Here is a 57,671-nt window from a genome sequence, read left to right as displayed (position 1 = left end):
GGATCGTCGAGGCGCTAAGGGAATACGTCAAGTGGGCGCGGACGGTGCCAGCACCAGCGTGGCCTCCCGCCACGCCGACTCCGCAGTACAGCCCAAAAGCCAATTTCGTCCTGCAACCGTACAGGGAGCCAGGGACCTCAACAGATTCACACCCTATAGAACGTGCGTTGCCTGAAGTCCCAGCGCGCTCCTTCCAGCTCTGCTGTCCGGGGCGCCGCGCCATGAACAGCCTGTCGTGCCTCTCCGGGAATCCCACAACAGGCGTGGTGGTGAAGTTTTCGACAAAGAAAGGCTCAAGACCCCCATTCTGGATTTTCCGGGACCGTAGGATGAGCAAGTCGCCACTGCCCTGTAGAAGGTGAGTCTCCTGGGCCACGCGGGGAGGTAGGTCGGCTCTTCAGTCTCCCGCGGGCGGCTGAGCGAACCAATGGGGGTATGGGGTGTTTGTTCCAAACGACGGTGATCAGTTCCGCGAGGACAACCTGCCGGCGCGCATCCGTAAGCTGCGGATGCCCGCCTGGGCGGCCACGACCTGTGCCCTGGGACTCCTGGTACTCGCCGCTGCGGCTATTGCCGGTTCGATCCTGGTCAATGAGTACGACAGCACAATCATTTCGTCCCGGGTTGAGGGACTGATTTTGGGCGCGGCGATCGTCTTAGCGATCTCAGGCGCCGTCCTGCTGTGGTACGCCGGGGAGCGGGTGACACTCACACGGGAAGCGGCCTTCGTAACGACGGCGTTCTTCATCCGGCACAGGGTTGATCGGACTCACCTGGAAGATTTCCATCCGTACCTTCACCGGTACCCTAGCCGGGGTGGTCCGCAGTACCGGATAATGCCGACCTTCACCGTGAGAGACAACCGAGACCGGCTCCGGGACGTTCCGCTGCCGTTCCTGTCCTACTGGAACCCGGTCGGCGGCACGAACGCGGCCCTGCCGCCCCGGGCCGCGTTCGTCGAAGCATGGGCACGTTCGGTCAGCAGCCCCTATTCGAGAGCCGCTATCACCGGGGCTGTGCCGGGCGTACTTGAGATGCACCGGCAATCCGTGCGGACAGGCCTGCTGCGACGCGGCCGCCTCGTCGCCATCCTTGTACCCCTCGTCTCCATCGGGCTCGGGCTCGGCCTTGGCTTCGGTCTTGCCCCAGCTGGCAGCGCCTTGGGGCTAAACCACAGCGCCGACGCCCAAACCAACCGCACAGGGATCCGGGACCTCGACGACCACCTCACACCAGCAGTAACCGGCTACCAGTGGCGTGCCAGCGAGTTCCAGCCAGGAATGAGAAACTTCACCTTCTTCCCGACCCTGCGGTCGCTGCCGACCGCCCCATATACGGTCCACTACTTCATCCGTGACCCATCGCAGCACGGGTCCGAACTAACCGGCCCGGAGCAGAAGTACGGCCGCATCATCTCAGAAGGAACCATTTCCGTTCAGAATCCCACCATCCAGTTCACCCTGGAGCACGACCACACGACCTTCACTTTCGAGGTTTACGTCACCGACGACCATGGCCACACGACATTCGATTCGGACCTTTACAGGAACATCGCGGCACCGCCGACTCCAACGACCTAGGGAAAACGCCACAGTCGCAAGAATGTAATCTGCCCCGGCAGGCCCCCCTTGCCCGGAGCTGTCACGGCTCCATGAGCCGCCTCGATCCAGATTTGGATGCACCGAGTGCCTGTCGCCCTCAGTCTCAGACGGCGTCGCCAAGGGCCATCGCCTACCACTTTTGAAGGGTAGGTGGACTGTCCCAGCCTGAGGCAAAATCATGCCGCTTGAACCATCGGCCCCGATGGACCACTAGAGGTACGAACTGCTTGTCATTCTGATACTCCCATGATCGCTGGGCGGGTCCTCCGCGCAACCAGGGCGCTACCGCGCCGACCCCGGAACCGAAAACTTCCCAGGCCAGAGCCGGTTCGCTCCGGGACGAAGTTTTCGTCCCCGGCGCCGGTCGCCCAAGTTGCACTCCGGCCCCTCAACCCACGGATGGTCCCCTACCAGAACGACGCCCACAACCAACAACCGCAGACAAAACAGAAAGCAACTGGGTGAAGGAAACGGGATCAAGGAAAAGCTCACCATCAAGACACCATCAGACGTCCTCAGCTTCATCGGACACACCCTCGGCTTCTGGCCCCAGGAAAGCCTGGTCTGCATCACCATGAATGACAACAGCATCGGCGCGACCCTCCGTATCGACCTCCCCCGCCAACCAGGCCAGGAACTCAACTATGCACGCACCGTCGCCCACTACCTCACCAGTGACACCACCGCCACGTCCGTCCTCTTCGCCGTCTACACCAGCGAAACCACCCAACCCGGACAGCCCAAACCCCAGGCCGCGGCCATCGCCGCGCTCACCGGGGTCCTCGCCGAGCAGGGCATCACCATCCGGGACGGCCTCTTCGTCGGGGACGAAACCTTTTCAACCTACGACGGCGAACCCCGCACCAGCCTCGCCCTACCCGTCAGTTCCACCGAAACCAGCCTGGTTTTCAGGCCCGGCAGCTTTGTCCATACGGTCGACGCAGCGGCATACACCTCCATGGGGATCGCGGCCCTGCTGACAGCTGCCGCCTTCACTGACAGGCAGGGCCGGTGGCAGCGGTGGTTCGCCATCGCCAACGGCCCGACGGCACTGCTGGTCTTGATCTCCTACATCACCGACCAGGTTTTCTTCGGCGATCTGGTTCCACCGGTCCTCGAGAAGACTTCAATCCGACTGTGACAACTGACCTGGGAGGCCCCATGGGGGGAAGGCGTTGAAAAACCTCCCTCCACGAACACGGGGATGCTGGTGGACCGGCTGAAAGCGGTCCACCTGTGGGGACCTGTGCTTCATCATGCCGGCCCTCCTCATCCTGGCCGTCGATGCCTTCCACGGAGGCAGGATAGGACTCCTGCTGCTGCCGGCCCCGTTCGTCCTCAGCTAACGCCATCATCCTGCCCCTCGCGGCGGCCGAGCTGGCCAAGGCCCTGTTCGGCCTGCCCTTCGACCCGGCGTCGTTCAGGGCCATGGCTCGCACTGTCGATGCTGTTCCTCGGGCCGACCCTCCATCTCCTCCGCTTCCAAACCCCGCAGGCCTTCATCGAGGGGGATCTGCGGTGATCCACGGCCCTGCCTGGTCGAAGTGGCCCTCTGGACTCCTTCGTTTTGGGGTTAGGTGGTGTTTACACGGCGGGCCGAGTGCTCGCCGGGCCGGGACAAGAGCGCGATGGCGAGGAGTGCGGGAGAATCTTGTGCTCGCCATGCCTGTTTTGGTGCCGGTGTCAATGGCGTTGGTGTTCCGTGCACTGAAGCGGAGATTGCCGCCGGCCCAGCATACAACGTCGGTTTCGCCGTCTACTGGGCAGGCTGGTGCACGGCGTTCCCCGTCCTGATCCTCGGGCCGAGGAACGCGTGGCGACTACTGGGCGGCGGGGCCCGGCCCAGACCCCTCGATTGGGGGATGATGGTCCTGCCGATAGTGGGAGCCTTCATGCAGGCGCTGGTCCCAACCGGAAACGGGTGACGCCGGCGGTCGCCTGCGTGATGGCAGGCAGCGCCGGCACCATGCCGCTCGCTGAGTCGTCCGTCCGGAATAACGGACCGAGCTGATCGATCCGGCCCCGATTGAATCACCCGTGACGGCGCCTATGCGATCTTGATGACGCCGCTGCCGGCGCACATGCTGTCGACGAAATTCACCAGCTGGGGTTCGCCATTGACGATGTGAACGATGGTCTTGCCCGTTGACACGATCGTGTTGGGCCCGTCCTGCAGGACGGACACGGCGCCGATCGAGTAGACGAGAGGCGCACCAGGAGGGGTGGTGCCGGTCGAGTGGGAGCTGTAGGCGTAGGCATTTCCCGTCACAAGGTCTGTCGCCGTTCCCTTGACTGTGTACTCCGTGCGGGTGGAGCTGACTTGAACTGTGCCAGAGTAGGAAGTTTCAAATCGGTGGCCGGTACATGGGTCAGTGAAGGTCCCGCCGCCGCTGGAAATGACCATAGGCGCTGCATTCGCGCCTACTCCCATTGTCAGCAGGATGCCGCCGGCCGCAGCCGTTGCCGCCAATGTCCGCTGAAATTTCATCGCGCTCCTCCAAGGGCCTCTCTCTTACACCGGCACATCCGGCTGCTCTGATGGTGCAGCATGGGACACTGCTGCGACAGGGACTTCTGTCCCGGCACGTGTGGCAGTACTTCAATCTGGATCCATCGCCGACGACGGCCTAAGCGGGAATGACCGCTACATGATCAGTCTCAGCAGGACCGACTCGTAAACTGCCAGGCAATAACGGGCAAGTGGGGCTGTGGATAACCGATACGGTAATTTAGGATCGTGTTGGTGATCCACCGCGGCATTCGTGCCGTACTTGATTTCCAGCGGATTGTGCTGGGGAGCAGAACGGGGAAGATTTGGCAGCTGACTTAAACTGCTGAAGCCCGCGCCAGCCGGCTTCAACAGTCCTGAGCCAGGTCATGCCGATGGCGCCCAGAGCACGCCCCGCCTCGAAAGACGCTCATAGAAATCCAAACGGGTCCCTCCCCCAATCCAGGACACAGCATATGCGGTGAACTCTGCGCGCGTGCGGCAACGGAGTCCGGCCTGGCCCGTGTCGCACCAGCGCATATACCGCATGACCCGCCCTGGCCCGGCCATCCCTCGGCGAGGGAACGGGATGAGGCTCTTAAAGAGAACATCTGGGTTGCTACCTGCAGGAGAACTTGCCGGGTATCGGCGCAATTGCCAGAGCGGCTGCTTCTCTCCGTCTTCAAAAAATTCCGAAAAGTCAAGCATTGTCAACACTAAAAAGCCAAATGACCTTTGACCTGCGAAAACACTGTGCCCGAGGTGGGACTCGAACTGCATTCCCCCCCTTACAAGCATTGGAAACAGGCGAAAACATAAGGAATTCGGAGCAGTTCGAAGACAATAAGAGCTGATCCAGAGCCGAGAGTGTGGACAACGTCCACACTCTTACTTTTGGCCCGTGGCGCCCCGCTAAGGCTGACGGAATCTCCACTATCGGCATTTCAAATTGATCGGGGAGGAACGCGGAAAGAGCTCGTTTCAACTGCCCGCTGAGGGTCCTCCCCTTTGGAAAGGCCACCGGACCGGAAATGCACTGGATCTCGACAGGAATTCATCAGCCACGACAACCACCGACGCAACACCACTCAGGCCAGAGATTCCACAGGGACCGGTGGCGTGATTCTGAACGGCGAGAGGATAGCTGGGTGGGTCCTCCGCGCAACTCGGGCGCTGCCGCGCCGGCGCCGGGTTCGGAAACTTCCCTGCGACGTCACTACTCCCGCGCAGCTTGGCCAAGTATCCGAACCCAATGCCGGTTCCCCCAACTGCACTCCAGCCCCTCAACCCAGCAGTTGGTGCCCTATCAGAACGACGCCCGAGGCTAACCACCAGGCACCGACCGGCAGATGACAAGATCTTCATTCATCGGCGCTTAAAGAATGGGAGTGGAAGTAGAACGGTCGTTCCCGAGCCTAGTGGACGTTTTCGTGCTCAGCGGGGAATGTGACCCAAGAACAAGGGCAATCGACCAACACCCACACGCTTTCAATCGATTCCCCTCCTCCACTGCCCACGCAACGACCCCAGGTGCGCTCCAGGCACAGCGATACTCCGTTGGTCCAGCCCTAGGAACCAAAACTGGGGCCAATCCGAGCATCAGAGGTCCTTAAGCAGAAGGGCAGCGGACATGACCGTTACTCCCTCCCGTCTTTAGTCACTCAGTGCAGCAGCTGATTTGCAGATTTCAATTCTCCCGGCCCCCTCGCTGATACTTCATCAGGCCCAGCTCCGTGAGCAGACACCGGGCATGGGGTGGAATGCAAGCAGAAAGATGGACGTTGCACGAATTTACTCGGGTGAAAGCTGGCTATTTACGTGACTCCGCGGAGTCCTCAAGCAGCCACTCCGTTGCCTTGTCCGGAGATGTGAAATACCGGACTGGAAATCCGACCGGCAATAGGGGCAGGCGGAACATGGCGATCACGCGATCAACGGGCGAGGAACCCAAGAGCGCCATACGCGAGATGCTGGATGGATCGGGAAAGACTTTTCGAGCGGCGGCCGAGTGCGTCACGCCCTGAATTTCGACCAGCATCGGCAACCTGGCGCCTTGGCCCAAGGTGGAGATGGCTTCAAGGGCTGCCTTGGCTACGTCAATGCCGACGTAAGCTCCTTGCTTCCAGCGCAAGTGAAGGATTCCACCGGACAACTCCATCGTGCCTTTGCCCTTGATATCCAGCTTGCTCATACTGTCCCCTGTCGCGAAAGCCCAACTGATTTTAACCGCGTGGCCAGTCGCCTCACCCTGCAGTAAGGCCCGGTGGATCTCCTAGGTGTTCTGGTTGTCTCTTTGCGACACTGTCAGTCAGGCGGAAGTCCGGCGGCGCGGCTTAGTTGAACGGGTAGTTGTGGATTCAGCTCCCGCTGCCAGATGCGCGGGCGCTTCTCAGGGTGCTGTGGCCAGGTTCCCGAGGGTGACGTGCAGGGTCTGCGGTGTTGAACCGCGCTGCACCACGATATCGACCTGCTGTCCGGGGTCCTGTTTCCTGAGTGCCACGAGCAGGTCTGTAACGTTTCGGATTTGGTTTTGGGCGAATTTGGTGATGATGTCACCTGCTTTCATGCCGGCAGTATCAGCTGGGCTGCCTTGGGAAACGTCGACGATCAATGCTCCGGCAGTGGCGGGCAGAGAGAACCGTTGAGCTAGTTGTGGTGTGATGTCGGTGGGGACGACACCGAGTGCTGCGTGTTTGACCTCTCCGCTGGCCAGGAGCTGGTCGGCAACGGTGGTAACCGTAGAAGATGGGGTGACGAACCCGATGGCAACTGCTCCGGAGCTGGGTGGCAGGTACGCCTCGGACAGTCCGATGACCTGTCCCGTGGAGTCTGCTACTGCACCGCCGGAGTTACCGGGAGAAATGGGGGCATCGGTTTGCAGCAGGTCGATGGCGCCGTGAGGTGATTCCTTGGAAGGTGGCATGTTCCGGTGCAGGCTGGATACGATTCCTGCGGTGACTGTTTCCTCCAACCCTAAGGGGCTTCCGATCACGACTGTCATCGAGCCCACTTCCGGATCGGAAGAAGCGAATTTGGCCGCCGGAAGGCCATTGCGGTCGACCTTGATGACGCCAACGTCCGTGACGTCGTCAACACCCAGGACGGTACCTTGAGACTGTGAGCCGTCGGCGAACTGGACCTGAACGTTCTTGAAGGGCTGTTTTCGCTCGTTCTCAACGACGTGGGCGTCGGTGACGATGGATCCGTCGCTCTGATAGATGACTCCGCTGCCGAGGCCGATATCTGTGCGAATCGTCACGACTGACGGTTCGACTTCCTTGACCACGCCCGGCACCGCGGGCAGTCCCCCATTTGCGGGCGGGGCAGCCGCTGGAGCGGAAACCGTCGGTGATGCTGCCGAGGAGCTGGACGTTGGCGCGGAATTCCCGGTGCACCCAGCCAGAGCGAGTGCTGCTGCCGTCACTGCAGCTGCCGGATAAATCCTGAAGTATCTCATGGGGTTACTCCTTCTTGAGAGCCCCCAGGGAAGCGGGCCCCTTGCGCCTCTGAAACTGTTCCGCCCCGCACCGTGCTGGCTGGTCAGAAGCAACTGCCCCGCCCGCTGGGCTTTCCGGGTGGCCGTGAACAACTATCGCACCGTGGTCTTATTCAACCGCACTACTTGCGTAAACGCAACGGTCTCTCTCTGGCAGCTCCCTGAAGGCACTGACCACATGAAGACTCCCCCACTCGCAAGGCGGTCAAAGTTGTGCTTTTCTGGGGGGTTCGCCTCTTGGTGAGTGGTTGCTCGGGGTGCTCCGCGCTCCGCCGCGCCGCGGCGTCGATGGGTCCCATGTGCGCTGACAGGTGCTGGTTTTTGGGGTCAGCTGGATGGGCTTGGAGATGGAATGTATGGCCGGTACTGGTCAAAGGTTCCATTCTGGATGGGCACGTTGATTGCCGCCTGTTGCCCTTTCACTGTTACCTGCAGATCGGTGCGGGCACCGGGCGGCTCCTGCGTGCTGTTGAAGATCAGAGGCGACTGGTCGAACTCGACATGTCCCAGAGCGGGGATCTTGACTGGATGTTGTTCATCGGAGTCGGCAAGGACCATTTGTATGTCTGCAGCGGTGGTGTTGAAGATCGTACCCAGGACGCGCCCGGGTTCGTTTTGGCCGGACGTCACGATCAGGACGCTGCGCAACTGCAGTCCCGAGAAGTTTAGGTCCGCGCCGAGGGCAATGGGGTCGCGGTCCCCTCCAGAGGGGTGGTAGCAGCCGGTCAACGCAGCCGCTGATATCGCCAGGGGCGGGATCAGGCGGAAGAACTTTGTGATGCTATGGGCGGCTTTCATGGGAGCTCCTTATCGTGGCGCTGTGAATTGATTGGCTGATCAAACCTGAAGCCGCAGGCGCAACTGTAGGTGATGACAACGTCGTGGACGGTGCTGGTGCCGCTTTCCCCAAGGGGTCCCTGGCGCGAGGTCGTCATTGGCTCACCGCAGTGGGTGTGTGTTGTGAGCATCCGTAGAAGCTGTGGATCGGTGGACAGGGCTTTGATGCCTTCCGGCCGGCGTTGTTTCATGACTCGTCACAGCCTGTTTTCGTCTCGTCGCCGGTGGTGATTTTTGTATTCATAGTGGCCTCTCCCCGTGAGGTGTAGGTGGTGGGCGCCGCCCGTCATTGACCGGTAGAGCCCTGGCCCGCCAACGAGCGCATCAAGTAATTACGCCGGCGGTGGCAACTACGGATCAGTACAAGGTCCACGGGTCTAGGGTTTGTCGGTGCGTCCCGTTGCACTGCGGTTGACTTGGCGTGGCGGAGGGCGGAGCCTCTTCGGCTTCGCGGTGGGAGGAAACGCGCAGTTTGGCATTGGCGTAGGCGGTGTTCCGCACGGTCCAGCAGAACAGCATCATCGCTGCTCCCGGCGATCGTCGTGCCAATTACGCTTGCGAAGCTTAACAGCGCATTCAACGCGTCCTCCTGTCAGGCGGCTCATCCTCGTGGCGCCGACGCCCGTCATGGCATCCAGATAATGCTTAATGCCTGCTGATGATTCCGTGACCAGCCCGGACAGCCGGCTGAAAAGTCGTCGTCGTGATTGTCGGCGCTCATGGTCCCTAACCAAAAAGTATGGCCGCGGACGCCTACCACCCCCGGGTCCATATCCCAGGTCGCGGACGGGCCACGGGTCATCCCCCTGCCGGCAGGTGGTGATGGTCCCGGACAGGAAGCAGGCAGATTCGGCATCGGTGCCTCATCTCAGGCTGAGCCGATGGCGGGAACCGCCTCGGTGTCTTTTTGCCAGGGCCATCGGCCCGTGATTTCCAGCTCCAGGGAGAAGCTTAGGAATGTTCGGATGACAACGATCACGGCCAGGACTCCCACACTGGTGAAGGTGGGCGTCACGGCCACGGTGCGGATGATGTCTGCGGCGACCAGCAGTTCAAGGCCAAGAAGGATGGACCGCCCGAGCAACTGCCCGTATTCCCGGTAGAGCGACCGGCTTGGACGACGGCTGCCTTCCTGGAGGTTTCGGCGGCGTACGGCCAGCGGCGCGGAGACCACGGCGCCGATGACCATGACGGCCACTCCGGCAAAGTCCAGGTATCGCCCGGCAGTTTCGATGATGAGTCGCAAATCCACGTCTGCCTCCCTGCAAGCTGCGTATCGCCCGCCACACCCACAGCCGCAGACTTCTCGACTGGTCCTGACATGTCCGTTCCCTGACGAACTGGCCTTCACGTCAGTCTGGCGCATCACTTGCGAACATGCAACGAATCGTCACCGCCCTGATCACTCCTTTGCAGGATTGTTGCACTCCTGTGACCCCTCGCGGCGTCGGCGCTAGATGCGAGGCGAAAGGGTTATTTGCTAATTGGTAACTATTCGAAAGGTGGTGCCATCTTCAACCGCGGCGGCATTTCGACCGCCTCCTGGCATGCCCCGGCAGTGCTTAACAGGCTTACCTCTGGCGTGCGGCACGAACGAAGGAAGTCTTGCATGCTGCATCAAATACACTCTGTGGAAGAACTCCGTAGCCTTCATCGCCGCCAGCGTTATTGGCGGCTTCCTGATCGCCGGACTCCTGGCCCCGGCCGCGGCGTTGAGTTCGACGGCGGCAGGGGCATCCATTAGGTTCTTCGATCAACTCCCCTCGAACCTGGACCTGGAGCCGCCGTCCAGGACATCCCAGCTCCTGGCGAAAGACGGGTCGGTGATCGCCACTTTTTACGCCCAGAACCGGGCCCCGGTTGGCCTGGAACGAATGTCATCGTTCATCCGTGACGGGGTAGTGGCGATCGAGGACGCACGTTTCTACGACCACGGCGGGGTTGACCTCACCGGTATCCTGCGCGCGCTCTACGTGAACGCCAGGGGCGGCAGGCAGGGCGCATCGACAATCACCCAGCAGTACATCAAGAACGTCCTCATCTTGTCACCTGCAACCGGCGGCAGCAGCGCAGACGTCGCCACGACCGACGCCTCCCGAAGCATCGGCGACAAGCTTCGGGAAATGAAGCTTGCTATCGGGCTTGAGGAGAAATACTCCAAAGACCATATCCTGCAGGATTACCTGAACCTGGTCTATTTTGGCAACGGGGCCTACGGCGGAATTCGGACCGGAGTGGGCGAACGAGAACATCACCATCAGCGGGACGTACTACACCGGACTGAACGGGGCTAACATGCCGGCACTCAATGGGCCCACCTCATGAACGCCGCAGCTCCGCAATACCCTGGCCGCCGGTTCCCCACACCGCCGCCATCAATGTTGCGCTGGAGGCGGCTGTGGGCAGCACCCAGACGGCCGGGGCGACAGGGCCGGGGAAAATGTCCTAGTCAACGCCTTCGGTGATCTGAGGATAGGGAACGGCGGGATCCACGAGTGCCTGCACCCCTCCCGGGACGAAACGCACGTGAACGCCATGTTCCTGCGTTGCTGCCGATTGTTCCAGCACCGGCAATACTGTCGCGGTGAAGGCAGGATCCTTGGGGGCAAGGTAGGAGACGTACGCTTCCGGCAGCCGGGACGGAAGATCAACGGTGTCCACATTGCCTGAAGACGCCGACCCGCCACCCGGCTCAGCAGGGACACGCTCCGCCCGGGCCCGCCTGCCAAGGGTTTTGCCCAAGACGGCGCCGTAGAGCAGATGGGCGGCCAGCATCGTCAGCGCCCTGCCGGTCTTGTCCCGGTGTGCAGGGGGCAGTATTCCCATCGCCGGCAACCAGCCCTCGTAGCCCACCGCCCACACAAATGCACCGTAAGCGAGGCCCGCGTCCCGGGTGGAGTGCTGCTTGCGTACCACGGCATAAAGACACCCACCGGTTACCCCGTACCCGAAATGGGCGAGGACGGCGGCAGCGTCCCTGAGGGGCAGCGGAAACCGGGGGAAAAACTTATCGATGATCCTCCGGGGCGGCTCGTAGTTCATCACGCCGGTGACGTCGGCGGCAACGAGCAGCGCGCTCATCGCTCCCGTAGCGACCAGCCCCGCAAAATCCCCGCCGGCAACTCTTTCGGACGTTGATTCACTGCTATAGGTATCCATCCCTTCATGGAACCGGGATATTTGTGTCAGCGCAAGCAAGCTCACAATCAGACGGGCTTTCCCATCCGCTTCGGCCTGACAACTTGAGTTCCTAGGAGTGCCGCAAACGATTAGAACTCTCAGTCCCTCGAAGGGTTACGGCCCCCCGCCGCCCAGAGGTCCAATAGCGGAATTTGCCAAGTAAAGCTGCGCGACGGCTAGCCCTTGCGGTTAGGTAACTATTGCGCTAAGCTCTCTATCACTTCCGCTGAAAGCCCGAGGAGAGATCCGGATGGAAACAGCACGCAGAGTTGTCCTCGTGACAGGAACCACCGGGGGGGGATCGAAGGGTCTCGGCGTTCGCTTTGTGGCGGCGGGGCGGCCCTGTGGCCCTACTGGCACGACAAAGGCAGGACTTGCCGGGGCAGCGGCAGAGGTTGAAGCCGCAAGCGGGAAGGCATTGGCCATCCAGCTCGACGCAAGCCCGCACGAGCCTGACGCTGCCGCTGTGCTGGTCGAGCAGGAAGAAGGCCCCAAGCTGGTTGCCTCCCAGTATCACGGCTTCATCGCGGCCGGGCTCGGGAGCCCTCTCCGTGAATGCAGGCGTTGCGGCAGCCCTGACTCGAAAGGATGGCCGGTGAGACACTTGGAAGTGGTCAGGGCAGCGCGGAGCTCCTGGCCCCTGGAGCGGCGGAATGCCTCCTGATCGCACGCGCCCCCGATGCCCAATCCTGCACGTTCATCCGAGTCCTGGGGGCACGGCACCTACTGCGGGCCGCCGCCACCACCATCTTCGGTGCCGGGGCTGGCCTGCACTGGATCAGCGCCGGGGCCGATGCCCTTCACGCCTTGACGATGTTAGGCCTGGCAGCAGTGGACCGGCGACGGCGGCACGCCGTGGTCGCCAATGCGGCCATCGCCCTGGCTTTTGCCGCGGGAGAACTTCGATCAGGGACCCCCATCGGCCGGCCGCAGGTACACAGAGCGCACCGTGTCGGCTTACCGGGCGGGCGGTAAGTGACGATCGAGTAGGTGCGCAGGACAGGGGCACGAGTCATACAAGGATGGGGATGGGACCATGACTACCGATAAAAGCAGTGGCGAAGGGACCGGCTTCTTCACCAGATTCACCTCCAGGACGGCAATGGTCCTGGGTCATGCATGGATCTTCGCTGCGGCCGTCGCCGTTCTGGTGCTGTGGGCCTGCACCGGGCCGCTGCTGGGTTTCTCCAATACCTGGCAGCTGGTGATCAACACGGGCACGACGATCGTGACGTTCCTGATGGTGTTCATCATCCAGAACACCCAGAACCGTGACTCCGCCGCGTTGCACCTCAAACTTGATGCCATAATGCACGAGCTTCGGGTCACCAACTCCAAACTCTACGAAGCTGGAGACGAGAGCGAAGACGAACTCGAGCGGCAGCGCAAGCACATCGAAGCACAATCCGAAGAGCCGCCCGGCAAAGAAGAGCGGCACGTCAACCAGGAGAACAAAAACGAGGAGGAATGACTACCCGCCATGGCCAGCGATTACGACGAAGTGCGCCCTGAGCTAAAAGAGTCCCAGGAAAGTTCCTTGGAGGCGCTCCGGACAGAAAACACCCCCGACGCACGCAGCGTCGTGAAGGAGCTCGACGAGGCCGACACCGTCGACGGAGTCGATCTGCCCGGCGACTTCATCGGCGAAGAGCTCATCGTGGAAGTCGTCCCCCAAAAGAAGGATGAATTCGTCTGCTCCTCCTGCTTCCTGGTTCACCACCGGTCCCAGCTGGCCAAGGAGAAAGACGGACACGTCTATTGCATCGAATGCGAGGGATGAAGCAGTGACGTTCCTGACGGCGCCGGACCACAACCATGAGACCTTCAGGGGCCTGATCCAGCCACCCCAGCAGCTTGATCGAGCCGCGCAATGAGCGGTGGTCGTGGGCCTGTCGCGCAGAGCAGGCAAGAACGTTTCCACTTAGGTGCCGGCAAAAAGGTCTCCACAGGCCGGTTCCTGGTTCTTCACGCGGTGTCGCTAAGCCTTCTCCTGGCTGGTATGTCCACGTTTGTACTGACCCTTGCGGACGTGTTGACGGGCAGCGGGCTCGCAAGCGTCGACGGACCTCTGACTGACTGGTCTATCCATCACCGCACGGGTACAGCCACATTTGTGCTGGCCGGATTTGCTTTCGTTTTCGGACCCGCGGCGCTTCCCGTGATCACTTTAGTAGCCGTCGTTGCGTGGGCCCTGGTGACCCGTCGTCTGTGGCGCCCGATACTGCTGGCCGGGGCGATGATCACCGGGGTAGTCCTCACTGAGGTCATAGCCCACGTGGTGAGACGTTCCCGGCCCCCGGCCGAATTTATGATGCTTGGCGCCGATGCCACATCATCCTTTCCCTCGGGACATGTCGTGGGTGCCTCGAACTTCCTGCTCATCGGAGCTTATTTGGTCTTCTCACGTTCCTCCCGCAGAACTGCCCTGATCGCGGCTTTCGGCGCCGCTGCCGCTGGCATAATAGTGGAAGCAGCAAGCCGTATTTACCTCGGCTACCACTGGTTCACCGACACGGTGGCCTCCGTTTCCCTCTCCGTCGTTCTCCTCGCAGTCGTGATCCTGCTGGATGTTAGCCGCGGTGGGCGGCCAGGTCCTGAACATACAGAGTGATCGCTCCTCGAGGCTGATCCACGGCTTCACCGGCCGCCGGACGCCTACGGGAGGTGACCCGGACGGCCCGTGGTCCCCAGGGTTTCGCCTGCCTGGACAAGGAGTCTCGCCGGGTGGCACACGATGTCAGGGACCGGGAGAACGCTACGGCCGGGGAAAGTCAGTTTGTCAGTGGCAAAGGGTGAAGGTGCGTGGGCTGACAACAAGCCTTCCCGGAACTCCCACTGCCCGACTGAAGCCCTTGGGGAGCCAGACCCACTTAGGACCTGTCTGCGGCAAGTCCCTCACGGGAGCTGATTCTTTCCCGGATCTTGCGTCCGCGCCGGATTTCTTCTTCCTCCTGCCGGTGCAGTTTGTCGCTCTTCTTTGTGTCCCTTGGCGGCAACTGGATAGTTACTTCGGCTTTGAAGCCGCCCTGCAATTCCCTGCCCCGCTCGGTCTCGGCATCGAACTCGGCTCCGAAAAGCAGTGAAACATTCAGAATCCACAGCCACAGCAGCATAATGATGACGCCTCCGATGGCGCCATACGTCTTGTTGTAATTGCCGAAGTTGGCGACGTAGGCACTGAAAACCACCGATGCCAGCACGAAGGCCACCAGCGCGAGGAAGGACCCCGGGCTCAACCAGCGGAACCGGGGCTGGTGCACGTTTGGGGTCACGTAGTAAAGAACCGCGACGATGACGATAACCAGCAAGATGATGACTGGCCACTTCGCAATATTCCACACGGTCAGGAACAGGCCGCCAAGTCCCAGCAGACGGCCCATGGCCTCGGCTACTGGTCCGCTGAGCACGAGCAGGGCTGCGAGCATCGCGACGATAACCACGGCAAGAATCGTCACGCCCAGCATCGTGGCCCGGAACCTGATCGAGCTCCTGCCTTCATCGACTTCATAGATCCGGTTCATGGCACGAGCGAAAGCGCTCACGTAGCCCGACGCTGTCCAAAAGGCCCCTACTATGCCTGTCGCGAGGGTGAAGCCGGCGGTCTGTGACGTCGTAGGTTCCTCAATCGGCCCGCGAATAAGGTTCACTGTGGAGCCAGCCGCTTTACTGCACAATGCCCCATCCCGGAAACCAGCTGGCCCCTTCATATCCCATACCGTTGCATAAACGCAACTAGTGCGGGAAGCTTGCCAAGGGGACCGGTTTCTGATTTGAGGAGAAGAAGTTATGCGTGCGTTGACAGTTACTCCCGGGGAAAAAGATTCACTCAAACTGCGCGATGTTCCGGAGCCGGCCACCGGGGAGGGCGAGGTGCTGGTGGAGGCGCTGGCCGTGGGCCTGTGCGGAACCGACAGCGAAATCATCGCCGCGGATTACGGTGAGGCCCCCCGGGCCAGGACTACCTGGTGCTGGGGCACGAGAACCTGGGCCGGGTGCTGGACGCTCCCCCGGACTCCGGACTGGCCAAGGGTGACCTGGTGGTGGGCATCGTCGGCAGGCCGGACCCGGAGCCCTGTAAAGCCTGCGCCGCCGGGGAATGGGACATGTGCCTCAACGGCAACTACACCGAGCACGGCATCAAGGGCCTCGACGGTTTTGCCCGGGAACATTGGCGGGCGGATGCGGAGGCAATGGTGAAACTGGACCCCGACCTGGAGGACGTGGGCGTCCTGCTGGAGCCCACCACCATCGTCGCCAAGGCCTGGGAACAGATCAACCGGATCGGGAAGCGGGCCTTTTTCGATCCCCATACAGCCGTGGTGACCGGCGCGGGGCCCGTTGGGCTGCTCGCCGCCCTGCTGGGAGTCCAGCAGGGCCTGGACGTCCACGTCTTCGACGTCGTCACGGACGGACCCAAACCGCAGCTTGTCCGGGACCTGGGCGCCACCTACCACAGCGAACCGCTGCCGGATTCCGGAATCAAGCCCAACGTCCTGGTGGAATGCACCGGCGTCACTCCAGTCGTGCTGGAGGCCCTGACATGCCGGGCCCAGGACGCCGTCACCTGCCTGACCGGCGTGTCCGGAACGGGCAAGCAAACAGGGGTGGACGTGGGTGCGCTCAACCGTGAGGAAGTGCTGATGAACGGCGTGGTGTTCGGCAGCGTCAACGCCAACCGCCGCCACTACGACGCGGCCGCGCAGGCACTGGCGGCGGCGGACCATGACTGGCTACGCCGCCTCATCAGCCGCAGGATTCCACTGGCCAGCTTCGCGGACGCCTTCAAACACCGGCCCGACGACGTCAAAGTCGTCCTCGATGTCACCCATGGCACGGATGGAAGCCTCAGCCATGAGTGAGAGGACCCCGTGGGGCGGCGGGACCGGCCATTGCCTCCCCTCGGGACGTCAGTATGAACTTTCTTTTGAACGACAAATAGTCGTGGTGACCGAAGTCGGGGGCGCCTTGCGGGATTACCTGCTGGACGGCCGGCCTCTGCTGGACGGGTATGGGCCCGAGGAGATGTGCACGGGCGCCCGGGGCCAATCCCTGATTCCCTGGCCCAACCGCATCCAGGGCGGCAGTTACGAGTGGGAGGGCCAGCGGCTGCAGCTTGACCTGAGCGAGCCGGACAAGGGCGGCGCCATCCACGGGCTCACGCGTTGGCGGAACTGGGAGGCCCCGGCTGTGGAGCACACTGAGGACTCCATCTCCTTCACCTACACGCTCCACTCTTGCCAGGGCTGGCCCTGGGTGCTCGACTGCCGCCTGGACTACCAGCTTGGCCATGACGGGTTGACCGTGCGGACCACGGCCATGAACCGAAGTGCGTCGCGGTGCCCCTACGGGACAGGGGCGCATCCTTACCTCAGCACCGGTGTCAGCGCTCCCGGGGCCATCAATGCCGCGTTGGTCCAGGTGCCCGGGCGCACCTTCCTGCCCGTGGACGAGCGTGGCATACCCACTGGTCGCGAGCGGGTTGAGGGCACCGAGTATGACCTGCGGGAACTCCAACAACTTGGCGGGCGGCACATCGACGTCGCCTACACCGACCTGGTCCGTAACGCTGACGGGCGGGCCCGGGTGAAACTCCGGCGCCCGGATAACTCCGGAGGGGTTGAGCTGTGGGTGGACGGGTCCTATCCGTACCTGGAAATCTTCACCGGGGACACACTCCCCCAGCCGGGCAGGCGTCGGAGCGGGCTGGGGGTTGAACCAATGACGTGCGCCCCGGACGCTTTTAACTCCGGTGAGGGCCTGATAACCCTTGAACCCGGGCAATCCCACACCGGTCAGTGGGGTATCAAGCCGCTCTAACCGGGCCGCCAGGTCCGCGCAGCGTTGGAGAACTGACGCGAGCAGCTCGCCAACTATTGCGTACACGCAATTATTGAGGTTGAATGAAGACATGGCTTGCGGCACCAGGACTTCGTCACTTCACGTGTTGGCTCCCAGGGTAAAGCGGCCGTCAGTGGTGCCTTGGACACCGGCGGCCGCCGCGAAAGCCTCCAGCGCAGCAGCCAGTGCCGGGCGGCGACCCAATGGCATCCTCAAAATCACCTCCGCGATGGCTTGCCGCCGGTGCTCGAGCACGGAGTTCACCAGAGCTTTTCCCTTTGTGGTCAGTTCGAGACGGATGTATCGCCGGTCTGCCGGGTCTTCCCGCCGCTCGAGCAGGTCAGCAGCGACCAGCCGGTCGCAGATGCGCGTGGCGTTGGAGGCATGCACACCCAGTTCCGCGGCCACGCCGCCCAAATTTTGCGGTCCCCGCGTGTGGATGAGGACCAGGACCCGCAATTGCGGAGTGTTGACCACGTCCTCTACCTCGGCAACGGAGCGGGACACGACACGCAAAAGGGTATCCGCGGCCCGCATTACCGCTTCAACTTCCCGGCTAGAAGGTTCCGGGACTAATTCAGATCCACCAGCTGTATCCATGAGTACCAGTTTCCTCCGATAGTTGCTTTCCCGCAAAGTTTGAAGATTCCAGAGCAGCAGTACGAGAAAGTCCCCGGATGAGGAGAAATTGTGGGAACACAACAGGCAAAAGGTACCTTGGCGGAAACCATCGATGGGATCGACCCTCTCATCAGGAACGTTCAGAGCGGCCGGTTTGAGTGGCCCCTATCGGCAGTGACGTCCGTGGGGATCTTCCCCGAGCCACCCGAGACAACAAAGGGGCCCGCCGCTGGCCCGCGGACCCGCTCGGAGCAGCGGCGGTGGCGGAAGCCCTGCCTCCGCACGGCCACCACGATGGCGCTTCCTGTTGAGGTCGAAAATAGGGCCTGCTAAATGCTCACAACAATGGAGAGGACTCAGCCTGTGAAAATCCTGCTGACCGAACCGACACCCCGCCTCATGGCAAGGGTAGTGTAATGCCCGCATGGTTGCTGGCATGGATGTGGGGCACCATCGCCGGCGGTGCCCTGGTCGTAGGGTGCGGCTTGGCGTGGAAGTGGAAAATCCCGTCCAAGGTCGTGTCATCGGTGATGTCTTTTGGTGCCGGCGTACTGATTTCGGCCCTCGCGTTTGGGCTGGTTCAGGAAGCAGTCAACGGCGGTGGGCTGTGGCCGACCATCGGCGGTTTCGCCACCGGCGCCGTGGTATACGTTGCCGCCAACGCCCTGCTGGCCCGCAAGGGGGCCAAGCACCGGAAGCGGTCAGGCGGAAAACAACCATCCGAGCAGCAAAAGCCGGGCAGCGGGACCGCCATCGCGATCGGGGCCCTCCTGGACGGCATCCCGGAATCAGTCGTTCTGGGCGTGGGTTTGGTGACCGCCGGTGCAGTCAGCCCGGCCATGCTGGCGGCCGTGTTCATCTCTAACGTCCCCGAGGGCCTATCCAGCACTGCGGGCATGAAAAAGGCCGGCCGGAGTGCCAGATATGTGTTTGGGGTGTGGGTGGGAATTGCTGTCGTTTCGGGCCTCGCAGCCTTGGTTGGCTTCCTGGTCCTGCAGGACGCACCCCCGGAAGTTGTCGCCTTCATCACGGCCGTGGCCGCCGGCGCGATCCTCGCCATGCTCGCCGACACGATGATCCCCGAAGCCTTCGAGGAACACCACCTGCTCACCGGCCTCATCGCCGCCGTCGGGTTCCTGGCAGCCTTCACCGTTGACCAGGTCGGCGGCTGAACCACCACTGAAAGGAAACCCATGAGCTCCAATCCAAACAACGCCGGCCGCGCCAACCCTGAGCCGCTGAATCCTGACCCCACTGGCCAGGACCCCAGCGCCACAGACCCAGCCGCGGATGCCAAACTGCAGCTCCAGCTGGCCATCTTCGACGCCACCAGGGACGCCCAGGGCAACAGCCTCGACGAGATCCTGAAAAGGCTGCGGTCGGCCTTCGCAGACCACGGCGTTCAGACACCGCCGGGCACCTGGCTCGAGTCCGTGGCTTCCTCCGCGTTCTACGGTGAGCCCTACATTATCGACCTCCCCACGGCTGTTGCGGCCGACAATACCCTGCCCGCCCCAAGCACCGATGTGCGTCGCAGGCTTGCCATCCGACGCCGGCTGCGGCAGGAGAAACTACCGGCGGGGACCTTCCCCTCCCCGGCCTCCTGGGATGTACCGGGCAACGAGACCACCCACCACCGCAGGCCCGGGCACGTCCGCCCGGCTACCATCTCCCGGACAGCAAGCGGGACCCGTATGGTCGTGGCTGCTGTCGGGGCGGTAATGGCGGTGCTTATGGCCATCCGGGCCGTTCGGGAGGCCAAACACACCCCAGTGCTGCCCCTCCAAGCACTCGACGGTGCGGCCTGGAAGGGTAACAATGCCTGAAATCAGTGACTACGCCATTGTCGGTGACCTGCACACGGCCGCGTTGGTCAGTACCAGCGGGTCAATCGACTGGATGTGCCTGCCCAATTTTGACTCCCCCGCCTGCTTTGCAGCTTTACTGGACACCCCGGCCGCGGGCCGGTGGCTCATGGCGCCCGCGGGTGCTCAGAAGTGCACACGCCGCCGGTACCGCCCCGGCAGCCTCATCCTTGAAACCGAATGGGAAACAGCCGACGGAAGCGTCAGGGTCACCGACTTCATGCCGATCCGTGATGACGCCGCCGACCTGGTACGGATCGTCGAAGGGCTCAGCGGCACAATCCAGATGTACGGGGAACTGTGCCTCCGCTTTGACTACGGACACATCGTGCCCTGGGTGCGGCGCAACGACCACGGGCTGAGCGCAGTCGCGGGCCCGGATACCGCTTACCTCACCACGCCGGCCCCCCTCGAAGGCCAGGACATGCGCACCGTCAGCGAATTCACCGTCCGGTCCGGTGAAAAAGTGCCCTTCGTGCTGACCTGGGTTCCCAGCAGCAAACCAGCCCCGCGCCAAACCGACCCGAGCACGGCGTTGCGGGTAACGGAGGACTTCTGGCAGGACTGGATCGGCCGCAGCAGGATAGAAGGAAAGTACAAGGACGCCGTCGAACGCTCATTGATTACCCTCAAAGGGCTCATCTACGCTCCCACGGGCGGCATCGTCGCCGCCCCAACCACGTCCCTGCCAGAGGAACCCGGCGGATCCAGGAACTGGGATTACCGGTTCTGCTGGCTCCGCGACGCGACCCTGACACTTCAGTCACTGCTCGCCGGAGGCTACACCGACGAAGCGGCCGCCTGGCGCGAATGGCTGCTCCGCGCCGTCGCCGGGGACCCCGCCGACCTGCAGATCATGTACGGTATCGACGGCACCCGCCGCCTCCCCGAAACGGAACTACCCTGGCTCGCAGGATTCGAAAATTCAAAACCGGTCAGGACAGGAAACGCCGCCGCACCCCAACTCCAGCTCGATGTATGGGGTGAGGTCCTAGACGGGCTATCCCTCACCCGTGCCGCCTTCCCGGACACTGAAGACGATTCCTGGGACATCCAGGTCGCCCTCATGGAATACCTCGAAGGCGCCTGGGACAAACCCGACAACGGGCTCTGGGAAATGCGCGGCCCCCGCCGCCAAAACACTCACTCAAAAGTCATGGCGTGGGTCGCCGCAGACCGCATGGTCAAAGGAATCCGGCAATCCGGGCTGCCCGGCCCCGAAAAGCGGTGGTCCGCCTTGCGGGACACCATTCACAAAGATGTCATGACCCACGGCTTCGACACTGACCGAAACACCTTCGTCCAGTCCTACGGAAGCAAAGAACTGGACGCAAGCCTCCTGCTGATCCCCCGCGTAGGATTCCTGCCCCACGACCACCCCCGCGTCATCGGCACCGTGGACGCCATCCAACAGCACCTCACCGAAGACGGCTTCGTCCTCCGCTACCACCCACAAGCGAGCAACGACGGCCTACCAGGAACCGAAGGCGTCTTCCTCGCCTGCTCCTTCTGGCTTGTCGACGCCCTGCTCGGGATTGGCCGCCGTGAAGAATCCCAAGAACTCTTCGAACGACTCCTCAGCCTCCGCAACGACGTCGGCCTGCTCAGCGAAGAATGGGACCCCAAGAACCAGCGCCAACTGGGCAACACCCCGCAGGCATTCAGCCACTTCCCCCTCATCCACTGTGCCCTGCAACTTCACCACGGCCGCGCCAGGCACAGCGACACGCCCCTGCCCAGCCCCAAAAACCCCGACCACGGCCCGTCCCGCGGCCACGAGGAATCCGTCCGTGGAAGGGCAACGTGAAGCCTGACGCCGTAGTTGTCGGGGCGGGACCCAACGGGCTCGCTGCTGCCGTAACCTTGGCGCGGGCCGGGCTAAAGGTACGGATGATTGAGGGAGCACAGACGGTCGGGGGTGGAGCCCGGACGGCAGAGCTGACGTTGCCCGGGTTCCACCATGACGTTTGTTCAGCTGTCCACCCCATGGCCCTTGCCAGCCCTTACTTCCAGGCATTTGAACTTGAAAAGCGCATTCGAACTGCGCGTGCCCGAAATCTCCTACGCCCACGCCGTGGATGCAGCCACAGCCGGGATCGCATACCGCAGCCTCGCCCGAACCGTCGAGGACCTGGGCCCCGACGGGGAACGGTACCTCCGGCTGTTCCAACCCCTCGTTCAAAGGGTCGACGGGATCACTGACGTAGCCATGCACCAACTGCTGCGTATCCCCCGCGACCCCCTCGGATCGCTCCTCTACGCCGCCAGAACCGTGGAACAGGGCGGGCCCTGGTGGAACGCACGCTTCACAGGAGACATCGCCCCAGCCATGGTCACCGGCGTCAGCGCCCACTGCATAGGGTCGCTACCAGGACTGGCCACCAGCGGCACCGCGATGTTGTTGGGCGCGCTCGCCCATGCCGGCGGCTGGCCGCTCCCCATAGGCGGATCCCAATCGATCGCTAACGCCATGGCTGAGGACCTGCTGAACCATGGTGGAGAGATAGTCCTCGGCTCCCCCATCACCGACTTGGCTGAAGTCCGGGACGGTTCCCGGCCAAGGGCCATCCTCTTGGACCTCTCCCCAGCGGGGCTTGCCCAAGTGGCCGCAGCCGAACTCCCCACAAGCTACCTTCACAAACTTGCCTCGTTCCGGTACGGGAACGGGGTCAGCAAAGTCGACTTCGCCCTCTCAGAACCCGTACCGTGGGCCAACCCTGCCCTTGGCGCGGCGCCCACAGTGCACTTGGGGGGAACCAGGGGAGAAATGTCCCGTGCGGAGGCCGAGCTAGCGTCCGGAGGGTATCCCCGACAGCCCTTTGTCCTTGCATGCCAACCATCGACCTTGGACAGCGGCCGTGCCCCCTCCGGGAACCACATCCTGTGGACCTACACTCACGTCCCTGCGGGCTCGAGCGTGGACTCGACAGAAACGATCATCAGGCGGGTCGAACAATTCGCACCGGGCTTCCGGGACGTCATCCTGGCTACGCACTCCATCACAGCCCACCAATACAGCGAGTACAACCCGAACTACGTTGGGGGCGACTTCTCCGCAGGTGCGCTTTCGCCCCGTCAACTGCTCACAAGGCCGGTTATTTCATCCGACCCCTGGTGGACACCAGCAAAAGGTGTCTATCTGTGTTCATCCTCAACGCCACCGGGGCCCTCGGTCCATGGCCTGTGCGGGTGGTACGCCGCCCAGTCCGCTCTTAAACGAGAATTTGGACTGCCCTCACCGGAACTGACGTACCGGACGTAGCCGCCGGGTAAGAAGGCACTGGATATCGGACAAGTTCGCCGGTGAAAGACCTGGATGGGCACCAGCCGGGGGCAGTTCATCGCCGGGACGCTTGTCCCTCGTTATTGCCATCTGCAGTTCTTGGCCTAACGTGCTCCGTGGGACCTGGAAGAGGAAACAACTGAGCGCTCGGGTGTCGCGATAAGGGGGTACAAAAACATGTCCTTTGCGCTGCCGCAATGGTAGCGTAGTAGCAAGGAACTGCAGGCCTGCAAGGTGCCGGCAAAATGCCGCCTTTCAGGAAAGGGAAAATCATGGACCAAGGTTCAACTGCGTTCATCCAGTGGCTGTGCTGGATAGTTGCCGTTGCCAGCGCCGGCACCGCACTCATTCGGGCCGGTGTGGCTTCCACCGCTGGGCCCCGGGCCGTTCGGCAGAAAAGCGGACAGATAGGCGCGCTCTGGATACTCTGCGCCGCTTCTGTTCTCACCGGCTTTATCCTCGCAGCAGCCGCTGTCCGGAGCGGCCGCTGAACAACGCCACGGTGCGCGCACCGGTGGTCCTCAGTTAGGCCCGAACTGGTCATGATGATCAGTTCGGCCCACACCAAAAGCAGGAGGAAGAACCATGGCAACTGTCAGCGATTTCGCAATCCAACGGGTGAGGGATTGGGGGGTCAGCCGCATCTTCGCTTTTCCCGGCGACGGGATCGGCGCATTCGACGGTGCACTGGAGAAAGCCCAACGCGCTGAAGCGGGCCTGAAGTATGTACGCCCCACACATGAGGAGATCTGTTCGCTGATGGCCACCGCGCACGCGAAGTTCACCGGTGAAGTTGGCGTCTGCGTTGCGACCTCCAGCCCGGGTGCTTTCCACATGCTCAACGGACTCTACGACGCCCAGATGGACAATCAGCCTGTCGTAGCTATCGTGGGCCAGCAGGGGCTCAACGCGCTGGGCACCTTCACGCAGCAGGAGAGCAACCTCGAACGCACCCTTGCCGATGTCGCGGTCTATGTCCAGACGATAGTCTCACCCGAACAGGCCCAGGCGGTCGTTGACACCGCTTTCCGTACCGCCAAAGTTCGGCTGGGGCCCGCCGTGATCATCTTTCCCCACGACGTGCAGGGAATGAAAATGCCCGAGCTTTCGCCCCAGAACTGGGTATCACGCTCCAGCGCCGTCGCCCCGTCCATCTCAATCGTCCCCCCACAAAGTGAGATCGAGAAGGCCGCAGCAATCATTAACGCGGGCAGTAAAGTCACGTTCATCGTCGGCCATGGGGCGAACGGGGCCACGGATGAGGTCCTTAGGGCCGCAGAACTCTGCGGAGCGGGCCTGATTACGGCCTTACGCGCGAAACAGGTGATTCCCTCAGACGTGCCGCACCATTCCCAGCAGCTAGGACTCCTGGGTTCCCTGCCCAGCGTGCACCAAATGAGCAACTGCGACACTCTGGTATTTCTCGGGACCAACTACCCCTACAGCCAGTTCCTGCCCAAAAGCGGGCAGGCGCGGGCGATTCAAATCGATCTTAAACCCGAGCAGATGGGACTGCGCTACCCCACCGAACTCAACCTGTGGGGAGACGTGAGAGCAACCCTCGCCGCTCTTATTCCGCATCTGGACTCGAAAACCGACCTCTCCTGGCAGGATACGGTCGCCGAGGAGATGCTGGAATGGGAAAGAGAGATGGAAGCGCAGGCGATGCTGTCCTACGAAGACGGCGTCAACCCCCGGCGCGTCTATCACGAACTAAACAAGCGCCTGCCCCCACGCGCCATAGTCACCGCGGACGCCGGTTCAACGGCAGACTGGTACGGCCACCACATCAGGCTCCGCCACGGCATGCTCGGTGATCTTTCCGGACGGCTTGCCAGCATGCTCGCCGCCATGCCGTACGCCACGGCGGCCAAGTTCGCCTACCCTGACCGATCAGTTGTCTGCACCATCGGCGACGGCGCCTTCCAGATGCTCGGCATGAACGAACTGATAACCATCAAGAAATACCTGCAGGAATGGGAGAACCCGCAGCTGATCATCATGGTTCTGCACAATAACGACCTCACACAAGTGTCCTGGGAGATGCGCACCGAGGACGCAAACCCCGTGTGGTCCACATCCCAGGACATTCAGTCAGTTGACTACGCCGGGTGGGCGGAGTTGCTCGGCTTCAGCGGAATCCGGGTCAAGACCGACGGTGAGGTCGCCGGCGCCTGGGACACGGCATTCGCGCACCAGGGGGTCACCGTCATCGATGCCTACACGAGCAAAAACGTACCGCCCCTTCCCCCGCACATCACCCTCGAGTTCGCCAAGCACACTGCGGAGGCGCTACTCAAGAGAGACCCGGACGGGGTCGACGTGGTGCGCGACTCGGCCAAGGCGCTCCTTACGGAAGGAATGGAACGCGTTAAAGGAAAACTTCACATTGGCCAGGACCACGACGAGGACGAGCACTAACGAGAGCACCGAACGGAAGCCGGCACTTGAAAATCCGCTTTGATCGGACCACTATGGATGGGTTGCGGAAGGGTTATCGAGGCCGCATCAGTTGATTCCGCCTCCGGGGAAGACGAGGGCAAGTGCTACATCCAAGCGGCTGTAGCGGGTCGAAGCCCGGTGACCAGGGCGCGTAATGACTCGATGGGTGCCTATCGCGGCCTTGACTGCTGCACAGGGCCTCAAGGCCTCGCCTCCGGGGCATTGCGCCCGAGCCTCAGCCCACGGGCGTTCAGTGACTGGCAAGTCAGGGGCCAGGAAGTGCGCACGCAATGCGGGAAGCCGCGTAACCGCTTAGTCGTTTCTTCGTGTCCAAATGCTTGATTGGTCCTGCTGCACCTACACCGCTCAGGGCTTGTGGCCGAGACGCGAGCTGCCACCAATAGGAGGATTGCCGTCAAGACCGAGGCACCGCTGCCGGACCGAAGGACACTGACACAGGCTTCATTTCCCGGCAGCCAACGAATGCCAGGACTTTCAAAAAAGCTGGGACCCGCTTCTTGCGATAAAGCAACAATTGCGCAAAAATAAGAGCAGGGTTCGTGAGTGAAGCCCCCCGCGTCACTCCACCTGAGGGGTGCGTTCCATTGTTTTGGCGGCTCCACGTGTAATACGTCCTGCTCGTTCCGCCCAGTAGTGGAAAGCGGACCGCCGGGTCCGCGGGAGAGCAACAGCGCGCTGGGGCGCGATCTGATAAGCCACATATTGCGAAGGAGCAATTCTGATGGCACGCAGCGTGACGTCCGCCCCTGCGGTGGGCAATGCACGGTGGAAGCGGCTGATTCCCGTCGCAATCATCGTCTACATCATCTCGTTCATGGACAGGACCAATATCGGGTTCGCCCTCAACGGCCTCCACCAGGACCTGGGCATTGATGCGGCCCAGCAGGGACTGGCAGCCGGCATCTTCTTCATCGGCTACCTCGTCCTGCAGATACCAGGCGGTCACCTTGCCGAACATTGGAGTGCGAAGAAGTTCGTCGGCATCATGGTGCTCATCTGGGGCGTGCTGGCTGTCCTTTCCGGATTCATCCAGGACTTCACCCAACTTCTGGTGGTGCGCTTCTTCCTCGGCGTCGCCGAGGCCGGGATCTGGCCCGCCATCCTTGTCCTGATCAGTCACTGGTTCCCGGCCGCTGAACGCGCCCGGGCCTACGCGTTCTGGATGATGAACATCGCCATCGCCTCCATCATCACCGCGCCCCTCTCGGGCTGGATCCTATCCTTTTCGGATTGGCGGTGGCTCTTCATCATCGAAGGTATCTTCCCGTTCGTCATCGCTGCACCACTGTGGTGGGCCCTGATCGCCGACCACCCGCGGGAAGCCAAGTGGTGCTCCGTCCAGGAACGGGAGTACATCGAGAAGGGCCTTGCTGCTGATGCCGCGGCACATCCACAGCAGGAAAAGCTCGGCCTCCGGCACGTCCTGTCCAACGCAGTGGTGTGGCGGCTGACCCTGGTGTACTTCCTCATCCAAATCGGCTTCTACGGCATCAATATCTGGCTCCCCCACGTGATCAAGACGATCACCTCCGGATCTTCCATCGAGGTTGGCTTCGTCACCGCGATCCCGTATGTGCTGGCCATGGTGGGCCTCTGGTACAACGCCAAGGCAGCCGACCGCACGGGCCGATACTCCACGCACGTGCTCCTCTCGATGGCCGTTGGTGCCGTGGCACTGGTGCTCTCGGTGGCAACCGGGGATAACGTTCCATTCCTTGCGGTCACCCTGATCAGCATCGCGGTCGCCGGCGCCCTGGCCTACGACGGCCCCTTCTGGGCCTCGGCCTCCCGTGCCATGCCCGTAGCTGTCGCGGGCACCGCCATGGGCCTGATCAACGCGGTGGGCAACCTCGGCGGATTCGTCGGGCCCTACGTGGGTGGATACCTGCAGGACGTGACACATGGCAGCTTCCTCGCCACGTCCATCTTCCTGGCCGCATGTTTGCTGGCTGCCGGCCTGGTGATGCTGAGCCTGCGGCGCGGCGGCGACAGGCCGGTGCACGGCAGGTTTCCCAAGGATCATTTCCGGGGGCCGGACTCGCAGAAGCCTATGAAGAAGACTCCCTGAGAGTGAGCGCCCTCGCCTCACGGCTCAGTGGAGGTGCCATGTTCTTCGACCTCCTGGGCACTCAGATCACCGGCCGTCAGTTCGGCCGGTGATCTGTGAGCAATGCGCGCCCGCTCGGGAGGAGGAGCAGGCAGTGTGAATGAGGGAGCTCAACTGACTCTTGCAGTTGATTGAAGACCTGCTGGCTGGACAGAGTGAAGTTTGGCCCTCCCAGGCGGCGTTGCCTGGGCCTCCCGGTCAAACAACACTGCGCCGAACAACCCGACGGATGGGAAGACGGGAATTTGTCGGTAGCTCTCTGATGGCGAACCCCTGTTTTTGATCGACCACACCGGGAAGCACGGCGAGGACTGCCTCCGAGGGGAGCCGCCCTATAAGCTGCTGACTCGCTGACTGTTAATACCGACTTACCCGTCGTAAGGGCCGTTACGTTAGTCATGGCAGGGAGTCATCGGTTTCACCGGTCGACGTCGGCGCGGCTGAGTAAGGCACTTAGGGTCGGCATCTGTCTGCCGTGGTTGTCTAACCCACCCGGTAGTTTTCGACGGCCGTGCTGCGAAAGGTCAGCCCGTTGCCTGGGGAGTGTGCATCGGGTGCGATCGTGCCGCCGCTGGGATCTAGGGTCCCGTCAAAGAATGTCCGTTCGATGCGGACGTGGTCGTGGAACCACTCCAGATGGCGAAAGTTTTCTGTTGCGGCGGCGACGGGAGCGCTCAGGTTCGGTGCGCAGTGGCCGGACACCTGAAGTCCATATGCTGCCACCGCGGCGGCTATCCGGAGCCACTGGGTGATGCCGCCACAGCGTGAGACGTCCAGCTGGACGCAGTCCACGGCTTCGGCTTGGCATAACCGTTGGAAGTAGAACAAGTCGGTACCGTATTCCCCCGCGGCAACATCGGCAGTTATTGCCTCCTTGACGGTCCGCAGTCCGAGCAGGTGGTCGGAGGACACTGGCTCTTCAAACCACGCGAGCCGGGATTCCTGAGCCGCTTCGAAAACCCTTATGGCTTGTTTTGCCGTGTAGGCGCCGTTGGCGTCGACGAACAGTTCTGCGCCATCCCCAACGATGGTGCGTGCCTCATTGATGCGCTGCAAGTCCCGTGCGATGTCATTTCCGTTATCCTGACCGATCTTTATTTTCACCCGAGGGATCTGTTGGCCGTGGACCCAGCCGGCGAGCTGGTCCTCCAGTTGTTGACGGGAGTAGGTGGTAAACCCGCCGCTGCCATAAATGTTGACCGTCTCGCGCGCCGCTCCCAGGAGGCGGTACAGGGGAAGGTCAAGCAGGCGTGCCTTCAGATCCCATAAGGCACAGTCCACCGCAGAGATGGCGTAGCCGGCGAGCCCGCTCCGACCGGTGTTGCGAACGGCCCTCAGCATCGATAGGGCGGCGCCTGTGGTGTCCCAGGCGGACCGTCCCGAAATGGCCGGTTCGAGCAGTTCTGTGATGAGCTTTGAGCAGGAGACAGGCGCATACGTCCAGCCGATCCCTTCGGAGCCGGCGGCCCGGGCACGGACCACAACAACCGTGGTGGAATCCCAGGCGAATGTGCCGTCCGCCTCCGGGCTGTCGGTGGGAATTGTGTACGTGCCGACGTCCAGACCGATGAGGACCGGATCCGATGTAGTTCGCGTGACGGCCATGGTCAGCCTTTCTTGTTTGAGAGGGTTTCCTGCGATTCTGCTTTGGCTCCCCCGGCCGCCGTTAGCACCAACTACTGGAGCCGGAGGCTTCCCCGGGAGCTCATTTGTAGCCTCTGCGAACGAGATAGCCGACGTTCGGGTCTCTTGTGCCCTTTATAATCAAAAGCCGGGAAGACTGGACGTGCGGGCTCTGCGGGTCAGGTGGGTTTGCTGGCACCGCTTGCGATCAATCGATTCGCGGCGCGGGCCGCGACGGCCATGATGGTTAGTGCCGGGTTGGCACTCCCCTGGGTCGGCAATACGCTTCCGTCTGTGATGTAGAGGTTGGGTACGGCGAAGCTGCGGCAGTCCGCGTCGACAACGCCATGCCGTTCGTCCGCCGCCATCCGCGCTCCCCCGACAAGGTGGGCAAAGCGTTTAATGGTGATGACTTCCTCGGCACCTGCACCTTGTAGGATCTTCTCCATGGCGCCCTGGGCCGCTTGCATCAGCTGGCGGTCATTGTCGCACTGGGAGTAGTGGAAATGCGCCACTGGCATTGAGTTCCTGTCCTTCTCCGAGGCAAGCGTCACGCGGTTGTCGGGCTGCGGCAAGAACTCGCACAGCGCACCCAGACAGGCCCAGTGCACGTAGTCGCTCATGTATTCACGCAGCTTTCCCCCCCAATGCCCCTGGGCAGCGACGTGCTCTGCCCACGTGATGGGCAGGGGCGATACCGTCTGTATGGAGAAACCGCGCTTGTACGGTTTGGACGGGTCGGTTTCGTAGAAGTCCTCAGAGCTGACTTCCGGCGGCGGGGCCTTCCACATCCGTACCTCTGGCTTGAACCTGCCCGCCGTCTGGGGTGCCCCCTGGACCATCAAGTATCGCCCCACCTGGTCGAAGTCATTGCATAGCCCCTCAGGGAATCGTTTGCAGGCGGAGTTGAGCAGCAGGCGTGGGGTCTCGATGGAATACCCGGCGACGGCGACGATCCGGGCACGCTGGAAGCGGGCCCGTCCGTGCCGCATGTAGTGCACCCCGGTGGCGTTGCCCGTTTTGTCGTCAATTTCGATCCTGGTGACCATCGAGTCTGCCCGAACTTCCGCCCCGTGGTGCAGGGCGTCGGGGATATGGGTGATCAGTGGTGACGCTTTGGCGTTGACTTTGCAGCCCTGAAGGCAGAAGCCCCTGTAAATGCAGTGCGGCCGGTTTCCGAAGCGGCCATTGGCGATCGCGACCGGGCCAACCTTGGCCGTTATGCCGGACGCCAAGGCACCCCGCAGGAACAATTCGCCGTTGCCGGAAACAGGGTGGGGACTGTGGGGATATGAGTGTGGATCGCCCCACGGCCAGTGCTCTCCGGCTACTGGCAGTTCTCCCTCGATGTCCTCGTAGTAGGACTTGAGTTCCTCATACTCCAGGGGCCAGTCGGCGCCGACGCCATCGGCGCTGTGGGTATGAAAGTCACTGGGATGGAACCTGGGCGTGTAGCCGGCGTAGTGCACCATGGAGCCGCCCACGCCTCTGCCGGAGTTATTCGATCCAAGGGGTACCGGATCGTCCCCGGAAATGATCCGGGGTTCGGTCCAGTACAGGTGGTGCGAGCCTGCTTCGTCGCTCACCCAGTCACGTTCGGGGTCCCAAAATGGACCTGCGTCCAGGGCCACAGCCTTCCAGCCTGCGCGGGCCAGACGCTGGAGCAGGGTTGAGCCGCCCGCACCACAGCCGACGATCACTATGTCGACCTCATCCTCGTCGCGAAACTGCTTCATGTCGGTACGCATGGCGTGATTTGTGCCCGGCACGGGAGGCAGCAGCCATGCAGAGGCATTGCGATCTTTTACCGAAGGCATCAGCGTCGCCTTCCTGTTCCGGACTTGGCGTTGTGTTCCGCAGGGTCCTGGGCCGGTCGTGCGTCGGCCACCTCGAAAGGTTCCCGTGCGTTGAGGCCGAGATTCTTGTACCCACGGGGATAGGCGGGCCCGGCGAAACCTATCTCATCCCAGGCCAAGGGGTGGGAGTAGAACGCCGTGCATGCGTAGCGCGTCCACAAGCTCCAGACCCGCGACGCAGGGCGGCCCCGCCACTTTTCCGCGGCCTGGATGTCGGTCAGGAGCAGCGATTGTTCTTCCCAGGAAAGCTCGGCGAATGGCCTTTCGTGGCGTTCACGGGCCTCGGCGTCCAACTCGGCCAGGGTGCTGCGCCACGCAGCAGGGTCCGGTTCCATGTCTTCGTAATGCCAGCCGTCGGTCTGGTCCTCAGCCAGGCGAGCATCGACCATGTTGACTACTGGAACCCGTGGCTCGTGGCGCTGGTCAAGCAACTGATCAAAAAGTGCCCTTGCTGTTGCTTCCTCTGCAACGGTAAAAAACCGGAGGTCTGTTGGCCGTCCGAGGCGGGCCAGGACCACACCCTGGGTCACCCGGTCCCAATGCTGGGACTGTCCTTGCGCGTCGAAGCCGGGAAAGCGGCCGCCGCCGTCCTTGGGGTCAAGCGGGAGTGCTGTCACTTTTCCCTCCTCAGTACTGCGGCAAGCAACCCCATCCCGCCGACCAGCGTTACAAGAAGCGGTGCCAGTAACGGTGGTCCCATCTCCATGTTGTAGGTCAGGTTGGAGAATCCTCCCGGCTTCTGGGCGATGCCCCGCGCGTGCAAATACGTTCCCTGCAAGCCATTGGCTACGATGGCCGCGGAAGCCAGGGGGAGCGCTGTCTTGGCCATCCGCTTGCTGAAGATTCCGGCGATCCCGGCAGCCGCGCCCACAGGACCGAGGGCGACCGGGAGCCACATCAGTTTGTTGCCGAAGCTTGCCTTGTCGTGTTCAAAATATATTTCCGCTGCCGTAACCAAGGCACCGACCGCGGTCAGCCCGGAAAGTGACCGCTCAAAACGTCCGGTTTCCACATTCCGGATCATGCGGTCTATCCCATGAACGGTTGCCTTTGTTGGAACTGATGTCTTCATGCCGCTCCCCGTCCTCATCCTGCTTCTTTCATTGGCAAAATCTTCGCTGCACCACGCCCCCGGTGCTGACCCCCATGTGGGCCCGTCAGCACTGCATCATCCCCGCCAATGTGCCCCCGGAGGCTGGAGCGCCCGCTTTGCGGCGGCCCGCAGCCGCGAATTCCATCCCGGCGAACAGCGCTGCAAGCACGGCGTCCAGGGCGGCTGCCCTGCGCCGACGCCGATCGGCGATGGCCAGCGCCACCATGCTGACCGAATGCAGTGAGTCCACCACACCGGCACCCAGGTGGAGCGCAGCGGAGGTTGGGGCTGCTTCGACGATCAAGGCTTGCATTAGGTGCCTGGCCCCCAGAACGCGCATTACGACGCGGACATGCGCATCCGGTTGCTGGCCAACCGCAAAACGGAAGATCGGTCCGGGAAAGCTCGTCTGGCACAGGCCATAGGCCGCCCGGGTGGTCTCCAAGGCCTTCATCGCCGCCGCTTTCCCAGAAACATGGGGAACAACTTCAACAACCCCGCTGCCGCAGCTCCGCCCGCCGCGAGAATGGTGCCGTGGTGCTGGGAAGCCCACAGTTGAACACTTCGCTCTGCTGATCGGGCGTCGAACGCGCCGTGGGTACCGAAGTCACGCTGTTCGTCGGCCGCTTTCCAAAGGTTGACGGGTTGTTCGGGGTCGCGCGGTTGCGGCCTTTGCTGGGATTTGAATCCTGTCCGGGCAAGGTACCTGTCGAGCAGTCCGGGGGCAACGGCATTGGCCACCAGGGTGCCCATGGTGCTTCCCCCAACCCAGTACTCCCGGCGATGGGGGTGGGCGGCGGCGTAAAGGACGCCACGCGCCGCGACCTCGGGCTGGTAGATGGGAGGCACCGGCTGGGCTTTGTTCGGCAGGCGGGAAAGCACCCAGCTGAACTGTGGGGTATTGACAGCTGGCATCTGCACCATGGTTGTCCTGATTGGGCTTCGATCGTGAAGGAGTTCGCACCGAAGGGATTCGTTGAAGCCCTGGATAGCGTGCTTTGCACCGCAGTAGGCGGACTGGAGCGGAATTCCCCGGTAGGCAAGAGCCGAGCCCACCTGGACAATGGTGCCCTGTCCCTGCTTCTTCATCCGGTCCAGAGCGATCATTGTTCCGTAGACGTAGCCAAGATAGCTGACCTCGGTGACGCGCTGGTACTCTTCGGGTTTGATTTGGTCAAAAGGAGCGAAGACTGAGGTGAAAGCTACGTTGACCCAGATGTCGACGGGACCGAGTTCCCGCTCGACGCGGGTGGCTGCTGCGTCGAGGGCATGATGGTCGGAAGTGTCCACCGCGATCGTCAGTGCCCGTCCCCCCGCCGCTTCCACTTCCCTTGCCGCTCCGGCCAGCCCTGCTTCTCCCCTAGCGAGCAGGGCGACTGAGGCTCCCTGTTGGCCGAAGCCGATAGCCGTGGCCCGGCCGATACCGCCGCTCGCGCCCGTAACAACTACTGTCTTGCCTTTGAAGGTGTTCATGCGTGCTCCTCGTCGTTCCTCGGTTACTTCGCCAAACATCCGGTTGATGGTGCTCGCCGTCAGGAACCCAGGCCCCGCCACGGGGGCGGAGGATCCGCCAGCCGCCGCGAGGTTTCGAGCATCGCCGCGTGCACAAAGGCCTGCGGGAAATTGCCACGAAGCTGGCGTTGCTCGACGTCGTACTCCTCCGTGAAGAGGCCGGGGGAGCCGCAGGCGGCCCGGTTTCTTTCGAACCAGCGGGCTGCTTCGGTGGTCTCTCCGCGTTGATGGAGGGCCATGGCCATATCAAAACCGCACAGCAGGAAGGCTCCCTCAGATTTGGCCAGGGCCCGTCCATCCTGGCGGAAGCGATACAGGTACCTGTCCCGGGCCAGGTTGTCCTGCACAGCTTTGAGGGTCGCTACGGACCGGGGGTCATCGGGCGGAAGAGCACCCCGGATCACCGGGAGAAGCAGGGACGCGTCAACGCGATCATCATCCGGTGCACGTTGCCACCGGCCGCTGGGATGCAAGCAGTCGTTGGCCACGTCCGTAATCAGCGTGTCAGCCTGCGAGGTCCACTGCGCCCCCTGCTGTGGCGGGGCGTTACGCCCTATGGCCCGCAGGCCTGCAGCGCAGATGAGGCGGGAGTGGGCCCACCTGCGGTTGTCGAGTTCCCACATGCCCGCATCGGGTTCCTGCCACCGCGCCATGATGGCATCCGCGCAGATTTCTGCCGCCTTCCAGTGCTCAAGGTCCAGCCGGTCATTCTCTGCTGCTGCGGCGAACAGCAGCAGTGACTCCCCGAATGCGTCCAACTGAAACTGGTTGTTGACCCAGTTCCCTGCCCGGCCGGCCCCGCCAGGATACCCGGGCAACCCAACGTCCCATTCATCCGGTACCTGGCCGCCCTCGGTCGTATAAGCCGGGCGCATTCCCGGTCCGTCGGTGAGCAGTCTGGAGGCAACAAAACCCACCGCGTCATCCAGCAGTGGAAACATCTTGCAGGCCGCGACTGCTTGGCCGACGTAGCATTGGTCCCGGATCCACGCGTACCGGTAGTCGTAATTCCTCTTCTGCTCGGCCCGCTCAGGCAAACCCATGGTGGACGCGGCCACCATCGCTCCGCCCACCCCCGTCATTCCGCGCAAAACCGCATATGACTGTCTGCAGTCATCGGCAGATATCGTGTTATCGAACCGGGGGACCACCGAATGCCAGGCGTTTTCCGTGGCACTCCAGGCCGGCCCGGGCTCCACCGGCTCCACGGGCAGTCGGTGATCGGAGATTTCCAGCACCAGATCCTGATAGTCGCCCTCCACGAGCTCAAAAACCGCTTCAAGACCATGTTCTCCAGACTTCGCCACTGAAGCACCGGCCAGACGGACCCTCAAATCCCCGGAGCGGGCAGTCCAGACACCGTCATGGCAGGAAAGGCGGCCCATCTTGTGCCTGCCGAAGTTCGCCCGCGCGTCCAAAATCATCCGCACCGACGCAGGACCCAGAACAGCAGAAATCCGGCGCAGCAGCACCGCCCGGGTTGGGTCCCCGGGATATGCCAGCGCTTCCCGGCATTCGATGATTCCCGCCCCGGTTACCCACCGGCTCACCCAAATCAGTGTTCCGTCCTCATACTGTCCGCCCCATACATAACGCGGATCAGTCGGACTTACTGCGAAGGCCCCGGGACCGCCCAGAAGACCCGAGAAAACGGCATCGTCGTGCCAGCGCGGCGCGCACATCCACACCACGTCGCCCCGGGGACCTATCAAAGCAGCCCGGGCACCGTCAGCAACCATTGCATACTCCCGCAACACATGTGGGGGAAAGCCTGCCGCGGGGTCGAACATACCACCGAGTCTAGGGGTAATAGTTGCCCAAGCGCAATGGAAAACCGTAGATTGGTCGGCCGCACACCGAGGTCCACTGTCTTCCCTTCAGGGCTTAATAGGGCGGTCGATGCGTCGGCTGCCTCCAGGGGCTTTCTCCCGTCCAGAAGACCCAGTGGGCTAGAAATTTCCTTTCAATTGCGCATGCGCAATGATATGTTATTTGCAATTACCCGAGGGAGCTCAGGCCCTGCCGGAACCGGAAGAGCCAGAATGGAAGAATCCCACCGCACGGCAACTCTTACGCGGCGGCTGGCCCGGTACGGTTCACTTTCCATCGATGCGACGCCAAACGAAGACAGGATTAAAGGGAGGGACTGGCGATGGCTGGGTTTTTGGGCGGGATGCGCCGGAGCGGCAACGGCCTGCTGCTGCGTGCCTCCGTTATCGCGGCGGTGGGTGGCTTACTGTTCGGTTACGATACGGGGGTAATTTCAGGGGCGCTGCTCTTCATCAAGAGCGATCTGAACGCGAGTGCAGTCGCCCAGGAATGGATTGTGTCCTCCCTGTTGCTTGGTGCCATGCTTGGTGCCCTGATCTCCGGGTATCTCGCGGACAGGATCAGCCGGAAATGGACCAAGGTGATTTCTGGCTCCATCTATGTCGTCGGCGCTTTGGGATGCGCCCTTTCGATTAGCGTTCCCATGCTGATCGGCTTCAGGTTCCTGCTGGGGGTATCGGTTGGGACGGCATCCTTTGTGGCGCCGTTATATATTTCCGAGGTAAGTCCGCCACGCGTCCGGGGTGGGCTGGTGTCCTTCAACCAGCTCGCGGTCACCGTAGGAATCCTGCTGGCCTACATGGTGAACTTCGTGTTCCAGGGCTTCACTGACAATTGGCGCTGGATGCTCGGCCTGGGTGTCGTCCCCGGCGCCGTGCTGGCCATCGGTATGCTGACCGTCCCACACACCCCTCGCTGGCTTGTGCAGCAGGGACGCGGCGAGGAGGCGCACAAGGTGTTGGAGCGCTTGCGCGAGGGCGTTGAAGGTGCGCAGGTGGAACAGGAAATCCAAGACATAAAAGAGGCCAACGATGCTGAATCCGCAGCGAAGGTTCGGGACCTGCTGAGGCCCGAGATCCGTCCACTGCTGTTGATCGGTTTAGGTTTAGCCGTTTTCCAGCAGTTCGTCGGCATCAACACGGTTATTTACTATGCTCCGACAATCCTCTCCGACACCGGACTGACAAAGAGCACCTCCATCACACAGACCCTGTTCGTCGGGCTGACCAACCTGATATTCACTGTTATCGCAGTGCTTCTGATCGACCGGCTGGGCCGGCGCAAGCTGCTGCTTACCGGGACGGTGGGGCTTACATTGTCTTTGGTGCTGCTGGCAGCCTATTTCAGCTTTGGGGCCCTTCAGCAGCACGCAAGCTACCTTGCCCTGGTGGGTCTGCTGCTTTACATCGCTTCTTTCGCCATCGGCCTGGGCCCGGTCTTCTGGCTAATGATCTCCGAGATATACCCCACGGGCATCCGCAGCAAGGCCATGTCCGTGGCCACCCTGGTTAACTGGGGCGCCAACTTCCTGGTTGCCGCCACGTTCCTGAGCCTCGGCCAGGTGATCACCCGCCAGGGTACGTTCTACCTCTATGCCGGTCTTGGTGTCCTGGCGTTCCTGTTTTTCCTGAAGAAGGTTCCCGAGACAAAGGACCGGTCTCTCGAGAACATCCAGTCCGACCTGATCGCGAAGGACTCCCCCGGGGACTAACCCCTGCTCCCCCAATGACGCCAGCCGGGGCTTTTGGTCCCCTTTGAAGGAAGCCCTTGAGATTTACCCACTACGCGAGGCCGGAATAACCAGCAGAAAGAGGACCGCATGCACCGCTTGTTTGACCCTCGGGCAAGCCAGAGATCCTCGGCGCACGAACGGTTGTATGCCACCATCGAGCTCACCTACACTGTGGTCGATTTCGCCGCTGCCGGCCTTTTCATCATCGGCAGCATGCTGTTCTTTTCTCCGGATGCCGCGGACCCGGCGCTCTGGTGCTTCCTCATCGGGTCCATCTGTTTCGCCCTTAAGCCTACGCTGCGCCTCATCCGGCAGTTCCGCTACCTCAGGCTGGACAAGATCGACTCACTGGCCCGGGACGAACAAAGCCACCGGTGAGGGGACCATCTTATGCGGACGTCACCACTGGGTATTTATTCAGCGTCTCGGTCTGGATGGCTACGGCGCGCCGGACCCCGGCCTCCTCCGATTCCGTGTCTTGCGGAGCAACCGGTTCGCCAGGAAGGCCAAACCACCGCCCGCAGCAATAGCGATGGAAAGGCCCAGATGTTCCAGGCTGCGGGACGAACTGAACCCCATCTCGGTTCGTGCCTTGTGTGCCTGATCCGCCACGGATTCCAACGCTACCGGGGTTGGGAGTTTCCCGAGCCACTGGCGGTCCCGGGTGTGGCGGCTAATTTCACCCGCAGTCGCGCCTGGGCCGCGCCCATCCAGGAGCGCGGCGCGCAGGCGGGCAAGTTCTTGTTGGACTGTGTCGGTGCCGTAACTGGCCATACCCAACAGTGTGCCCCGTGTGCTTCTTTTCGGCCAGTGAACCCCGCGAGGGCGGGCCTTCCACACATTGAATCGCAGCGGCGGGGTGTCCAATCGTCATCGCCAATCATTAAGGAGGACGTATGCCTGAATTTTTTCCCGCATGGGTGGTGATAACCCATTTTCTTAACCTTGCCCTGATGGTAATGCTCTTCCGGTCCGGCATAGAGGTTCTGTCAGCTTTCCCGAAGTTGTACTGGCATGATGACTGCCCGCCAGGACGTCAATGGCTGCGGTTGTCGAAGAAAAATTTCGGTGCCGACTCGCGTAAACCATGGTCGTCTCTGGACGAGGAGGAGTCCTGGTCACCGGTGATTGCCCTGCCGGGCAGAAAAAACCTCGGTCTGGGCCGGCATTGGCACTTCATGACCATCGAATTCTGGATACTCACCGGCGTCGTGTATGTCGCCACCATGTTCGTCACGGGCTATTGGCAGTACATCGTTCCCACCCATTGGTCGATCATCCCCGATTCGCTGAAGGCAGTCGGCACCTATCTGCAATTCGAGTTGCCGGCCAAGATCCCCGGCGAACCCTTCGAACCGGCACAAAAGCTTTCCTACTTCGTGGTGATCTTCATTCTGGCACCACTGCAGATTCTGACCGGTGCAGCAATGTCACCTTCCGTGCTTGCCCGCTTCCCCCGCTACGGCAAGCTGTTCGGAGGCAAGCAAGGAGCACGCAGCCTCCATTTCCTGATCATGTGTGCTTTCGCCGCGTTCACTGTCGTACACGTGTTCATGGTCATCATCCATGGCCTTCCGCAGGAATTCGCAGCCATCGTTCTCGGCAACCCCCACGGCGACCGCCGGCTGGCCACTGGCATCGGACTGGCCGGGCTCCTAGCGATCGTGATTTTCCACGTGGTCATCACTTGGTTCTCGCTGCGTTACCGTCGCCGCACGCAACGGCTTCTGGGCAGGATTGTGAATCCCTTTGAACGGGCCATATCCCGGGCCGGCACTTCGCGTCAGCGTTACTCCCGAAAAGAGATCTCCCCCTACTTCCGTGTTAACGGTTACCCGCCGCCAAGCAAGGACTACGAGCAGATGGCGGCCAACGGTTTCCGTGGCTACCACCTCGCCGTCGGCGGCCTGGTTGCAGAACCCATGTCATTCTCACTGCCGGAATTGCGGGAGCTCGGCGAGCAACGGCAGATCACAAAGCACAACTGCATTCAAGGATGGACCGCCATCGCTGAATGGGCAGGAATTCCCCTTTCCGACATCATGCAAAAAGTCAAACCCCACCCCGAAGCCAAGCACGTGGTGTTCTACGGCATGGACGACAAAGGTTTGACCGAAGGGGAAGGGCGCTACGGCTTCTACTACGCCTCCATCCCGATCTACCTAGCCCGGCACCCGCAAAGCCTCCTAGCCCTGGAGATGAACGGCGCACCGCTGCCAATCGAACACGGAGCACCGCTGCGGCTCAGGCTTGAGACCCAGCTCGGCTTCAAAATGATCAAATGGATCCAGGGCATCGAATTCGTCACGGACGTCAAGGACATCGGAATGGGAATGGGCGGGTGGCGCGAAGACCAGCAGTTTTACGCCAACGCCGCAGGGATTTAGCACTGTAGGAAACCCTGAACATCACGGCACAAACTGAAGCCTTGGAAGGCCGTGACTCCGGGGGCTGCTTGAAATCAACTTCCCCCCTGTCTTAGGCCGCATATCGGAGGCGGTTTCTGCGAAGCACCACAAGAATGCGGCAGAAAACAGCTCTCCAAAAAAAGAGCAATAGGCGGGTAAACTCCCCTCGCTTCGCTTGACAGCGTGCTCGAACAAGGCGGTGCTCGGCTCGGCGCGACGTCTGGGGGCCTAGGAGACCAGAGCTGGGCTGGCTCCCGTCCAGACGCGCGGCACTAGTCTTCGGACCGCCCCAGGCTGTGCTGCTTCGGTTTCGCCCGAAGTTTGGAGCAGTGTAGGTGCGACCGCGGCGTAGCTGTGGGCGGCGTTTTGCGAGTTGGGGGTGCCCGCCTTTGGCGCTCACCCGAGAGTGGGGTCGCAGCGAACAACGCCGCCGGCACCGCCAGGGCGGGCTGACGTCGATCGTTGTGCTGGCCGAATTGCCGGGCCCGGCCAACGGCAACACCACGAGTTCGGCTAGCTGGCACCGCTGCCTCCCATCAAGTCCCCGACGCCATCCTGAACCAGCCTGACCAGAGCATGGCCAGACCTCGGGGCACCCGAGCGTCAAGGGTGGGCTTGCGCAGTATGGTTCGGCGGGTGGAGAAGGAGCAAACCTTCAGAAGCCTATGCGTCATAACGGGAGTCGGGGCACCCGGGGGTTAGACATTCAAGGAGCGCCAGCTTCCATTTCTCAGCTTGTCCCGGATCGGACAAATCGTAGACGCGCTGCCACGTCGGGTACGCCGTCTCACCGCAGACCGGGCACATGGCGGTATAGCTCCGCCTCTCTTCCGTCGAGAATTCCCGATCAACCTCCATCTATCTATGCTAGATCGGCGCAGCGGGAAGAATGCAGCTACATGAGGTCCTTTACTTGCGCTGGACGTGAGGGCCTACATCGGCATGGACGGAAGCCAGAACCACTTGGAATACAAAGAAGGCCGCCCGGTGACGGGGCGGTCTTTACTGTTCCCTGCGTCGGCGTCTCCGGTACCCCTCGGAATTCCGCAACGAGGAATACCCTGAAGCTCGGCATGTTCAACCACACCTTCAGAGAGTCCTATTCCGGGTAAGGGACTGTGAAATCAACCCTGTACCTTGGCTTGACACGCCGGGCGGTTGACCCGGCGGGAAGTAGGCAGATAAGGCCGCGACACTTGAGGCTGTGCCGAGTAAAACATCCGCTGACAATCTGACAGACAAGTTCGAGGCCGAGGTCGCCCGCGAGCTGGTCAAGATGGCAATCTCAGCTCTGACGCTACCTTCATTACTCAACTAATGTTCATTGGAATATTCACTGGGTTTGTTCTGCTTGCCTACGGCGTTGAGCGCGCACCCTATCTGTACCGGCTGCCACGGAAACACAACAATGAAATTGCACAACTTATCAGAACAATCGATCAGAAAAACCAAAAGCGATTTCAAGTAGCCAAACGCAAAAAGAGACAAAGTATCGGCTCACAGAAGACCTCCTGCACCAGGTCAGAAATAAAGTTCTCTGGTTGGAAGAGGGAAACGTCCGCCTTGAACTTGACCACATACCCCCGCCGCTGTCGCCCGAGATTGACCCGCGCAAAACCCACCAGCTTGCGCTGAACAAGAAGCCAAAGGTTTGCTTCCAAGGCCAGACGCCTGGAGTCAGGGAGCGAATAACACACACCGTACGACCCGGATCCCACGCCGCGCAGAGGAAAAGGCTGGCCGATTTCGTAACCTGCTGTAGCCACCCCGCAAGGCCACCCTCATCGTACGGGCAGGCGAGGAAGTGCGCACACAGTACGATGCCGAGCCGACAACGCGGGCCAATGGTGCTCCGCGCAACAACGCCTGCGACACAGAACGCTGCATGGCCGCAGTTCTGTCCATCACGGCCTGATAAGCGGCAGCCAGGTAACTGACCAGAAGCTGCCCGGGAATTCCTCTCCCGGCATGGAGGCGACGTCGGCCCACCGGGTAGCCGAACAAGGCTCACATAAAGCAGACGTAAGTGTGGACGCTGTCCACACCCTCTTTGACAAGACAAACCGCGCACACCCTGCGCCTATGAGGTCACAAAAGCGGCTTCTCAACAACGGGTCCAACCATAATCCGCAACGTCATGTCGTCTTCGCTCCCCCGGCCCATGAATAGGTGTAGGCCCGCCGGGCCGACCCGACAAAGCCGGAAGCGAGGAACCGCATAACCCAGCAAACAGCACGCGGAGGGCCCCCAGCCAGGGCGCTGAACCCGCCACCCACACACCTGAATAGCCCCGCGGCGGCCAGGCCACAGCCCGCGACCCAACCCGTCAGGCGACGCGACCGCAAGCTTTGTCAACACGTCAAAGCAAAATCGCCCCTGACGAGGGAATACGTCGTGCCCGAGGTGGGACTCGAACTACATTCCGGCCCTTGCAAACACTGGGAACCCGCGAAAACGTGCGGAATCCGGGGCGGTTCAAAGACGGTAAGAGCCGATCCGGAGCCAAGGGTGTGGACAATGTCCACACCCTCTTTTGAGCTTCCTTCGACGCGTTAAGTGCCGCTCGTTGCACGTGTCCAAGCTCCGGTCTGAGCAGCTGACAGGAGTCAGCATGACAACAACAGTCCATGGAACATGCCCGCGCTCTTGGTGTCGACATCAGCTGCTGCCGGCGCCAAAAGCGCAAGAGTTCTCTATTCGTGTTGTTGGCGTGTCAGGCCGAAGGGAACGGCAGGGTGGGCCCGCACAATGTACCGGCCAGGCGCTACGCGGGTGACCATGATTCCGGTTTGGTGACGGGTGGCTGCGTCCTTGATCGCCTCTATGGCCTCGCTCAAAGCGTGGTCCAATTCAGAACTGTCGTTTACGTTGACCTCGACCATGCCGGGGGAGGTCTCTCGCCTCACTGCCGTTGTCATGGTTTCAGGACGACGGTCGTCGCGGAGGGCAGGTCTGTTACGGAGAAGCCGGCCCGCATCTGGTAGTTGCCGGGTTCGTAGTTCCAGCCGTTGTTCCAGTAGGCGAGGAGACGGGTGGTGATCTGCAGGTCTACTGAGACATGTTCGCCGGGCTCTACCCAGACGGGTGCCGAACCGACCAGCCAGCGGACAGCCCGCTCCACGGTGGAGTCCTTCTTTTCTGCATAAACCTGGATGACCTGCTTGCCGGCTCGTTCGCCAGTGTTTGTCAGGGAGACCTTCAGAGGGACGCTGTCACCGGGCGTGACGGGGTCCGCCGGTCCTTCGACGTTGTTGAGGGACCAGGTCGTGTATCCGAGGCCGTAGCCGAAGTCGTAGGCGGGGGTGGCGCCGGTCTTGAGCCAGGCGCGGTATCCGATGTGGATGCCCTCGTCGTAGCGGAGCTTGCCGTCGGCGTCGGGAGTGGTGTTCAGGACCGGGACGCTGCCCTGAGTTGCCGGCCACGTAGTGGGCAGGCGGCCTCCGGGCTCGGTGGTGCCGGTGAGGATGTCGGCCAGCGCGTTACCGAATTCCTGGCCTCCGAAGTAGCCGATCAAGGTCGCGGCGACTTCGTGGCGCCAGGGCATGATGACGGGAGAGCCGGCGTTGACGATCACAACGGTGCGGGGGTTCGCTGCGGCGATGGCGTGCACGAGCCGGTCCTGATAACCAGGCAAATCCAGGCTGGTCCGGTCGTAGCCTTCGGATTCGACCCGGGAGTTTGTGCCAACAACGACGACGGCGACCTCCGCTTGCCGCGCAGCTTTCGCTGCTTCGATGATGAGCACCTCGGGGTCGATTTGAGCGGGTTCGGTGCCGAGGGTGACGCTCAGGGCGTTGTCGAGGGGGCCCCTCCGGTTTGATGTGTCCAGTTCGACGAGGACTTCCACGGCAACACCTGCGGTTACCGGGATCTCCACCGTTGATGACGGCGGGGCGAGGAAGGACTCGGCGATGTCTTTGCCGTTCACCTCCACCTCCGCCTCATGGACGAGAATTCCGTCCACGTGGATCCGTACCCCGCCTACGGTGGCGGCCCCCAAATGGACAGAGCCGGTTTCGTCGGGCGTGTAGATCGTGTGCAACCGGACCGTGGAGGATTCGCGGATGGGGGCGTCTCCTCCGAACCAGACGAGGGCGGTGGACCGGCGGTCTTCCGTGAACAGTTCCTTGCCGTCGGCGTCGAGGAACGCAACCCGCAGACCGGGAATGCCGGTGGCAGGGTTAGTTATCTGTGCCAGGGGAAGTTCGGCGACGCCTTCCTGCACGATGGCACCAGTGCTGTAGGTGACGCTGTCTGCCCCGAACGCGGCGCGTATCCCTTCGAGCGGGGTGACGATCTTTTCCGGGAGCACGGTCGCTGACCCGCCGCCCTGGGTCCGGGCGTACTTGGCGTTATGTCCGATGACCGCGATCGTGCCCACTGCGGCTGGGTCCAGCGGCAGCACGCCGTCGTTCTTCACCATGACAGTGCCGGCTGCGGAGGCTTCCCGGGTGAAGGCCACCAGGTCCTCCCGGTCCACGGGTTCGGCGCTGACCGGTTCGAAGCCTTCCAGGGCGCCGACCCGGGCGGCGAGCTGCAGGATCCGAAGGACCTTCCGGTCGATGCTGGCTTCTGTTACCTCTCCGGAGCGGACCGCTGCGACGAGGGCGTCGCCCCAGGGGCCATCGGGGCCTGGCATGACGAGGTCCTGCGATGAGTTGGCGGAGTCGACGCTGCGCACCGCGGTCCAGTCGCTGATCACGACCCCGTCGAAACCCCATTCACTGTTCAATGGTGTTTCGAGCAGGTCATTCTCGGTGGCGGTGGTGCCGTTGATCGAGTTGTAAGCGCTCATGACCAGCCAGGCGCGGGATTCAACGACGGCCTTTTCGAAGGCCAGCAGATACAGTTCCCGCAAAGGGCGCTCGTCCACGATGGCGTCAACGGTGAAGCGGTCGGTTTCGGAGTCGTTGGCAACGTAGTGTTTCGGCGTCGCCCCGACACCATTGCGCTGGACGCCTGCCACGTAGGCTGCTGCCAGTTCCGCGGTGAGAACCGGGTCTTCACTGAAGGCTTCGAAGTGCCGGCCGCCCAAGGGCGAGCGGTGCAGGTTAATGGTCGGTCCGAGAACGACGTCGACGCCCTTGCGCCTCGCCTCGACGGCCGATGCCGCTCCAAGCCGATCGGCGATGGCGGGGTCCCAGCTGGAGCTGATGGCCGTGGCGGAAGGGAAATTCACGGACGGCTGGCGTTCGTCCCAGACTTCGCCGCGGACTCCGGTGGGGCCGTCGGAGACCAGGATGCGGCGCAGCCCAATCTTTTCCATCGGCCAGGTGGTCCAGAAGTCGCGGCCGGTCAGCAGCTGGACCTTTTCTTCAAGCGTCAGTTGGGGCAGGAGGGCTTGGAGGCGGTCGTCGATGGCTTTGTTGGAGGTTTTCTGTGCGCTGAGGGTTTCCATGGGCTGGTGGTGGTTCCTATGCGTGGGTTGGAAGGATGATGTGTGGTGCAGGACGGTCAGCCGTGCTGGAGTGCTTCCTGCCGGCGGTTTTCGAGGATGTCGCGGACCTTGGCGACGTCCCGCGGGTAGCAGCCGTAGAGGGCGGTGAGGACCACTGCATTGACGAGCATCAGGATGACGAGGGTCCAGAGGAACACGGTCTGGATGCCAAGCGATGCCGCGAGTGCGCCGGCGCCAAGGGAGAAGACAGCCCAGCCGATGGTTTCGAAGACGGTCAGGAAGATCGCGAAGGCCTGGTTGCGGAGTTCGGGCAAGACGACGGCGGCGACGATGGGACGGTTGGCGGGCGGGTTGGCGCCCTGGGCGAAGCCCATCAGTGCCCAGAAGATGCCGTAGATGCCGACGTTGTCGTAGTTGAACTGGGTGGCGAAGAAAGCGACGACGGCGAAGAGGACCTGCGCACCTTGCAGGTAGGCGACGCGGCCGCGGTCCGGCAGGATGCGGTCAAGTAGTGCCATGAGCCAGCCGCCGCCTGCGGTGCCGGCGAAGTAGCCCAGCCCGAAGGGCAAGAGCACGATGGCGGCCACGGCGTTGGTGAAGTGGCGTTCGGCGACGAGGAACTGGATACCGAAGATCACGATCAGCAGGTGACCCGACAGCAGCCGGGAGAGCATCATGACGGAGAAGGTGGGGATGCGGAACAGGGAGAGCACGGTGCCGAGGGTGACTTTCGGCGCGAGCGTTTCGCGTCCTGTCAGGTCGGCGAGCTGCTTTTCGGACGCGCCCACTCCGGGGTCCTTGAGGAAGAACATGACGAGCAGGCCCGCCGCGATGCAGATGGCGCCGATGGCCCACATGCCGTACCGCCATCCGTCGGTCAGTCCGGTGAAGAGCGCGATGAGGGGGCCGATGAATGAGCTGATGAGGCTGATGAAGCCGTAGAAGTAGCCTGCGGCCTTGCCGCGCTGGCTGTCGTCAAAGGAGTCGGCGATGATGGCGTTCGCGATCGGGCTGCCGCCGATGATGGCTGCGGACATCAGGGTGTTGAAGATCAGCAGCTGGACGAAGTCGTGGGAGAAGCCGGCGGCAATGCCGAAGGCACCGCCGACAAAGGTTGTGGCGACCAGGGCCTTCCGGCGTCCGATTTTTCCTGCCAGCCAGGCCCAGGCCGGACCGGCGGGTACAGCCACGAGTTTGCCCAGGGCTGCGAGAAGCCCAAGGTGGCTGCTCTGCAGCTTCAGCGCGGCGGCGATGGTGGGGAACAGGGTGGTGCTCAGGCCGGCTTCGGTGTTGTCGACGACGGTGACACCGGTGAGGACGGCAAGGTTTCGCCACCGGTGCGGGACGTGACGGGCCTGGGCTGCGCCTTCCACCTGGGTAGGAGCGGCCGTGTTCTGGGCGGGGGTTGCGGGGACGCGATGAGTGCTCATTAAAGAGTTCCTGTCTTCGTTGCCAGGTGATAGATGGGTGGGTTGTGTTAGGCCGTGGGTACGGCGGTGAGGGCTTCGGCGATGGGGCCGAGGGCGGCTGCCGGGACAGCGGCGACTGCGGCAAGTTGGTGAAGGGTGAGCTGCGCCGGAAGGTTGACGAGCTCGGTGCTGACGAGATCGGGCAGGTGCCTTTCCAGGACCTCGCGTGCGTTGGGGTCCTGGAGGAGTTCGAGGACCGGGACTGTCAGTGCGGCTCCCCTGCCGGGGAGGGAATCCAGGGCGGGCAGCGGTTCCAAGGCCAGGCGGGCGCGATCGGCCTGCTTCCGGACCAGCAAGTGGTCTTCGCCGGGTTCACCGACCCCGGGGAGTCCGAGGCGTTCGAACTGGCTAGCAGGAGCTTCGGAGGCGTGCATGAGCGTCACCAGGAGCCGCAGCATGCGCAGTTCAGTTTCGTCGTCCGTCAACGGGTTCTTCTGCTGCGGGTCGTTCTCGAGGTCAAACAGCAGAGTTCCGTGGGTCCAGGGGTTCATGAAGGAACTCGTCTGCACGGACATGGTCCGCAGGCCCTTGGTGAAACCGAACGGTTCGGCGGGTTGCCAATTGGCCAGTTCGGGCACAGTGAAGCGGCTGCGCATGTGGGTGGGCATGAGGGTGTAGTCCTCCAAGGGCCCGTTGCCGGGATCGGCTGCGGCGCGCATGTAGACGTACCGGCCGTCGGTGACATTGACGTGGCCCCCATGGATCCCGAACAGCGCAGCGTCGCGGACCTCAGCGGAGTCGTCTTCCATGACGAGGGCGAGGTCCTGGCCCTGCATGTCCGGAGTGGGTTCGAGGCCGAAGTACCGGAGCATGGTGGGAGCGATGTCAATGGTCTGTGCCAGGGCTCCCCTGCGCGTGTCGCGACCGGCGGTGCGCGGATCCCACAGGAACATCGGCAGGTGCACCAGCTCGTTAAACCAGGGCTGAACTGATTTGGCCCACCAGCCATGTTCACCCAGCAGGAAACCGTGATCGGTGTTGACCAGCAGGAGGGTGTCCTCCCAGAGGTTGTGCTCATCCATGGCATCGAGGACCCGGCCGAGCGACTTGTCGCACATAGACACCAGGGCGGCGTACTCGTACCGGGCATGCTCCACCTGGTCCTGGGATTCACTGACCTTCTGGTAGCCGGGCCAGTCGAACTCCAGCCCGTCGTAGTCGTGTGGGTACATCGCCTTGTAAGCCTCGTGGGTGAAGAACGGCTCGTGAGGGTCGAATAGTTCAATCTGGAGCATCCACTTGTCCGCGTCCTTGTTCACGTCGAGGAAGTGAAGGCCCGCGTCAACGGTTCTGGTCTGTGAGTGTTCCTCTTCAGTTGCCATGTAGGAGCGGTTGATCAGGTCCTGCCGCTTCATCTGCGACCGCCAGTCTTCGCCCTCTCCTGCGGGCTCGACCACGCCCTTCCAAGGGTCGCCTTCCTGGCCACGGAAGAATTCCCAGGTGGTGTAGCGCGGGTGGTAGGTCGCTCCGCCGTCCTCCCAGTAGTGCGGGTGGTCGGACACCAGGTGCGCGTGGACGCCGGCCTGCTTCAGAAGCTCGGGCATGGAGTCGTCAAAGGGCTCAAGTGGTCCCCAGGAGCGGTGCAGGAAGTTGTAGCGGCCTGTGTGCATTTCCCGCCGTGCGGGCATGCACGGCATGGATCCGGCATAGAAGTTGTCGAAGGTGGTCGCCTTGGCCGCGAGCCGGGCGAAGTTGGGTGCCTGCACGATGGTGTCGGCGGCGTAGGGGGAAAGCATGTGGCGGTTGAGGCTGTCGAACATCAGGATGATGGCCCGCATGGGGAATCCTTTCAAAGACAAAAAGTCAGGTGTGTGGGGGAGGCGCGGACAAATAACCCGTCAGCGGGAGTTCCGGGGAACCGAGGGTCAGGACGGGCCCGCGGTTGTTGTCACCGGGGTTGTGCTGGGGACTCATCCCCGGGCACCGCCGGCAGCGAGCGGGAAGACAGCTTTCCGTCCAGCAAATCGCGGCGGAGCTCGATCATGGCGGCAACGTGGGCGTCGATGGCCGCAGCCCCCATCAGGTGCATCCGCTCTCCGACCGAATCTGCAAGTTCGGCGTCAAACGGGATGGTTGGCGCCCAGACCTGCCTCCGGTCCCGATTGCGGTAACGGGCAATTTCGGACTGCCGGGTTTCAATCTCGGTATCCAGGATGCGAAGCAGTTGCTCTGCGCTCATGAACCCCGAGAAGGTCAGACGCACGCCCAGCTCGGGATCCTGGAAGCGCGACGGCGGCTGGTACGGTCCCGTCAGCCAGTCAAGGAAGACGGTGGCCCCTTCCTGCGTCACCCGGTAGGTTTTTGCGTCCTGGGCGCCAGGGCGGGGATCGAGCTCATGTGTGACCCAGCCTTGTTTTTCCATGCTGGCCAGAGAGCGGTACACCTGACTCATCTGGGTGTTGGAGCGCAGGAACCTGCCGTGGGTGTCCAGGTACTTTTTGAGGTCGTATCCGGTGCTCGGGTGCTCGAGGAGCACTCCAAGGAGGATGCTCTCCATCTTCATCGATGCCTCCGGAAGGTCGTTGGATGTCGTGAGGTGGGTCACCTCGTCTTCATCGAGCATGACACAAGTGGAATCATCGGTCAATAGCACTTGTGGAATGGTTATGCGGCAGAGCATAGTAGATGAAGGATCCAAGCGAGTACCCGTCGAGGTCGCGAGCTCTTTTCCAGGAGGACCATGGACTGCCAAAACCCGGGGGCCAGCCCCAGTTGCTGCACGCCCAACAGCGGAGCAAACACCCCCACGGCCGCAGAGCAACACTCAGGACCAGCAGTACCGTCCTCCCCCACTACCGCCTCGACAGCACCTAGACATCAGGACGTACCTATCCCGGCAGGTGTGTTCCTCATGGGCGACGCATTCGGAGAAGGCTACCCGAGTGACGGGGAAGGCCCCGTCCACGCGGTGGAGCTAGAGGCGTTCAGGATTGATGCGACGGCGGTGACGAACCGGATGTTCGCCGCCTTTGTGGCGGCCACCGGTTACCGTACGGAGGCCGAACAGTACGGCAGTTCGGCTGTGTTCCACCTCCTCGTAGCCGCACAGGATGCTGACATCGTTGGCCGCGCTGCCGGAGCACCCTGGTGGATCAACGTCCGCGGCGCGGACTGGACACATCCAGCTGGCCCCTCCTCTGACTGGAACCAGATGCCTGATCACCCGGTCGTCCACGTCTCCTGGAATGACGCGCAGGCATACTGCCAGTGGGCCGGCCGACGACTGCCGACCGAGGCGGAATGGGAATGTGCCGCGCGCGGCGGACTGACTGGGAAGCGCTACGCATGGGGGGACGAGCTCACTCCGGGCGGGGAGCACCGCTGCAACAAATGGCAGGGGACCTTCCCAACAAACAACAGCGAGGATGACGGCTTTCTCGGCACCGCCCCCGTAAAGTCCTACCCCGCCAACGGCTACGGGCTCTACGAGGTTGCCGGAAATGTCTGGGAGTGGTGCAACGACTGGTTCCTTCCCAACTTTTACCGGACCTCGCCCAGCCAGGATCCGCAGGGGCCCGTCACTGGGGCCGGCCGGGTCATGCGCGGCGGTTCCTACCTGTGCCACGAGTCGTACTGCAACAGGTACCGGGTCGCCGCCCGTACCTCCAACACGCCGGAATCCTCCAGCGGAAACTGCGGCTTCCGAACGGTGACCCTCTAATGGTCAAGCTCAAAGAACCCAAATGGCGCCGCAACGGGGAGATGCCGGACTACCGCTTCTCACTGGCAAACGAACGCACCTTCCTGGCCTGGATCCGCACCGCTATGGCCATCCTCGCCGGCGCCATCGCCGTCGACCAGCTCACCCCGCAGATCGCCCCGCCCCCGGTCCGGATCATCCTGTGCCTCGTGCTCGCCGTCATCGGCGCGCTGCTGGCCCTGGAAGCCTACCGGCGCTGGTCTCTGCAGGAACAAGCCATGCGCCAGAAACGGGAACTCCCCCACGCCTGGCTGCTCGTGGCGATGACGACCGTCATCGCACTGGCCGGCACCGTCGTCGCTGTTCTCATCCTTGTCCGGTGACACCACGGGACCCAGGGCTGCAGCCGGAACGGACCGCACTCGCCTGGCGGCGCACCTTCCTGGCAATGATCGTTTCCGACTTCTTTATCTGGCGCGCTTGGACAACATCCCTCACCCACCACGGCGGCGACATCGCAGGCTCCTCCCTCGGTCTCGGCATCGCAGCGGCCGTCGCGGCGAGTGCCACCGCCGTACTCGGAATCTGCATCCTGCACCGCAACGCAAACCTCCGCGACAAAAAAGCGGCGCATCCAGTCCTCCTCCGCACCGCGACGGGGGCAATTATTGCCGTCGGTACCGCCACCATCTCTTCAATCCTGCTGGGCGGGTGAAACACCGGCCGAGAACAACCGTGTGGGAAACGCACCGATACGCGCCCACACACACGCGCGATAGTCGCCAAACCCGCTTTCCGACCGAGCCAAGTTGCCGGGCGGGTTCAACGACACGGGCTGGGCAGGCTTTGGTGGACGAGCCCAGACGCGAGTGGCGGGTCTTCTTGGTGCCCACAGGTTCGCCCAGAAGAGAACGCCCAGTCCGAAAGGAGCAGAGGACGCTGCCTGATCCAGCGCTCAAAGCCAGAGTGGTGGTGCTTGCCAGAATCGACGACTCTCCGAAACGTCAAGCTTTGTCAACACCAAAAACATAATAAGCTCTTGACCTGCGGAAACACTGTGCCCGAGGTAGGACTCGAACTGGACTCCAGGCCTTGCCAACGCTGGGAACTTCCGAAAACACGCGGAATCGGAAGCAGTCCAACCGCTATAAAGCACGATCCAGCGTGAAAGGTGTGGACATTGTCCACACCTCCCAGCAGCCCTAATTAGCAGTCCTTCCACGGAACATAGCCTTGGTGCGAGGCTTAATCTGGGACTCCGCTTTCTAACTGTCGTGTCTTGGCTCCCCCTCGCTGCGGTTGAACCAAGGCTCTCCGTCGAATTCAGCATCCATGAAGCCGCTGGCCGTCATGTTGATTAGCGTTGGTGCATGTAGCTCTGCGGGTAAAAACTTGTCATCGTCCGGATGCCGGTAGACGTATTCCCTGGCATGCTTTGCCGTGTGCTCGTTAAATAGTCGCTCCATGGCCGTTGATCCGCCTTGAGCGCGGTCTGCCGCTCCTTGCAGAACGGCTGCTCTGATCTCCTGCACCTGAGGGTCATCTGCGGATAGTCCCTTGACGATTGCCATAGGATCGCTCATCAGCAGGCCTAATTTCGTCGTCAGTGGAAACGCCACAGCCCAAGCAGTTCCGAAGCCCACACCTTGCCAGGGTTCGTCTTCAAAGTTACGCACCAGGCTGATTGGCGCGTCCGAGGTTATGAGAGACCGTTGGGCGAAACGGACAAGAGTCCATGGCCGGGTCGCGATGTACGGGGTCAGCTGTTCGGAGGTGTCAACCATGTGCTGTATGTGAATGTGATTTGGAAACGAGATTGGCGGCCCTCCGGGCTGCGTGGCTTCATCCCATATGCGATTTGCCTGTTCGTCGCTGGCATCGAACCCCATGTTGTCTTTGATCCAACGTTTGACGTTCCTCCGCCCTCCAGCACCAACCTCTACCCGGGCAGTCTTGGCATGTAGATGCTCAATCGTCTTGCGCGTATCAGGACCTCGGGAAGCTTGAAGCGCGATATAGAACGAAAAAGTCCATCGGTCTCTTTCCGGAAGAGGAAGCTCACCGCCCTCGAGGCGGCGGATTATATTCAGGGCTTCGCCCTCAATACCGCTGAGAAGTTTCTCAAACTCGTCAGGCTCATAATAGCCATGAAGCGTGTGGAAGTGAGTCTGCGCGGCGACGTTTTTCACCGACGGCGTGTAACTCGCCCTCCCGTCGAGCGGCACAACCGTAATACGCTCTTTCTCATTTGCGAAGCCGCGTAGATAGCCCTGAGGAACGTAATGGTGCAGCTTCGCCACACTGCCCTGCTTTGACATGTATAAATGACCCCCAGAGTTAAGACCAATGCCAACGTACTACCAGCAGGTGGCACTCACAGCACTTCTGTACGGCAGCCCCACTTACAGTCCCAAAACCGCCAATCACACTTATGGTTCACTCTGTCGAACGCGTGACCCTTGCGTTCCCGTAGACGAGGGCAACATCTTGGTCTCTCCAGCGGAGCAAGGATCCTCCGATCTCGCTTCTCGCTTAGAGCACTCGGACCGGCGTCATGCCGCTGAACTGCCAGGCCGCGATGGACAGGCAGAAGTACGAACTGCTTGTCATTCTGATATGTCCCCATGATCGCTGGGCGGGTCCTCCGCGCAACCAGGGCGCTACCGCGCCGACCCCGGAACCGAAAACTTCATCATCAGAACGGTGAAGCATTGCCCGCGGCTGAAGTTTTCGCCCCGGCGCCGGTCCCCCAAGTTGCACTCCGGCCCCTCTACCCAGCGGGTGGTCCCCTACCAGAACGACGCACACAACCAACAACCGCAACAAGACACGGCAACACAAGGGTGAAGGGAAACAAGGGGATCATGGAAAAGCTCACTATCAAAACACCATCAGATGTGCTCAGCTTCATCGGGCATACTCTGGGCTTCTGGCCCAAGGAAAGCTTGGTCTGCATCACCATGAACGAGAACAGCATCGGCGCGACGCTGCGCATCGATCTCCCCCGCCAGCCCGGCCAAGAACTCCCCTACGCACGCACCGTCGCCCACTACCTCACCAGCGACACCAACGCCACATCCGTACTCTTCGCCGTGTACACCACCGAACCAGCGCAGCCCGGTCAGGCCCGGCCGTATGCCGGCACCATAGCCGCTCTCACCGGGGTCCTCGCCGAACAGGGCATCACCATCCGGGACGGACTCTTCGTCGGAGACGAAACCTTCTCCCCCTACGACGGCGAGCCCGGCACCACCCTCGCCCTACCCGTCAGCTCCACTCAGACGAGCGCCATCAACGCCGAATTTATCTACCGGGGCAGTTTCGTCGAACCCACCGACCGGGTTATTCTCCCGCCCACCGGCGAGGAAGCAGCGAAAGCGGCCGCCGTCGAACACCACATGGACACCATCGCCTCCCAACCAACGGACGCCGCGCTCCAGCAGGGCCGGCAACTCTGGGCAGGAATGCTCAACTCCAAGACCTTCCCGAGCGATGACGACTGCCACGCCCTCGTCGCAAACCTGCAGTTCCCGGCTATCCGGGACCGGCTCATCGCAGACATCCCAGGCGTCGACGAACCCATGCAACAGATCCTGTTCGCCCAAACCGACCATGCTCCGAAATGGTCACGCATCGAATGGGCACAACAACTCCTCCTGCACGCCTACACCCGCACCAGCGCCGAACACGCAGCACCAGTGCTCACCACCATCGGCTACATCAACTGGTGGGAAGGCAGAGGCAGCAAAGCCCACCAATTCCTCCAACTCGCCCTCGACACCGACCCCGCCTACCGTCTCGCCCGCCTCAGCGACCAAATGATCGGCTCCGGCATCGTCGCCGGCTGGAACATGAACAAAGACACCGCATACAAATCCCTGCCCTACGACCTTCCGTGAGGCACTTCAGGACTAGCCGAGTTGGCGCAGCTTAACAGAAGGTACACTATCGGCTCTTTAGAATGGGCGGGGGAGCACCTGCAGAACGGACTGTTCCTGCCATCGTTCGTGGCTTGTTTTCCGCCGGACTTCGGCGCGTGGGAACGGCTCAGCCAGCACCTGGTTGACGGCCTGGATGTCCAGAAAGGCCGGTCAAAGGTTACGGCAGATCCGGTCATCTCCACCCCCCCATACGGACCGTTCGGCGTGGTCAGGATACGACGGTTCGACCAGGGCATGCATGATTTCCTCGAATACCCGGGGAAACCTCCGGCGTATTCCAGCGGGCCGCGCCGTGCATGTCGATCAACCAGGCCGGCGGACTGCAGTGACGGCCGTTGGGTGACCGCGGTTCTCGTTAGTGGATCGCGCCGAGTTCGACGAGGAAGACGCCGCCGATGATGAGGACGATGCCAATGCTCATTAGCCACGTAAGGGGGTCGTTGAAGAGGACCTTAGAAAGAACGGCGGTGAGGGCGACGCCTGTTGCGGCCCAGATTCCGTACGCGATGCCGATGGGCATCCCATGAGCGAGGGCGAGGCCGAGCATGCTGAAGGACACCACGTATCCGACCGCAACTGCTGCGTACCAGCGTTTGTTGTCGATTGCCAGGCGGAGGCTGATCGTGCCGGAGACCTCAAACAGGATGGCAGCGGTAAGGAGAAGATAAGACATCAGGCCATCTCTGCTTTCTTGTGGGCCGCCTGGGCCCCGAGCTCCACGCACAGGACGCCGGCGATGATGACGATGATTCCTATGCCCATGAGGGCGGTGATCGGTTCTCCGAAGATCAGGAGGGAGCCAACGGCAGTGAGGGCGACGCCGGTAGCTCCCCAGATACCGTAGGCGACCCCGAGGGCCATACCCGTGCGGAGTATCTTGGCGAGCAGTACGAATCCGCTCAGGTAGCCGATGACAACGACGACGTAGAGGGCGGGGTGCTCGAGTGCGCCCTTGAGGGCGAGTGAGGCCATCACTTCGACCAGGATGGCGGGAATTAGGAGTAGCCAGGCCTTCGTGGTGTGGTCATGGGTTGTTTCCTTGCGTGATGTGCTGCTGGGTGGTCTGCGCGACGAGGTGGCCCTCGTAGCCCCAAACGAGGGAAAGAATATGTCCGCGAATGTCAGGGCGAGGATCGTTCCTTGACGCGGCGGCAGGAAGCCAACGATCACGTAGATCCCTGTTCAAGATGATTTGGGCTTAGAGGGAGGCACTGTAAGTGATGCGGTTCTTTCCGGATGCATCGTTCGAGGTATGCCCGCACGCCTGATTCGGCGGCCCGCCGACGGGCTCACTGCCCACTAAGCGATGGGTGTGTGGCAGGTCCTCACGCAAGATGCATAGTCCGGGCACGTTGAGCGCGCGACGCCCACCCTCGCGGTACTTACTACCGGGTACTGCGGCCTTGGGCGGCGGAGGTGACGAGGTCGCTCTTGGTCAGCGGCGCGCCCGTGTGCAGTGCCGCAGTCCAGGTCTCGGTGTCGGTGACGGCGGCCCAGTTCGAGTGCAGCAGCGCCATGAGGGTCTCATGGACTTGGCGTGCGGGCGCGGTGCCGGCGTCGTTGGCGAGGTCGATTGCTCCGGTCGCGTCTGAGAGGACTTCGACCGTGAATCCGAGGGGCTCCGCGGCAGCGGCGGACGCGAGCACGCAGTTGTTGGTCATGTAGCCGGCGAGGGTGATGGTGTCGATGCCTTGTTCACGCAGCCAGGCTTCGAGGTCCGTGTCCGCGAAGACGCTGGAGAACTGTTTGCTGATGCGCTTGGCCGCCGCGTTCTCGTGGGCGGCTACTTCGGGGTGGTTGTGCCAGGTCGCCGATCCGGATGCGAACACCGGTGCTTCTGCGGGAAGCTCGTGCTGGACGATCACGACCGGCGTTCCGGTCTGCTCTGCGGTCTTGATCGCGGTCTGGATGCTGATGATGGATTGGTCACGGCCCGGGTACTGGATCGGAAGCAGTCCGTCGAAGTATTCCTGCTGGGCGTCGATGACGATCAGGGCGCGGCGCGGTGCGGTCATGGAGTTCTCCTTCAAGGGGTGTGTTGTGAATATGCGGAATGTGGGTATGGCTGCTACTGGGCGGCGGTTGGAAGGGGCGCCTCCACGTGGGGCAGCGTGTAGTGATCGGCGAGCAGGCTAATCCCCTGCTGGTCGAGGCGTGCAGAGTGGCCGCCAACGACGAGCATCACCTCATCGACACCGGTGCGCTCGTGCATGGCTTCGAGACGGTTTGCGACAGTAGCGGCGGAGCCATGAAAATTTCGGCTGGTGTAGGCGTCGAGGATTTGCCGCTCCTGAATAGTGGCCGGATACGCCTCAACCTCGTCCGGCGGCAGGAGCAGGTAGCCTTCGCGCTTGAACATGCGCAGCATCCCCATTGCCGACGTTGCCGCCTGCCGTTCTGCCTCAACCGGGTCATCGCTGATCGCCACGGGCACGCTGACGAGCGTGTACGGCTCGGTAAGCACTTCGGAGGGCTGGAAGCTCTCACGGTAGAGACGCATGGCAGTGTCGATGTCAGCGTCGCCGAACTGCAAGGCGAACGCATACGGCCTGCCGAGCTGCCCCGCCAGTTGTGCTGAGTACGGAGAGGAACCCAGCACCCACACCTCCGGGAAGGTCGAGGGCGCAGGCATCCGGTTCTCCCTCGCTTGCCACGGGCCAGGGACTGCGTGAACATGTCGGTAGGGGTGTCCAGAAGGAAAGTCGTCGCCGAGGAATCCGAGCAATTCGAGCACCTGTTGTGGGAATCCGTCGTTGGCATCCGCGCCTCGACGCAGAGCCGCAGCGGTCGCCCCATCAGTGCCGGGCGCGCGTCCCAGCCCAAGATCGATCCGGCCCGGGGCGAGAGCCTCCAGCATCCCGAACTGTTCGGCGATCAGCAACGGTGCGTGGTTGGGCAGCATCACCCCTCCGGCGCCAAGGCGGATGCTCGTCGTCTCAGCGATGAGACGGGCGACCATCAACGCAGGTGATGACACCGAGGTCGCCCCCATCGCATGATGCTCAGACATCCAGAACCGGTGATAACCGCGCTGGTCCGCCGTTCGCGCCAAGGAAATCGTCGCCGCGAGCCCCTCCCCGGCGGTCATCCCCACCCCGGTACCGCCCGCAGAAAGCACCGACAGCGCGAAGGGGGCCGTGCCGGCCGCTCCATCGAACGTCATCGGACCCGCTCATGGAAAATAGTGTTTTTTAGCATGATCGGAGCCTAGCATTCTTCTCACGCTTAAATGAAACTGCTACCATGAGGATCATGTCGGAAACACCGCTGGCAGCCGCACCAGGCGCTAAAGAGCATCCCAGCCTCGCGCTGGTCAACAGCGCGAACGAATTGCCCGCCGGCAAACGCTATGACGAATTGGACGGTCCTGACGACGCTGCGGCCTGGCTG

Annotated in this window: 47 protein-coding genes and 1 pseudogene (1 of these 48 running past the window's edge); 23 read left to right on the top strand and 25 right to left on the bottom strand. The window is 62.2% G+C overall.

All coding sequences use genetic code 11. The features are described from left to right. The first annotated feature begins 440 nt into the window (after positions 1-440). Positions 441-1,580, top strand: a complete 1,140-nt coding sequence (locus AC4EEV_RS20050) for a hypothetical protein (protein WP_491329822.1) — start codon at positions 441-443, stop codon at positions 1,578-1,580. A 394-nt stretch (positions 1,581-1,974) separates the two neighbouring features. Then, positions 1,975-2,742, top strand: a complete 768-nt coding sequence (locus AC4EEV_RS20045) for a DUF4192 family protein (protein ID WP_491329821.1) — start codon at positions 1,975-1,977, stop codon at positions 2,740-2,742. A gap of 906 nt (positions 2,743-3,648) precedes the next feature. Here the strand turns inward: AC4EEV_RS20045 and AC4EEV_RS20040 are convergent. The 5 genes from AC4EEV_RS20040 to AC4EEV_RS20020 all read right to left on the bottom strand — a co-directional run bounded on the left by AC4EEV_RS20040 (position 3,649) and on the right by AC4EEV_RS20020 (position 9,674). Beyond that, the gene (locus AC4EEV_RS20040; protein WP_491329820.1) at positions 3,649-3,870 is read right to left on the bottom strand and encodes a hypothetical protein; all 222 of its coding nucleotides are present in this window, start codon (positions 3,868-3,870) and stop codon (positions 3,649-3,651) included. A 2,029-nt stretch (positions 3,871-5,899) separates the two neighbouring features. Continuing rightward, a complete protein-coding gene (locus AC4EEV_RS20035) occupies positions 5,900-6,280 on the bottom strand; it encodes a DUF7793 family protein (protein ID WP_463960759.1) in 381 nt (126 codons plus the stop codon). A gap of 198 nt (positions 6,281-6,478) precedes the next feature. Beyond that, positions 6,479-7,375 (bottom strand): S1C family serine protease, encoded by an 897-nt coding sequence (locus tag AC4EEV_RS20030; RefSeq protein WP_491329819.1) that lies wholly within the window; start codon positions 7,373-7,375, stop codon positions 6,479-6,481. A 537-nt stretch (positions 7,376-7,912) separates the two neighbouring features. Continuing rightward, positions 7,913-8,383 (bottom strand): hypothetical protein, encoded by a 471-nt coding sequence (locus AC4EEV_RS20025; RefSeq protein WP_491329818.1) that lies wholly within the window; start codon positions 8,381-8,383, stop codon positions 7,913-7,915. A gap of 907 nt (positions 8,384-9,290) precedes the next feature. Continuing rightward, positions 9,291-9,674 carry a DUF1622 domain-containing protein gene (locus AC4EEV_RS20020; RefSeq protein ID WP_491329817.1) on the bottom strand — a complete coding sequence of 128 codons (384 nt, stop codon included), beginning with the start codon at positions 9,672-9,674 and terminating at the stop codon, positions 9,291-9,293. A gap of 253 nt (positions 9,675-9,927) precedes the next feature. Here AC4EEV_RS20020 and AC4EEV_RS20015 point away from each other — a divergent pair, with 253 nt between their 5' ends. After that, complete coding sequence (locus AC4EEV_RS20015; RefSeq protein WP_491329816.1) at positions 9,928-10,716, top strand: transglycosylase domain-containing protein; 789 nt, start codon at positions 9,928-9,930, stop codon at positions 10,714-10,716. Positions 10,717-10,867: 151 nt separating this feature from the next. Here the strand turns inward: AC4EEV_RS20015 and AC4EEV_RS20010 are convergent, their stop codons facing one another. Next, on the bottom strand, positions 10,868-11,581 hold the full coding sequence (locus tag AC4EEV_RS20010; RefSeq protein WP_491329815.1) for a DUF6789 family protein: 714 nt from the start codon (positions 11,579-11,581) through the stop codon (positions 10,868-10,870). A gap of 1,057 nt (positions 11,582-12,638) precedes the next feature. Here AC4EEV_RS20010 and AC4EEV_RS20005 point away from each other — a divergent pair. The 3 genes from AC4EEV_RS20005 to AC4EEV_RS19995 all read left to right on the top strand — a co-directional run bounded on the left by AC4EEV_RS20005 (position 12,639) and on the right by AC4EEV_RS19995 (position 14,213). Then, a complete protein-coding gene (locus tag AC4EEV_RS20005) occupies positions 12,639-13,073 on the top strand; it encodes a low affinity iron permease family protein (protein WP_491329814.1) in 435 nt (144 codons plus the stop codon). A gap of 9 nt (positions 13,074-13,082) precedes the next feature. Next, positions 13,083-13,382 carry a DUF4193 domain-containing protein gene (locus AC4EEV_RS20000; protein WP_463960768.1) on the top strand — a complete coding sequence of 100 codons (300 nt, stop codon included), beginning with the start codon at positions 13,083-13,085 and terminating at the stop codon, positions 13,380-13,382. 219 nt (positions 13,383-13,601) lie between these two features. Continuing rightward, a complete protein-coding gene (locus AC4EEV_RS19995; protein ID WP_491329813.1) occupies positions 13,602-14,213 on the top strand; it encodes a phosphatase PAP2 family protein in 612 nt (203 codons plus the stop codon). A gap of 259 nt (positions 14,214-14,472) precedes the next feature. Here the strand turns inward: AC4EEV_RS19995 and AC4EEV_RS19990 are convergent, their stop codons facing one another. Next, positions 14,473-15,309, bottom strand: coding sequence for a YihY/virulence factor BrkB family protein (locus AC4EEV_RS19990; protein WP_491329812.1), 837 nt, complete (start codon positions 15,307-15,309; stop codon positions 14,473-14,475). Between the two features lie 258 nt (positions 15,310-15,567). Here AC4EEV_RS19990 and AC4EEV_RS19985 point away from each other — a divergent pair, with 258 nt between their 5' ends. Beyond that, positions 15,568-16,461, top strand: a complete 894-nt coding sequence (locus tag AC4EEV_RS19985; RefSeq protein ID WP_491329811.1) for an MDR/zinc-dependent alcohol dehydrogenase-like family protein — start codon at positions 15,568-15,570, stop codon at positions 16,459-16,461. An 85-nt stretch (positions 16,462-16,546) separates the two neighbouring features. Continuing rightward, positions 16,547-17,419 (top strand): aldose 1-epimerase family protein, encoded by an 873-nt coding sequence (locus tag AC4EEV_RS19980; RefSeq protein ID WP_491329810.1) that lies wholly within the window; start codon positions 16,547-16,549, stop codon positions 17,417-17,419. 120 nt (positions 17,420-17,539) lie between these two features. Here AC4EEV_RS19980 and AC4EEV_RS19975 read toward each other — a convergent pair whose 3' ends face one another. Continuing rightward, on the bottom strand, positions 17,540-17,947 hold the full coding sequence (locus tag AC4EEV_RS19975; RefSeq protein WP_285244056.1) for a MarR family transcriptional regulator: 408 nt from the start codon (positions 17,945-17,947) through the stop codon (positions 17,540-17,542). A 530-nt stretch (positions 17,948-18,477) separates the two neighbouring features. On the opposite strand from AC4EEV_RS19975, the gene AC4EEV_RS19970 reads away from it, so the two are divergent. The 7 genes and pseudogenes from AC4EEV_RS19970 (at position 18,478) to AC4EEV_RS19940 (ending at position 27,740) form a co-directional block, all read left to right on the top strand. Further along, positions 18,478-19,233, top strand: a complete 756-nt coding sequence (locus AC4EEV_RS19970) for a ZIP family metal transporter (RefSeq protein ID WP_491329809.1) — start codon at positions 18,478-18,480, stop codon at positions 19,231-19,233. 21 nt (positions 19,234-19,254) lie between these two features. Then, complete coding sequence (locus AC4EEV_RS19965) at positions 19,255-19,887, top strand: hypothetical protein (RefSeq protein ID WP_491329808.1); 633 nt, start codon at positions 19,255-19,257, stop codon at positions 19,885-19,887. Then, positions 19,880-21,733: a glycoside hydrolase family 15 protein gene (locus AC4EEV_RS19960; protein ID WP_491329807.1), complete on the top strand. Its 1,854-nt coding sequence runs from the start codon at positions 19,880-19,882 to the stop codon at positions 21,731-21,733. Before AC4EEV_RS19965 ends, AC4EEV_RS19960 begins: the two co-directional genes overlap by 8 nt. After that, positions 21,730-21,849, top strand: a pseudogene (locus AC4EEV_RS19955) (NAD(P)-binding protein); the annotation flags it as partial. The gene AC4EEV_RS19960 and the pseudogene AC4EEV_RS19955, both read left to right, overlap by 4 nt. Positions 21,850-21,949: 100 nt before the next feature. Further along, on the top strand, positions 21,950-23,188 hold the full coding sequence (locus AC4EEV_RS19950) for a phytoene desaturase family protein (protein WP_491330932.1): 1,239 nt from the start codon (positions 21,950-21,952) through the stop codon (positions 23,186-23,188). 606 nt (positions 23,189-23,794) lie between these two features. Beyond that, positions 23,795-25,630, top strand: coding sequence for a thiamine pyrophosphate-requiring protein (locus tag AC4EEV_RS19945; protein ID WP_491329806.1), 1,836 nt, complete (start codon positions 23,795-23,797; stop codon positions 25,628-25,630). A 763-nt stretch (positions 25,631-26,393) separates the two neighbouring features. After that, complete coding sequence (locus AC4EEV_RS19940) at positions 26,394-27,740, top strand: MFS transporter (RefSeq protein ID WP_491329805.1); 1,347 nt, start codon at positions 26,394-26,396, stop codon at positions 27,738-27,740. A gap of 522 nt (positions 27,741-28,262) precedes the next feature. Here AC4EEV_RS19940 and AC4EEV_RS19935 read toward each other — a convergent pair. From AC4EEV_RS19935 to AC4EEV_RS19905, 7 genes are all read right to left on the bottom strand, one after another. Continuing rightward, positions 28,263-29,384, bottom strand: a complete 1,122-nt coding sequence (locus AC4EEV_RS19935) for an enolase C-terminal domain-like protein (protein ID WP_491329804.1) — start codon at positions 29,382-29,384, stop codon at positions 28,263-28,265. 197 nt (positions 29,385-29,581) lie between these two features. Then, positions 29,582-31,219 carry a GMC family oxidoreductase gene (locus tag AC4EEV_RS19930; protein ID WP_491329803.1) on the bottom strand — a complete coding sequence of 546 codons (1,638 nt, stop codon included), beginning with the start codon at positions 31,217-31,219 and terminating at the stop codon, positions 29,582-29,584. Then, complete coding sequence (locus AC4EEV_RS19925) at positions 31,219-31,875, bottom strand: gluconate 2-dehydrogenase subunit 3 family protein (RefSeq protein ID WP_463960781.1); 657 nt, start codon at positions 31,873-31,875, stop codon at positions 31,219-31,221. The genes AC4EEV_RS19930 and AC4EEV_RS19925 overlap by 1 nt, the downstream gene beginning before the upstream one ends. Next, positions 31,872-32,330, bottom strand: a complete 459-nt coding sequence (locus AC4EEV_RS19920; RefSeq protein ID WP_491329802.1) for a hypothetical protein — start codon at positions 32,328-32,330, stop codon at positions 31,872-31,874. Before AC4EEV_RS19920 ends, AC4EEV_RS19925 begins: the two co-directional genes overlap by 4 nt. Before the next feature lie 85 nt (positions 32,331-32,415). Further along, entirely contained in the window at positions 32,416-32,664 is a 249-nt protein-coding gene (locus AC4EEV_RS19915; RefSeq protein WP_463960783.1) for a hypothetical protein, read from the bottom strand. 137 nt (positions 32,665-32,801) lie between these two features. Further along, positions 32,802-33,824 (bottom strand): SDR family oxidoreductase, encoded by a 1,023-nt coding sequence (locus AC4EEV_RS19910; protein WP_491329801.1) that lies wholly within the window; start codon positions 33,822-33,824, stop codon positions 32,802-32,804. 59 nt (positions 33,825-33,883) lie between these two features. Then, a complete protein-coding gene (locus tag AC4EEV_RS19905) occupies positions 33,884-35,602 on the bottom strand; it encodes a glycoside hydrolase family 15 protein (protein WP_491329800.1) in 1,719 nt (572 codons plus the stop codon). A 413-nt stretch (positions 35,603-36,015) separates the two neighbouring features. Between AC4EEV_RS19905 and AC4EEV_RS19900 the strand changes: the two genes are divergently transcribed. From AC4EEV_RS19900 to AC4EEV_RS19890, 3 genes are all read left to right on the top strand, one after another. After that, complete coding sequence (locus AC4EEV_RS19900) at positions 36,016-37,404, top strand: sugar porter family MFS transporter (RefSeq protein WP_491329799.1); 1,389 nt, start codon at positions 36,016-36,018, stop codon at positions 37,402-37,404. A gap of 108 nt (positions 37,405-37,512) precedes the next feature. Then, positions 37,513-37,803, top strand: a complete 291-nt coding sequence (locus tag AC4EEV_RS19895) for a YrhK family protein (protein WP_463960786.1) — start codon at positions 37,513-37,515, stop codon at positions 37,801-37,803. 518 nt (positions 37,804-38,321) lie between these two features. Continuing rightward, positions 38,322-39,812, top strand: a complete 1,491-nt coding sequence (locus AC4EEV_RS19890) for a molybdopterin-dependent oxidoreductase (protein ID WP_491329798.1) — start codon at positions 38,322-38,324, stop codon at positions 39,810-39,812. A gap of 1,481 nt (positions 39,813-41,293) precedes the next feature. On the opposite strand, the gene AC4EEV_RS19885 is transcribed toward AC4EEV_RS19890, so the two are convergent. The 5 genes from AC4EEV_RS19885 to AC4EEV_RS19865 all read right to left on the bottom strand — a co-directional run bounded on the left by AC4EEV_RS19885 (position 41,294) and on the right by AC4EEV_RS19865 (position 49,263). After that, complete coding sequence (locus AC4EEV_RS19885; protein ID WP_491329797.1) at positions 41,294-41,494, bottom strand: hypothetical protein; 201 nt, start codon at positions 41,492-41,494, stop codon at positions 41,294-41,296. Between the two features lie 1,253 nt (positions 41,495-42,747). Beyond that, the gene (locus AC4EEV_RS19880) at positions 42,748-45,231 is read right to left on the bottom strand and encodes a beta-glucosidase family protein (RefSeq protein ID WP_491329796.1); all 2,484 of its coding nucleotides are present in this window, start codon (positions 45,229-45,231) and stop codon (positions 42,748-42,750) included. A gap of 56 nt (positions 45,232-45,287) precedes the next feature. After that, the gene (locus tag AC4EEV_RS19875) at positions 45,288-46,661 is read right to left on the bottom strand and encodes an MFS transporter (RefSeq protein ID WP_491329795.1); all 1,374 of its coding nucleotides are present in this window, start codon (positions 46,659-46,661) and stop codon (positions 45,288-45,290) included. 47 nt (positions 46,662-46,708) lie between these two features. After that, entirely contained in the window at positions 46,709-48,478 is a 1,770-nt protein-coding gene (locus AC4EEV_RS19870; protein WP_491329794.1) for a sulfatase, read from the bottom strand. A 110-nt stretch (positions 48,479-48,588) separates the two neighbouring features. Next, complete coding sequence (locus tag AC4EEV_RS19865) at positions 48,589-49,263, bottom strand: PadR family transcriptional regulator (RefSeq protein ID WP_491329793.1); 675 nt, start codon at positions 49,261-49,263, stop codon at positions 48,589-48,591. Between the two features lie 117 nt (positions 49,264-49,380). On the opposite strand from AC4EEV_RS19865, the gene AC4EEV_RS19860 reads away from it, so the two are divergent. From AC4EEV_RS19860 to AC4EEV_RS19850, 3 genes are read left to right on the top strand one after another with little or no spacing between them, the layout of a single operon-like run. Continuing rightward, on the top strand, positions 49,381-50,361 hold the full coding sequence (locus AC4EEV_RS19860; protein ID WP_491329792.1) for a formylglycine-generating enzyme family protein: 981 nt from the start codon (positions 49,381-49,383) through the stop codon (positions 50,359-50,361). Further along, positions 50,361-50,723, top strand: coding sequence for a YidH family protein (locus AC4EEV_RS19855; RefSeq protein WP_491329791.1), 363 nt, complete (start codon positions 50,361-50,363; stop codon positions 50,721-50,723). The genes AC4EEV_RS19860 and AC4EEV_RS19855 overlap by 1 nt, the downstream gene beginning before the upstream one ends. Beyond that, complete coding sequence (locus AC4EEV_RS19850; protein ID WP_491329790.1) at positions 50,720-51,055, top strand: DUF202 domain-containing protein; 336 nt, start codon at positions 50,720-50,722, stop codon at positions 51,053-51,055. The genes AC4EEV_RS19855 and AC4EEV_RS19850 overlap by 4 nt, the downstream gene beginning before the upstream one ends. A 550-nt stretch (positions 51,056-51,605) precedes the next feature. On the opposite strand, the gene AC4EEV_RS19845 is transcribed toward AC4EEV_RS19850, so the two are convergent. Continuing rightward, positions 51,606-52,640: a DUF4238 domain-containing protein gene (locus AC4EEV_RS19845; protein ID WP_491329789.1), complete on the bottom strand. Its 1,035-nt coding sequence runs from the start codon at positions 52,638-52,640 to the stop codon at positions 51,606-51,608. Positions 52,641-53,204: 564 nt separating this feature from the next. On the opposite strand from AC4EEV_RS19845, the gene AC4EEV_RS19840 reads away from it, so the two are divergent. Next, a complete protein-coding gene (locus AC4EEV_RS19840) occupies positions 53,205-54,239 on the top strand; it encodes a DUF4192 domain-containing protein (protein WP_491329788.1) in 1,035 nt (344 codons plus the stop codon). A gap of 397 nt (positions 54,240-54,636) precedes the next feature. Here the strand turns inward: AC4EEV_RS19840 and AC4EEV_RS19835 are convergent, their stop codons facing one another. The 4 genes from AC4EEV_RS19835 to AC4EEV_RS19820 all read right to left on the bottom strand — a co-directional run bounded on the left by AC4EEV_RS19835 (position 54,637) and on the right by AC4EEV_RS19820 (position 57,444). After that, positions 54,637-54,954 (bottom strand): DMT family transporter, encoded by a 318-nt coding sequence (locus AC4EEV_RS19835; RefSeq protein WP_491329787.1) that lies wholly within the window; start codon positions 54,952-54,954, stop codon positions 54,637-54,639. Continuing rightward, positions 54,954-55,253 (bottom strand): SMR family transporter, encoded by a 300-nt coding sequence (locus tag AC4EEV_RS19830; RefSeq protein WP_491330917.1) that lies wholly within the window; start codon positions 55,251-55,253, stop codon positions 54,954-54,956. The genes AC4EEV_RS19835 and AC4EEV_RS19830 overlap by 1 nt, the downstream gene beginning before the upstream one ends. 413 nt (positions 55,254-55,666) lie before the next feature. After that, positions 55,667-56,296, bottom strand: a complete 630-nt coding sequence (locus AC4EEV_RS19825) for a cysteine hydrolase family protein (protein WP_491329786.1) — start codon at positions 56,294-56,296, stop codon at positions 55,667-55,669. Positions 56,297-56,349: 53 nt separating this feature from the next. Continuing rightward, a complete protein-coding gene (locus AC4EEV_RS19820) occupies positions 56,350-57,444 on the bottom strand; it encodes an LLM class flavin-dependent oxidoreductase (protein WP_491329785.1) in 1,095 nt (364 codons plus the stop codon). 89 nt (positions 57,445-57,533) lie between these two features. Between AC4EEV_RS19820 and AC4EEV_RS19815 the strand changes: the two genes are divergently transcribed. Next, positions 57,534-57,671: the 5' end (the start) of a CGNR zinc finger domain-containing protein gene (locus tag AC4EEV_RS19815; protein WP_491329784.1), read on the top strand. 450 nt of this gene lie beyond the right edge of the window; 138 of the gene's 588 nt are visible here — the first part of the coding sequence; the start codon lies at positions 57,534-57,536; the stop codon falls past the right edge of the window.

The sequence above is a fragment of the Pseudarthrobacter sp. MOO14 genome (genome assembly GCF_058267675.1).
This window is presented reverse-complemented; position numbering and strand designations above follow the sequence as displayed.

Coding starts and splice junctions, on each gene's coding strand:
- AC4EEV_RS19875 (WP_491329795.1), bottom strand. CDS start 46,661: ATGAGCACTCATCGCGTCCCCGCAACCCCCGCCCAGAACACGGCCGCT.
- AC4EEV_RS19900 (WP_491329799.1), top strand. CDS start 36,016: ATGGCTGGGTTTTTGGGCGGGATGCGCCGGAGCGGCAACGGCCTGCTG.
- AC4EEV_RS19840 (WP_491329788.1), top strand. CDS start 53,205: ATGGAAAAGCTCACTATCAAAACACCATCAGATGTGCTCAGCTTCATC.
- AC4EEV_RS19945 (WP_491329806.1), top strand. CDS start 23,795: ATGGCAACTGTCAGCGATTTCGCAATCCAACGGGTGAGGGATTGGGGG.
- AC4EEV_RS19855 (WP_491329791.1), top strand. CDS start 50,361: ATGGTCAAGCTCAAAGAACCCAAATGGCGCCGCAACGGGGAGATGCCG.
- AC4EEV_RS19970 (WP_491329809.1), top strand. CDS start 18,478: ATGCCCGCATGGTTGCTGGCATGGATGTGGGGCACCATCGCCGGCGGT.
- AC4EEV_RS19915 (WP_463960783.1), bottom strand. CDS start 32,664: ATGCAAGCCTTGATCGTCGAAGCAGCCCCAACCTCCGCTGCGCTCCAC.
- AC4EEV_RS19905 (WP_491329800.1), bottom strand. CDS start 35,602: ATGGTTGCTGACGGTGCCCGGGCTGCTTTGATAGGTCCCCGGGGCGAC.
- AC4EEV_RS19965 (WP_491329808.1), top strand. CDS start 19,255: ATGAGCTCCAATCCAAACAACGCCGGCCGCGCCAACCCTGAGCCGCTG.
- AC4EEV_RS19865 (WP_491329793.1), bottom strand. CDS start 49,263: ATGCTCGATGAAGACGAGGTGACCCACCTCACGACATCCAACGACCTT.
- AC4EEV_RS20035 (WP_463960759.1), bottom strand. CDS start 6,280: ATGAGCAAGCTGGATATCAAGGGCAAAGGCACGATGGAGTTGTCCGGT.
- AC4EEV_RS19880 (WP_491329796.1), bottom strand. CDS start 45,231: ATGGAAACCCTCAGCGCACAGAAAACCTCCAACAAAGCCATCGACGAC.
- AC4EEV_RS19960 (WP_491329807.1), top strand. CDS start 19,880: ATGCCTGAAATCAGTGACTACGCCATTGTCGGTGACCTGCACACGGCC.
- AC4EEV_RS19920 (WP_491329802.1), bottom strand. CDS start 32,330: ATGAAGACATCAGTTCCAACAAAGGCAACCGTTCATGGGATAGACCGC.
- AC4EEV_RS19825 (WP_491329786.1), bottom strand. CDS start 56,296: ATGACCGCACCGCGCCGCGCCCTGATCGTCATCGACGCCCAGCAGGAA.
- AC4EEV_RS19935 (WP_491329804.1), bottom strand. CDS start 29,384: ATGGCCGTCACGCGAACTACATCGGATCCGGTCCTCATCGGTCTGGAC.
- AC4EEV_RS19820 (WP_491329785.1), bottom strand. CDS start 57,444: ATGACGTTCGATGGAGCGGCCGGCACGGCCCCCTTCGCGCTGTCGGTG.
- AC4EEV_RS19835 (WP_491329787.1), bottom strand. CDS start 54,954: ATGTCTTATCTTCTCCTTACCGCTGCCATCCTGTTTGAGGTCTCCGGC.
- AC4EEV_RS19930 (WP_491329803.1), bottom strand. CDS start 31,219: ATGCCTTCGGTAAAAGATCGCAATGCCTCTGCATGGCTGCTGCCTCCC.
- AC4EEV_RS20010 (WP_491329815.1), bottom strand. CDS start 11,581: ATGGATACCTATAGCAGTGAATCAACGTCCGAAAGAGTTGCCGGCGGG.
- AC4EEV_RS19990 (WP_491329812.1), bottom strand. CDS start 15,309: ATGAAGGGGCCAGCTGGTTTCCGGGATGGGGCATTGTGCAGTAAAGCG.
- AC4EEV_RS20000 (WP_463960768.1), top strand. CDS start 13,083: ATGGCCAGCGATTACGACGAAGTGCGCCCTGAGCTAAAAGAGTCCCAG.
- AC4EEV_RS20005 (WP_491329814.1), top strand. CDS start 12,639: ATGACTACCGATAAAAGCAGTGGCGAAGGGACCGGCTTCTTCACCAGA.
- AC4EEV_RS19940 (WP_491329805.1), top strand. CDS start 26,394: ATGGCACGCAGCGTGACGTCCGCCCCTGCGGTGGGCAATGCACGGTGG.
- AC4EEV_RS19870 (WP_491329794.1), bottom strand. CDS start 48,478: ATGCGGGCCATCATCCTGATGTTCGACAGCCTCAACCGCCACATGCTT.
- AC4EEV_RS20025 (WP_491329818.1), bottom strand. CDS start 8,383: ATGAAAGCCGCCCATAGCATCACAAAGTTCTTCCGCCTGATCCCGCCC.
- AC4EEV_RS19995 (WP_491329813.1), top strand. CDS start 13,602: ATGTCCACGTTTGTACTGACCCTTGCGGACGTGTTGACGGGCAGCGGG.
- AC4EEV_RS19890 (WP_491329798.1), top strand. CDS start 38,322: ATGCCTGAATTTTTTCCCGCATGGGTGGTGATAACCCATTTTCTTAAC.
- AC4EEV_RS19895 (WP_463960786.1), top strand. CDS start 37,513: ATGCACCGCTTGTTTGACCCTCGGGCAAGCCAGAGATCCTCGGCGCAC.
- AC4EEV_RS19860 (WP_491329792.1), top strand. CDS start 49,381: ATGGACTGCCAAAACCCGGGGGCCAGCCCCAGTTGCTGCACGCCCAAC.
- AC4EEV_RS19830 (WP_491330917.1), bottom strand. CDS start 55,253: ATGGCCTCACTCGCCCTCAAGGGCGCACTCGAGCACCCCGCCCTCTAC.
- AC4EEV_RS19910 (WP_491329801.1), bottom strand. CDS start 33,824: ATGAACACCTTCAAAGGCAAGACAGTAGTTGTTACGGGCGCGAGCGGC.